At 53.0% G+C, this 56,285-nt stretch carries 59 protein-coding genes, 4 tRNA genes and 1 other annotated feature (1 of these 64 running past the window's edge); of the genes, 33 read left to right on the plus strand and 30 right to left on the minus strand.

Translation table 11 applies throughout. The features are described from left to right. Nucleotides 1-199: 199 nt before the first annotated feature. The 3 genes from clpB to rluD all read right to left on the minus strand — a co-directional run bounded on the left by clpB (nt 200) and on the right by rluD (nt 4,618). The gene (gene clpB, locus ACT3RT_RS20750) at nt 200-2,773 is read right to left on the minus strand and encodes an ATP-dependent chaperone ClpB (protein WP_496203654.1); all 2,574 of its coding nucleotides are present in this window, start codon (nt 2,771-2,773) and stop codon (nt 200-202) included. Between the two features lie 130 nt (nt 2,774-2,903). Further along, nucleotides 2,904-3,641 carry a purine nucleoside phosphorylase YfiH gene (gene yfiH / locus ACT3RT_RS20755; RefSeq protein WP_496203655.1) on the minus strand — a complete coding sequence of 246 codons (738 nt, stop codon included), beginning with the start codon at nt 3,639-3,641 and terminating at the stop codon, nt 2,904-2,906. Beyond that, nucleotides 3,641-4,618, minus strand: coding sequence for a 23S rRNA pseudouridine(1911/1915/1917) synthase RluD (gene rluD / locus ACT3RT_RS20760; RefSeq protein ID WP_353501104.1), 978 nt, complete (start codon nt 4,616-4,618; stop codon nt 3,641-3,643). The genes yfiH and rluD overlap by 1 nt, the downstream gene beginning before the upstream one ends. A 129-nt stretch (nt 4,619-4,747) precedes the next feature. On the opposite strand from rluD, the gene bamD reads away from it, so the two are divergent. From bamD to pheA, 3 genes are all read left to right on the plus strand, one after another. Next, nucleotides 4,748-5,482 carry an outer membrane protein assembly factor BamD gene (gene bamD, locus ACT3RT_RS20765; protein ID WP_496203656.1) on the plus strand — a complete coding sequence of 245 codons (735 nt, stop codon included), beginning with the start codon at nt 4,748-4,750 and terminating at the stop codon, nt 5,480-5,482. A 304-nt stretch (nt 5,483-5,786) separates the two neighbouring features. Next, nucleotides 5,787-6,128, plus strand: a complete 342-nt coding sequence (gene raiA / locus ACT3RT_RS20770; RefSeq protein WP_353501102.1) for a ribosome-associated translation inhibitor RaiA — start codon at nt 5,787-5,789, stop codon at nt 6,126-6,128. 168 nt (nt 6,129-6,296) lie between these two features. Next, nucleotides 6,297-6,421 (plus strand) — a sequence feature (Phe leader region). Between the two features lie 53 nt (nt 6,422-6,474). Then, nucleotides 6,475-7,632: a bifunctional chorismate mutase/prephenate dehydratase gene (pheA, locus tag ACT3RT_RS20775; protein WP_496203657.1), complete on the plus strand. Its 1,158-nt coding sequence runs from the start codon at nt 6,475-6,477 to the stop codon at nt 7,630-7,632. A 102-nt stretch (nt 7,633-7,734) separates the two neighbouring features. Here pheA and tyrA read toward each other — a convergent pair whose 3' ends face one another. The 3 genes from tyrA to ACT3RT_RS20790 all read right to left on the minus strand — a co-directional run bounded on the left by tyrA (nt 7,735) and on the right by ACT3RT_RS20790 (nt 10,942). Further along, a complete protein-coding gene (tyrA, locus tag ACT3RT_RS20780) occupies nt 7,735-8,856 on the minus strand; it encodes a bifunctional chorismate mutase/prephenate dehydrogenase (protein WP_496203658.1) in 1,122 nt (373 codons plus the stop codon). A gap of 7 nt (nt 8,857-8,863) precedes the next feature. Then, complete coding sequence (locus ACT3RT_RS20785; protein WP_034787741.1) at nt 8,864-9,940, minus strand: 3-deoxy-7-phosphoheptulonate synthase; 1,077 nt, start codon at nt 9,938-9,940, stop codon at nt 8,864-8,866. A gap of 411 nt (nt 9,941-10,351) precedes the next feature. Beyond that, on the minus strand, nt 10,352-10,942 hold the full coding sequence (locus ACT3RT_RS20790) for a phage repressor protein CI (protein ID WP_496203659.1): 591 nt from the start codon (nt 10,940-10,942) through the stop codon (nt 10,352-10,354). 174 nt (nt 10,943-11,116) lie between these two features. On the opposite strand from ACT3RT_RS20790, the gene ACT3RT_RS20795 reads away from it, so the two are divergent. From ACT3RT_RS20795 to ACT3RT_RS20870, 16 genes are all read left to right on the plus strand, one after another. After that, nucleotides 11,117-11,386 carry a hypothetical protein gene (locus ACT3RT_RS20795; protein WP_396132782.1) on the plus strand — a complete coding sequence of 90 codons (270 nt, stop codon included), beginning with the start codon at nt 11,117-11,119 and terminating at the stop codon, nt 11,384-11,386. A gap of 109 nt (nt 11,387-11,495) precedes the next feature. Next, complete coding sequence (locus tag ACT3RT_RS20800) at nt 11,496-11,717, plus strand: TraR/DksA C4-type zinc finger protein (protein ID WP_353501099.1); 222 nt, start codon at nt 11,496-11,498, stop codon at nt 11,715-11,717. Between the two features lie 15 nt (nt 11,718-11,732). After that, a complete protein-coding gene (locus tag ACT3RT_RS20805; RefSeq protein WP_496203660.1) occupies nt 11,733-13,766 on the plus strand; it encodes a replication endonuclease in 2,034 nt (677 codons plus the stop codon). Between the two features lie 52 nt (nt 13,767-13,818). Beyond that, nucleotides 13,819-14,022 carry a hypothetical protein gene (locus tag ACT3RT_RS20810; RefSeq protein ID WP_034787755.1) on the plus strand — a complete coding sequence of 68 codons (204 nt, stop codon included), beginning with the start codon at nt 13,819-13,821 and terminating at the stop codon, nt 14,020-14,022. Nucleotides 14,023-14,267: 245 nt separating this feature from the next. Then, nucleotides 14,268-14,471: a tail protein X gene (locus ACT3RT_RS20815; RefSeq protein ID WP_496203661.1), complete on the plus strand. Its 204-nt coding sequence runs from the start codon at nt 14,268-14,270 to the stop codon at nt 14,469-14,471. Then, the gene (locus ACT3RT_RS20820; RefSeq protein WP_353501095.1) at nt 14,462-14,683 is read left to right on the plus strand and encodes an HP1 family phage holin; all 222 of its coding nucleotides are present in this window, start codon (nt 14,462-14,464) and stop codon (nt 14,681-14,683) included. The genes ACT3RT_RS20815 and ACT3RT_RS20820 overlap by 10 nt, the downstream gene beginning before the upstream one ends. Then, a complete protein-coding gene (locus ACT3RT_RS20825) occupies nt 14,664-15,173 on the plus strand; it encodes a lysozyme (RefSeq protein ID WP_353501094.1) in 510 nt (169 codons plus the stop codon). The genes ACT3RT_RS20820 and ACT3RT_RS20825 overlap by 20 nt, the downstream gene beginning before the upstream one ends. Before the next feature lies 1 nt (nt 15,174). Continuing rightward, a complete protein-coding gene (lysB, locus tag ACT3RT_RS20830) occupies nt 15,175-15,600 on the plus strand; it encodes an Rz-like lysis system protein LysB (protein ID WP_353501093.1) in 426 nt (141 codons plus the stop codon). Then, nucleotides 15,491-15,733 (plus strand): Rz1-like lysis system protein LysC, encoded by a 243-nt coding sequence (gene lysC / locus ACT3RT_RS20835; protein ID WP_441656166.1) that lies wholly within the window; start codon nt 15,491-15,493, stop codon nt 15,731-15,733. Before lysB ends, lysC begins: the two co-directional genes overlap by 110 nt. Then, the gene (locus ACT3RT_RS20840) at nt 15,696-16,157 is read left to right on the plus strand and encodes a phage tail protein (protein ID WP_496203662.1); all 462 of its coding nucleotides are present in this window, start codon (nt 15,696-15,698) and stop codon (nt 16,155-16,157) included. The genes lysC and ACT3RT_RS20840 overlap by 38 nt, the downstream gene beginning before the upstream one ends. An 86-nt stretch (nt 16,158-16,243) precedes the next feature. Next, nucleotides 16,244-16,885, plus strand: a complete 642-nt coding sequence (locus tag ACT3RT_RS20845; protein ID WP_353501091.1) for a phage baseplate assembly protein V — start codon at nt 16,244-16,246, stop codon at nt 16,883-16,885. Continuing rightward, a complete protein-coding gene (locus ACT3RT_RS20850) occupies nt 16,882-17,232 on the plus strand; it encodes a GPW/gp25 family protein (protein WP_034787717.1) in 351 nt (116 codons plus the stop codon). Before ACT3RT_RS20845 ends, ACT3RT_RS20850 begins: the two co-directional genes overlap by 4 nt. A 4-nt stretch (nt 17,233-17,236) precedes the next feature. Further along, nucleotides 17,237-18,145, plus strand: coding sequence for a baseplate assembly protein (locus tag ACT3RT_RS20855; RefSeq protein WP_485904256.1), 909 nt, complete (start codon nt 17,237-17,239; stop codon nt 18,143-18,145). After that, a complete protein-coding gene (locus ACT3RT_RS20860) occupies nt 18,138-18,752 on the plus strand; it encodes a phage tail protein I (RefSeq protein ID WP_353501089.1) in 615 nt (204 codons plus the stop codon). Before ACT3RT_RS20855 ends, ACT3RT_RS20860 begins: the two co-directional genes overlap by 8 nt. Further along, nucleotides 18,742-20,001 carry a phage tail protein gene (locus ACT3RT_RS20865; protein WP_496203663.1) on the plus strand — a complete coding sequence of 420 codons (1,260 nt, stop codon included), beginning with the start codon at nt 18,742-18,744 and terminating at the stop codon, nt 19,999-20,001. The genes ACT3RT_RS20860 and ACT3RT_RS20865 overlap by 11 nt, the downstream gene beginning before the upstream one ends. 1 nt (nt 20,002) lies before the next feature. Further along, nucleotides 20,003-20,425, plus strand: a complete 423-nt coding sequence (locus ACT3RT_RS20870) for a tail fiber assembly protein (protein WP_485904301.1) — start codon at nt 20,003-20,005, stop codon at nt 20,423-20,425. 48 nt (nt 20,426-20,473) lie between these two features. Here ACT3RT_RS20870 and ACT3RT_RS20875 read toward each other — a convergent pair whose 3' ends face one another. Continuing rightward, nucleotides 20,474-20,917, minus strand: coding sequence for a phage tail protein (locus ACT3RT_RS20875; protein WP_496203680.1), 444 nt, complete (start codon nt 20,915-20,917; stop codon nt 20,474-20,476). 107 nt (nt 20,918-21,024) lie between these two features. Between ACT3RT_RS20875 and ACT3RT_RS20880 the strand changes: the two genes are divergently transcribed. The 9 genes from ACT3RT_RS20880 (at nt 21,025) to ACT3RT_RS20920 (ending at nt 27,728) form a co-directional block, all read left to right on the plus strand. Beyond that, complete coding sequence (locus tag ACT3RT_RS20880) at nt 21,025-21,603, plus strand: recombinase family protein (RefSeq protein ID WP_485904276.1); 579 nt, start codon at nt 21,025-21,027, stop codon at nt 21,601-21,603. A gap of 144 nt (nt 21,604-21,747) precedes the next feature. Next, entirely contained in the window at nt 21,748-22,917 is a 1,170-nt protein-coding gene (locus tag ACT3RT_RS20885) for a phage tail sheath protein (RefSeq protein ID WP_396132770.1), read from the plus strand. 14 nt (nt 22,918-22,931) lie between these two features. Continuing rightward, the gene (locus tag ACT3RT_RS20890; RefSeq protein WP_496203664.1) at nt 22,932-23,441 is read left to right on the plus strand and encodes a phage major tail tube protein; all 510 of its coding nucleotides are present in this window, start codon (nt 22,932-22,934) and stop codon (nt 23,439-23,441) included. A 76-nt stretch (nt 23,442-23,517) separates the two neighbouring features. Further along, complete coding sequence (locus tag ACT3RT_RS20895; RefSeq protein WP_496203665.1) at nt 23,518-23,805, plus strand: phage tail assembly protein; 288 nt, start codon at nt 23,518-23,520, stop codon at nt 23,803-23,805. A 32-nt stretch (nt 23,806-23,837) separates the two neighbouring features. Continuing rightward, nucleotides 23,838-23,960: a GpE family phage tail protein gene (locus tag ACT3RT_RS20900; RefSeq protein ID WP_034787693.1), complete on the plus strand. Its 123-nt coding sequence runs from the start codon at nt 23,838-23,840 to the stop codon at nt 23,958-23,960. Then, nucleotides 23,953-25,842, plus strand: a complete 1,890-nt coding sequence (locus tag ACT3RT_RS20905; RefSeq protein WP_496203666.1) for a phage tail tape measure protein — start codon at nt 23,953-23,955, stop codon at nt 25,840-25,842. The genes ACT3RT_RS20900 and ACT3RT_RS20905 overlap by 8 nt, the downstream gene beginning before the upstream one ends. Then, nucleotides 25,839-26,318 (plus strand): phage tail protein, encoded by a 480-nt coding sequence (locus ACT3RT_RS20910; RefSeq protein ID WP_034787692.1) that lies wholly within the window; start codon nt 25,839-25,841, stop codon nt 26,316-26,318. The genes ACT3RT_RS20905 and ACT3RT_RS20910 overlap by 4 nt, the downstream gene beginning before the upstream one ends. A gap of 35 nt (nt 26,319-26,353) precedes the next feature. Further along, nucleotides 26,354-27,466, plus strand: a complete 1,113-nt coding sequence (locus ACT3RT_RS20915) for a contractile injection system protein, VgrG/Pvc8 family (RefSeq protein WP_496203667.1) — start codon at nt 26,354-26,356, stop codon at nt 27,464-27,466. Nucleotides 27,467-27,536: 70 nt separating this feature from the next. After that, entirely contained in the window at nt 27,537-27,728 is a 192-nt protein-coding gene (locus tag ACT3RT_RS20920; protein ID WP_072009850.1) for an ogr/Delta-like zinc finger family protein, read from the plus strand. Between the two features lie 168 nt (nt 27,729-27,896). Here the strand turns inward: ACT3RT_RS20920 and rplS are convergent, their stop codons facing one another. From rplS to ffh, 5 genes are all read right to left on the minus strand, one after another. Next, nucleotides 27,897-28,244, minus strand: a complete 348-nt coding sequence (gene rplS, locus ACT3RT_RS20925) for a 50S ribosomal protein L19 (RefSeq protein WP_003849035.1) — start codon at nt 28,242-28,244, stop codon at nt 27,897-27,899. A gap of 48 nt (nt 28,245-28,292) precedes the next feature. Next, complete coding sequence (gene trmD / locus ACT3RT_RS20930; protein ID WP_034787671.1) at nt 28,293-29,066, minus strand: tRNA (guanosine(37)-N1)-methyltransferase TrmD; 774 nt, start codon at nt 29,064-29,066, stop codon at nt 28,293-28,295. An 82-nt stretch (nt 29,067-29,148) separates the two neighbouring features. Next, nucleotides 29,149-29,697: a ribosome maturation factor RimM gene (rimM, locus tag ACT3RT_RS20935; protein ID WP_034787669.1), complete on the minus strand. Its 549-nt coding sequence runs from the start codon at nt 29,695-29,697 to the stop codon at nt 29,149-29,151. Nucleotides 29,698-29,715: 18 nt separating this feature from the next. Then, nucleotides 29,716-29,964 (minus strand): 30S ribosomal protein S16, encoded by a 249-nt coding sequence (gene rpsP / locus ACT3RT_RS20940; RefSeq protein WP_034787667.1) that lies wholly within the window; start codon nt 29,962-29,964, stop codon nt 29,716-29,718. A 179-nt stretch (nt 29,965-30,143) separates the two neighbouring features. Beyond that, complete coding sequence (ffh, locus tag ACT3RT_RS20945; protein ID WP_353501083.1) at nt 30,144-31,505, minus strand: signal recognition particle protein; 1,362 nt, start codon at nt 31,503-31,505, stop codon at nt 30,144-30,146. A gap of 162 nt (nt 31,506-31,667) precedes the next feature. Between ffh and ACT3RT_RS20950 the strand changes: the two genes are divergently transcribed. After that, complete coding sequence (locus ACT3RT_RS20950; RefSeq protein ID WP_353501082.1) at nt 31,668-32,459, plus strand: cytochrome C assembly family protein; 792 nt, start codon at nt 31,668-31,670, stop codon at nt 32,457-32,459. A 51-nt stretch (nt 32,460-32,510) separates the two neighbouring features. Continuing rightward, nucleotides 32,511-33,800, plus strand: coding sequence for an HlyC/CorC family transporter (locus ACT3RT_RS20955; RefSeq protein WP_353501081.1), 1,290 nt, complete (start codon nt 32,511-32,513; stop codon nt 33,798-33,800). Between the two features lie 72 nt (nt 33,801-33,872). Here ACT3RT_RS20955 and luxS read toward each other — a convergent pair whose 3' ends face one another. The 16 genes from luxS to ACT3RT_RS21035 form a co-directional block, all read right to left on the minus strand. After that, on the minus strand, nt 33,873-34,388 hold the full coding sequence (luxS, locus tag ACT3RT_RS20960; protein ID WP_353501080.1) for an S-ribosylhomocysteine lyase: 516 nt from the start codon (nt 34,386-34,388) through the stop codon (nt 33,873-33,875). Between the two features lie 157 nt (nt 34,389-34,545). Further along, nucleotides 34,546-36,108 (minus strand): glutamate--cysteine ligase, encoded by a 1,563-nt coding sequence (gshA, locus tag ACT3RT_RS20965; RefSeq protein ID WP_496203668.1) that lies wholly within the window; start codon nt 36,106-36,108, stop codon nt 34,546-34,548. An 84-nt stretch (nt 36,109-36,192) separates the two neighbouring features. Beyond that, complete coding sequence (locus ACT3RT_RS20970; RefSeq protein WP_496200551.1) at nt 36,193-36,621, minus strand: YqaA family protein; 429 nt, start codon at nt 36,619-36,621, stop codon at nt 36,193-36,195. Continuing rightward, entirely contained in the window at nt 36,618-37,184 is a 567-nt protein-coding gene (gene yqaB, locus ACT3RT_RS20975; RefSeq protein ID WP_185688492.1) for a fructose-1-phosphate/6-phosphogluconate phosphatase, read from the minus strand. The genes ACT3RT_RS20970 and yqaB overlap by 4 nt, the downstream gene beginning before the upstream one ends. A gap of 310 nt (nt 37,185-37,494) precedes the next feature. Next, nucleotides 37,495-37,571, minus strand: a tRNA-Arg gene (locus ACT3RT_RS20980). Between the two features lie 182 nt (nt 37,572-37,753). Beyond that, nucleotides 37,754-37,830, minus strand: a tRNA-Arg gene (locus ACT3RT_RS20985). A 111-nt stretch (nt 37,831-37,941) separates the two neighbouring features. Next, nucleotides 37,942-38,018: transfer RNA gene (locus ACT3RT_RS20990), tRNA-Arg, on the minus strand. 8 nt (nt 38,019-38,026) lie between these two features. Beyond that, nucleotides 38,027-38,119 (minus strand) — tRNA-Ser (locus tag ACT3RT_RS20995). 327 nt (nt 38,120-38,446) lie between these two features. Next, nucleotides 38,447-38,632: a carbon storage regulator CsrA gene (gene csrA / locus ACT3RT_RS21000; protein ID WP_013574027.1), complete on the minus strand. Its 186-nt coding sequence runs from the start codon at nt 38,630-38,632 to the stop codon at nt 38,447-38,449. 256 nt (nt 38,633-38,888) lie between these two features. Continuing rightward, nucleotides 38,889-41,516, minus strand: a complete 2,628-nt coding sequence (gene alaS, locus ACT3RT_RS21005; protein ID WP_496200550.1) for an alanine--tRNA ligase — start codon at nt 41,514-41,516, stop codon at nt 38,889-38,891. Between the two features lie 138 nt (nt 41,517-41,654). Continuing rightward, entirely contained in the window at nt 41,655-42,224 is a 570-nt protein-coding gene (recX, locus tag ACT3RT_RS21010) for a recombination regulator RecX (RefSeq protein WP_353503906.1), read from the minus strand. Between the two features lie 224 nt (nt 42,225-42,448). Continuing rightward, nucleotides 42,449-43,513, minus strand: coding sequence for a recombinase RecA (recA, locus tag ACT3RT_RS21015; RefSeq protein ID WP_034787594.1), 1,065 nt, complete (start codon nt 43,511-43,513; stop codon nt 42,449-42,451). A gap of 110 nt (nt 43,514-43,623) precedes the next feature. Continuing rightward, nucleotides 43,624-44,118 (minus strand): nicotinamide-nucleotide amidase, encoded by a 495-nt coding sequence (pncC, locus tag ACT3RT_RS21020; RefSeq protein ID WP_154146491.1) that lies wholly within the window; start codon nt 44,116-44,118, stop codon nt 43,624-43,626. A gap of 241 nt (nt 44,119-44,359) precedes the next feature. Beyond that, nucleotides 44,360-45,472, minus strand: coding sequence for a lytic murein transglycosylase B (mltB, locus tag ACT3RT_RS21025; RefSeq protein WP_353501076.1), 1,113 nt, complete (start codon nt 45,470-45,472; stop codon nt 44,360-44,362). Between the two features lie 187 nt (nt 45,473-45,659). Further along, nucleotides 45,660-46,064, minus strand: a complete 405-nt coding sequence (locus tag ACT3RT_RS21030; protein WP_353501075.1) for a GlcG/HbpS family heme-binding protein — start codon at nt 46,062-46,064, stop codon at nt 45,660-45,662. A 10-nt stretch (nt 46,065-46,074) separates the two neighbouring features. Beyond that, nucleotides 46,075-47,298: an MFS transporter gene (locus ACT3RT_RS21035; protein ID WP_353501074.1), complete on the minus strand. Its 1,224-nt coding sequence runs from the start codon at nt 47,296-47,298 to the stop codon at nt 46,075-46,077. A gap of 101 nt (nt 47,299-47,399) precedes the next feature. Between ACT3RT_RS21035 and ACT3RT_RS21040 the strand changes: the two genes are divergently transcribed. Continuing rightward, on the plus strand, nt 47,400-48,302 hold the full coding sequence (locus tag ACT3RT_RS21040) for a LysR family transcriptional regulator (protein WP_353501073.1): 903 nt from the start codon (nt 47,400-47,402) through the stop codon (nt 48,300-48,302). A gap of 15 nt (nt 48,303-48,317) precedes the next feature. Here ACT3RT_RS21040 and ACT3RT_RS21045 read toward each other — a convergent pair whose 3' ends face one another. Continuing rightward, nucleotides 48,318-49,745: a hypothetical protein gene (locus tag ACT3RT_RS21045; protein ID WP_353501072.1), complete on the minus strand. Its 1,428-nt coding sequence runs from the start codon at nt 49,743-49,745 to the stop codon at nt 48,318-48,320. A gap of 148 nt (nt 49,746-49,893) precedes the next feature. After that, nucleotides 49,894-52,677: a flavocytochrome c gene (locus ACT3RT_RS21050; protein WP_353501071.1), complete on the minus strand. Its 2,784-nt coding sequence runs from the start codon at nt 52,675-52,677 to the stop codon at nt 49,894-49,896. A gap of 593 nt (nt 52,678-53,270) precedes the next feature. Here ACT3RT_RS21050 and ACT3RT_RS21055 point away from each other — a divergent pair. Together ACT3RT_RS21055 and mutS are read left to right on the plus strand one after the other, a co-directional pair. After that, on the plus strand, nt 53,271-54,782 hold the full coding sequence (locus ACT3RT_RS21055) for an anion permease (RefSeq protein ID WP_485903136.1): 1,512 nt from the start codon (nt 53,271-53,273) through the stop codon (nt 54,780-54,782). 304 nt (nt 54,783-55,086) lie between these two features. Continuing rightward, nucleotides 55,087-56,285 carry the 5' portion of a DNA mismatch repair protein MutS gene (gene mutS / locus ACT3RT_RS21060; RefSeq protein ID WP_496203669.1) on the plus strand. It continues 1,357 nt past the right edge of the window, so the window shows 1,199 of its 2,556 coding nt (coding positions 1-1,199); its start codon is at nt 55,087-55,089; the stop codon falls past the right edge of the window.

A 56,285-nucleotide genomic window follows, 5' to 3' on the forward strand; every position in this document is an offset into this window, starting at 1 on the left:
CGACTTCTCAGTCGTTGTTCCCGGTCAGTGGAGGCGCATTATAGGGAGTTTTCAGAAGGCCGCAACCCCTAATTTCAAATTAATTACTGACCGTTCTTTTTTTCAACAAAACCGCCCATTTTGGGCGTAAAACAAACAAAAAAGAGGCCCAAATTAGCTTTGGGCCTCTTAATTAGGCTTCTAACCGCTAAAAAACGAATTATTGCCGTGCGACGATATGGTCATTTTCCACATCAATCGTCATCGGTTTACCCGGAATCAGCTTGCCGGACAGAATCTGCTGAGCCAGCGGGTTTTCAATTTCCTGCTGAATCGCGCGTTTCAGTGGGCGAGCACCGTAAACCGGGTCAAACCCAGTGTTGCCTAACAGCTCCAGAGCCGCATCGGTCAGGGTGGCGGTATAGCCATGTTCCTCGAGGCGCTTATAAAGACGCTCCAACTGGATTTGCGCAATGTGCTTGATATGCGCATGGCCCAGCGGATGGAACACGACAACTTCATCTATACGGTTAATGAATTCAGGGCGGAAGTTGTGTGTGACCACTTCCATTACCGATTCTTTCATTTGCGCGTAGGTTGCCTGCCCGAAATGCTGCTGGATCAAGTCCGAACCTAGGTTCGACGTCATGATCACCACGGTATTACGGAAATCGACCGTTCTACCCTGCCCGTCGGTTAAGCGGCCATCATCCAGAACCTGCAACAGAATGTTGAAGACATCCGGATGCGCCTTTTCTACTTCATCTAATAAAATGACGGAGTAAGGACGGCGGCGAACCGCTTCTGTTAAATAGCCACCTTCTTCATAACCGACATAGCCTGGAGGTGCACCCACCAGCCGCGATACGGAGTGTTTCTCCATAAACTCGGACATGTCGATACGCACCATAGCGTCGTCACTGTTGAACAGGAAAGTCGCTAAGGCTTTGCAAAGCTCGGTTTTACCGACACCCGTTGGCCCAAGGAACAGGAATGAGCCAATTGGGCGATTCGGGTCGGAAAGCCCTGCACGGCTACGGCGAATGGCGTTGGAAACAGCTTCTACAGCTTCATTCTGGCCAATCACGCGCTGGTGCAACTCATCTTCCATGCGCAGCAGTTTTTCACGCTCGCTTTCCAGCATTCTGGCCACCGGAATCCCGGTCCAGCGCGCCAACACATCGGCAATCTCAACATCCGTTACGCGGTTACGCAGCAGCTTCATGGTTTTGCCTTCGGCCTGAGTGGCAGCAGCCAGCTGTTTTTCCAATTCTGGAATTTTGCCGTACTGCAATTCAGACATGCGGCCCAAGTCGCCGACGCGGCGCGCTTGTTCGAGCGTTATCTTGGCTTGTTCAAGCTCGGACTTGATGTTCTGAGTCCCGGTCAGCGAAGCTTTCTCGGCTTTCCACTCTTCATTAAGCTCGGAGAATTCGCGCTCTTTATGATCAAGCTCGGTATTAAGCATCTCCAGACGCTTAACGCTGGCGTCATCTGACTCTTTCTTCAGCGCCTGCTGTTCCAGTTTCAGCTGGATGATACGGCGCTCCAGACGGTCAAGGGCCTCTGGCTTGGAGTCCATCTGCATACGAATGCTGGAAGCCGCCTCGTCAATCAGGTCAATGGCTTTATCGGGCAACTGACGATCCGAAATGTAGCGATGCGACAGGGTCGCGGCCGCCACAATGGCCGGGTCAGTGATCTGCACGTGGTGGTGCAGCTCGTAGCGCTCTTTTAAGCCACGCAAGATGGCGACGGTGTCTTCTACAGATGGCTCGGCCACAAACACTTTCTGGAAACGACGTTCCAGTGCGGCGTCTTTCTCAATAAACTGGCGATACTCATTGAGCGTAGTGGCACCAACACAGTGAAGTTCACCGCGCGCCAACGCAGGTTTGAGCATATTACCGGCATCCATCGCGCCGTCAGCTTTACCCGCGCCAACCATGGTGTGTAATTCATCAATGAATAAGATGACATTACCTTCCTGCTTGGCCAAATCGCTCAGCACGCCTTTCAGACGCTCTTCGAATTCACCGCGATATTTCGCACCGGCCACCAGCGCGCCCATATCTAAAGAAAGCACGCGTTTGTTTTTCAGGCCTTCCGGCACTTCACCATTAATGATGCGCTGGGCCAGGCCTTCGGCAATGGCGGTCTTACCTACACCCGGCTCACCAATCAGAACGGGGTTGTTTTTGGTACGACGCTGCAATACCTGAATGGTGCGGCGAATCTCTTCATCACGCCCAATAACCGGGTCGAGTTTGCCAAGCTCCGCGCGCTCGGTCAGATCAATAGTGTATTTTTTCAAAGCCTGACGCTGGTCTTCAGCACCCTGATCATCCACTTTGTCACCACCTCTCATTTGATCTATTGCTGTACTGATTTTTTCAACCGTTGCCCCGCTGGCTTTCAACAGATCGGTCAAGCTACCGCGATCTTTAAGAACGGCCAGTACAAAGAGTTCGGATGAAATGAATTTATCTGCGCGTTGCTGCGCTAACTTGTCACAAAGATTTAAAACGCGTACCAGTTCACTGGATGGTTGAACATCACCACCGGTACCTTCAACTTGCGGCAGTCGCCCCAGAGCCTGTTCGACGTCCGTGCGCAATTTCGGGGTATCAATCCCGGCAGCGGTAAGTAACGGACGAACGGTCCCGCCTTCCTGAGTAAGCAGAGCGCTCATCAGGTGAACAGGTTCGATAAACTGGTTGTCGCGCCCAAGTGCGAGAGACTGGGCGTCGGCGAGGGCAAGCTGGAATTTACTAGTAAGACGATCCAGACGCATAACACCTCCAATACTGAACAAAATTGCTACTGGAGATTAGATGAGGTCAACCCTCACGTTTTCAAGGTTATCTTGCCAGTATAAATTGAGTACAACGTTAGGCGTCCGTGGATCGTCTTGATTCAATAGGTTATATCAGCCAAATTAAACTTGCCAGCCGGCCAGTCGTAACCTCTCTGCGGTAAGAGTAAAATTTTGTGCTGTCGCTTACAGTACAGAACTCTCCACCATAGATGTCAGTCACGCCGCTCGCGCGTAAACGCAAACGGGCCAGTTGGTAGATATCAGCCAAGAATTTTTGCCCTTTAGGCACAAAAGCCTGAGCGGCTAGAGGATCGATTGCCATGAAAGCGTCGCGAACTTCTCCCCCCACTTCAAACTGCTGCGGCCCAATTGCAGGTCCGAGCCAAGCCATAATGTCAGTTGGCTCGGCAGCAAACTCAGCCAGGGTATTTTCGAGAATTCCCGCACACAGTCCTCTCCAACCGGCGTGAGCAGCCGCCACTTCATCACCCGACTTGGTGGTGAACAGCACCGGCAGGCAGTCCGCCGTCATTACACAGCAGACGACGCCCGGCTCTTGAGTATAAACCGCGTCGGCAACTAAAGTGATTTCTTGGGAAGTGTTTTGGGTGAGGCGAATAACCTGCGTGCCATGTACCTGCTCCAGCCAGTGCGGGGCGGTGGGAAGTTCGGCAAATTCGATCAGGCGCTGGCGGTTAGTAAGGACTGACTTGGGATCATCACCGACGTGAAGGCCCAAATTTAAAGAGTCGTAAGGAGGCAGGCTAACGCCTCCATGACGCGTTGTGACACAAGACCGCACCGATGCAGGCCGCGGCCATTGGGGCAGAATCAAATCGCGCATTACCAGTTCATCTGATCCTTGAACTCTTCGGTATCAGCCTTGAGTGCATTGATCAAATCGACCATATCTTGTGGCAGTGGCGCATGCCATTCCATCTGGATACCGGTCACTGGGTGGAACAGGCGCAGCATGGTGGCGTGCAGAGCCTGACGATCAAAACCGCGCAGAATGGAGATAAACTCTTCTGACGCACCTTTCGGTGGACGCGGACGGCCGCCGTAAAGCTGATCGCCCACCAGCGGGTGGTTGATATGCGACATGTGCACACGGATCTGGTGAGTACGGCCCGTTTCCAGACGCAGACGCAGACGCGTATGAGCACGGAAATGCTCCATGATGCGGTAATGCGTGGTGGCAGGTTTACCCATAGGGTGAACGGCCATGTGCGTGCGCTTGGTGGAGTGGCGTGAAATAGGCTCATCTACCGTGCCGCCAGCTGTCATCGTACCGATGGCAACGGCTTCATATTCACGGGTGATTTCACGTCTTTGCAGCGCGTCAACCAAGTGAGTTTGTGCAGGAACGGTTTTCGCCACCACCATCAGGCCGGTAGTGTCTTTGTCCAGACGGTGCACGATGCCACAGCGCGGCACGTCCATGATTTCCGGATAGTGATGCAGTAACGCATTCAATACCGTGCCGTCTGGATTGCCCGCGCCGGGATGCACAACCAGATCTCGGGGTTTATTGATAACCAAAATATCGTTATCTTCATAGACGATGTTGAGTGCGATATCTTGTGGCAACCAGCGCGCTTCTTCTTCAATTTGCGCGTCGATTGCGATAGCCTCGCCACCCAACACTTTTTCTTTTGGTTTGGAGACTTTCTTGCCATTGACCAGGACCCGATCTTCCAAAATCCAATCTTTTATGCGAGATCGTGAATAATCAGGGAACAATTCGGCCAAAGCCTGATCTAAACGTTGACCGAGTTGCGATTCGGCCACGGTCGCCGTGAGTTGTACTTGTTGTGCCATATGCTGCTCTTGGGTAACCTTGGGTTTTCACGGCGATGCCGTTTAAAATAATGTGCTATTGTAGCTGGTCTTTGTCGGGAGCTTAACGGACAGTCTCCCAGAATAACACCTGAGGATAATCAAAACGTCATGACGCGTGTGAAATATCTGGTGGCAGCAGCCACGTTGAGCCTGGCGCTGGTCGGTTGCTCCGGTTCCAAAGAAACGGTTCCCGATAACCCACCAAACGTACTTTATGCTACTGCCCAAGAAAAACTGCAGGACGGTAACTTTAAAGGCGCAATTGCTCAATTAGAAGCGTTGGATAACCGCTATCCATTTGGTCCTTATTCGCAGCAAGTGCAGTTGGATCTGATTTACGCTTACTACAAGTCTGCTGATTTACCATTGGCTCAGGCATCAATTGATCGCTTTATGCGTCTGAACCCGACCCATCCAAATATTGATTACGTCATGTATATGCGTGGTCTGACGGATATGGCGCTTGATGACAGTGCGTTACAAGGCTTCTTTGGTGTTGATCGCTCAGACCGCGATCCACAACATGCTCGTGCCGCATTCCGTGATTTCAGCCAGCTGATTCATCGCTACCCGAACAGTCAGTACGCAACAGATGCTAATAAGCGTCTGGTGTTCCTGAAAGATCGTCTAGCCAAATATGAGCTGTCAGTCGTGCAATACTACACTAAACGCGGTGCGTACGTCGCCGTTGTTAATCGTGTTGAGCAAATGCTGAAGGATTATCCGGATACCAAAGCAACGCGCGACGCACTTCCAGAAATGGAAAATGCTTATCGTCAGTTGCAGTTGAATGGTCAAGCGGACAAAGTGGCGAAAGTGATTGCGACTAACAGCGCATCTTAATTTCGTAACTGGCATCACAGTCCCAAAAAACGGTAGCTTCGGCTGCCGTTTTTTATGCGCGCTAACTTGATGTTTTTTAAAGCAGAAAGGCAGGAATTCGCGGAATTTCTTTTCAATCGATCCTATCGATAATGCGTCATCTCATCGAAAGTCACAACCCCTATCCGGCAGTTAATTACCTCAGCTCACAGTTTTGTCCGCCTTGACAAAAAGTGACAAAAAAGTGTGATCTTTATCACGTATTTTGTCGCAAAGGCAGGTATGCTGAACCTATCCTAGACGGAAAGACAGAGAGGTAAGTTATATGACACTGAACATTACCAGTAAACAAATGGACATCACCCCAGCAATTCGGGAGCACGTCGAAGACCGTCTAAAAAAACTGGAAAAATGGCAAACTCAATTAATTAACCCACACATTGTTCTTTCAAAAGAACCTCAGGGATTCGTCGCCGACGCGACCATTACCACGGCCAATGGCCCGCTGGTAGCCAGTGCCACCCACGATGATATGTATGCTGCGGTCAACGATTTGATTTCCAAACTTGAACGTCAGCTGAACAAGGCACAACACAAGGGCGAGGCCCGCCGCGCAGAAAGCTGCGTGAAAGAGATAAACCTCGAGCCGCAAGAAGAACCAGAGTGATCTTCAGGCTCCCGCAACATAATCAGCGCGCTCCCCGGAGCGCGTTTTTTATGGCCTCAACCCAGTTTCCCCTCTTCAAGACAAATCACTCGGCAAAACAAATTGTATTGACACAGTGAAAAGCCAGCGGTTACTTTAGAGCCATCTTCATTAAGAGAAAACGCTACGCATGAACACCAAACTGTTTTTCTTCGCATTCTTTTTTACCTTCCCCTGATTGGGAGGCGTTTCGTCGTGAAAGAATGAATGCGAAGACGAACAACGAAGCCTCCTGAAAAGGGGGCTTTTTTTATGCTCATAGTTTGGCAAATTCGATAGAAAGAAAGCACATAAAAAGGGTGAAATAATGACCGAGAATCCATTGCTGGCTCTACGTGAACGCATCAGCGCGCTGGATCTAAAATTACTGGCTTTACTGGCAGAAAGACGCCATCTCGCGGTAGAAGTCGCACAGTCCAAAATGCATTCTCACCGCCCTATCCGTGATAAAGAGCGCGAGAAAGAGTTGATTAACGCGTTGATTCTGGAAGGTAAAAAGCAGGGGCTGGATGGCCATTACATCACTCGCGTTTATCAGCTAATTATTGAAGACTCGGTGCTAACCCAGCAAGCTCTGCTGCAACAGCACCTGAATCAGACCACCTCTGACTCCGCCCGCGTCGCATTCCTCGGCCCGAAAGGCTCTTATTCGCACCTCGCGGCCCGTCAATACGCCGCCCGCCATTTCGAGCAATTCATCGAATGCGGCTGCCTTAAGTTCCAGGACATCTTCACTCAGGTTGAAACCGGCCAGGCCGACTACGCCGTGCTGCCGATTGAGAACACCAGCTCCGGATCTATCAACGACGTGTATGACATTTTGCAGCACACCAGCCTGTCGATTGTTGGCGAGCTGACCAACAATATTGATCACTGCGTGTTAGTGGCGGCGGATACCGACCTGTCGCAGATTCAGACCGTCTACAGCCACCCGCAGCCGTTCCAACAGTGCAGCCAGTTCATCAATCGCTTCCCACACTGGAAGATTGAGTATTGCGAGAGCACCGCGGCGGCGATGGAGAAAGTCGCGGCGGCCAACTCTCCACACGTGGCGGCTCTGGGCAGTGAAGCCGGTGGTGCGCTCTACGGCTTGCAAGTGCTGGAGCATAATCTGGCCAACCAGCAGCAAAACATCACTCGCTTCATCGTGCTGGCGCGTAAAGCCATTGAAGTGACGGAGCAGGTTCCGGCCAAGACCACCTTTATTATGGCGACAGGCCAGCAGGCCGGTGCTCTGGTTGAAGCCCTGCTGGTACTACGCGAGCACGGCATTATTATGACCAAGCTTGAGTCGCGCCCAATCTACGGTAATCCGTGGGAAGAGATGTTTTATATCGATGTGCAGGCCAACCTGCGCTCGGCGGATATGCAGGCTGCCCTGCTCGGGCTCGGCAAGATCACCCGTTCATTGAAAGTGCTGGGCTGCTATCCAAGCGAAAACGTGGTGGCGGTAAATCCAAACTAACTTTCTATTGCGAGAAAAGTCTCCATACATAGAAAGCAAAAAGGCCATCTCGTTTCCACGAATGGCCTTTTTAATTCAATCAATTATCTGAGAATTCAACGCTTAGCGGCGAATGTCGTTCGCCTGACGCAGCAGCGCCCCACTCTCTTTGAGGAATCGCGGCGCGTAGTCACCAAACCAGTTCTCAACCTGCTTAAACTTGTCGATGAAGGCCTGCTTATCGCCGTTCTCCAGCAGAGCTAAGGCGTCACCAAAACGCTGGTAGTAGCGTTTGATCAGCGCCAGATTGCTTTCTGAAGACATAATAATGTCCGCATAAAGTTGCGGGTCCTGCGCAAACAGTCGGCCAACCATCGCCAGTTCGAGACGGTAAATTGGCGAAGAGAGCGACAGTAACTGTTCAATCTGCACATTCTCTTCCGACAAATGCATGCCGTAGGCGAAAGTGGCGAAATGGCGCAGCGCCTGAATAAACGCCATGTTCTGGTCATGCTCGACGGCGCTGATTTTATGCAACCGCGCGCCCCACACCTGCAACTGCTCAAGCAGCCACTGGTAAGCCTGCGGCTCACGACCGTCGCAGTACACCACGACCTGCTTGGCAAGGCTGCCAACATCAGGGCCGAACATTGGGTGCAGACCTAACACCGGACCTTCGTGCGCCGCCAGCATGGCTTGCAGCGGGCGATTTTTGACGGACGCCAAATCAACCAGAATGCAGTCCTCAGGCAGTTTTGGTAAGCGACCAATCACCTCTTCTGTCGAATGAATTGGCACGCTGACAATCACCATTCCGGCATCAGCCAACAGGCTTTCGGCACGCGGCCAATCTTCCTGCTCCAGCACTTTCACCTGATAGCCAGACAGTTCGAGCATGCGAGTGAACAGGCGCCCCATCTGGCCTTTACCGCCAACAATCACGATTGGGCGCAGCTCGGGATTCAGGGTTTTAAAGCCTTTATCATTCTCGCTGGAATAGGATTCACGCATCACGCGACGCAGCACGTCTTCAATCAAATCAGGGGGAACGCCCAGATTCTGCGCCTCCTGACGGCGCGAAGCGAGCATCGCCGCTTCACGCTCGGGAACATAAATCGGCAAGCCGTAGCGGCTTTTCACTTCACCAACTTCAGCCACCAGATGGAGACGACGAGACAGTAAATCTAATAAAGCCTTGTCGACCTCATCAATCTGATCGCGCAATGCGTTAAGTTCAGCCACCATAAAACCATTATTCTCCTGCGATTCGTGCCGCCAGCGACTCGCCCAATTCCTGATGCATAGTACGCAGCAATGTTTCAGTGGTTTCCCAGTTAATGCAGGCGTCAGTCACGGACACACCGTATTTCATCTCTGAACGCGGCTGCTCGGAAGACTGGTTGCCTTCGTGCAGATTACTTTCCAGCATTAAACCGGTGATAGAGCGATTACCCGCTTTGATTTGATCAATGACCGACTGCGCCACAATCGTCTGGCGGCGGTAATCTTTATTCGAGTTGCCGTGGCTGCAATCTATCATCAAGGAAGGGCGGAGTCCCGCGTCCTGCATCTGTTTTTCACAGGCTTTTACATCTTCGCTGCTGTAGTTCGGGGTTTTGCCGCCGCGCAGAATCACGTGACCATCCGGGTTGCCCTGAGTCTGCAACAAGCAAACCTGACCAGCCTGGTTGATACCGACAAAGCGGTGAGCCATTTCAGCCGCACGCATAGCGTTGATGGCGGTGCCTAAGCTGCCGTCAGTACCATTTTTAAAGCCAACTGGCATGGAAAGGCCGGACGCCATTTCGCGGTGCGTCTGAGATTCCGTGGTACGCGCGCCGATGGCCGACCAGCTGAACAGGTCGCCGAGGTACTGCGGGCTGTTCGGATCCAATGCTTCGGTAGCCAGCGGCAGGCCAATACCGACCAGTTGCAGCAGCAAATCACGGGCAATGTGCAGACCGGCTTCAACATCAAAAGTGCCGTCCATGTGTGGATCGTTGATCAAGCCTTTCCAACCTACGGTGGTACGCGGTTTCTCAAAGTAGACGCGCATAACAATGTACAGACGATCGCTCAGCTCAGCCGCCAACGTTTTCAGATGACGCGCGTAATCCAGCGCGGCATCCACGTCGTGAATAGAGCAAGGCCCGCAGACCACCAGCAGGCGCGGATCACGGCCATGCACGATATCGGCAATGGTCTTACGCGCTTCGGCGATGTTGGTTTCATCGTTAATGCCCAGAGGGAAACGAAGTTTCAGCTCTTCTGGAGTAATAAGGATCTGTTCTGCGCTGATATGTACGTTGTTAAGTGCGTCTTTTTGCATGATGGCTGTCCACGGTCAGATAAGTAGATTGCTGAATATCAGCATGCAGTGACGATAACACAGCGCGAAAAACTTTCAAACCACCGATGTAAACTTTTAATTACCAATACAACCACCAACCAACCATTACGTAAAGATAAGTTTCCATTTATCAGTTATGGCGGTCATTGATGTCCGTTTTAATTTCCACACAATAAGCAAACAGACTGAAAGCTACATAAATTGAAGAAATTTCGCACAAGCATGGGAGGACACGAGGCACGGCTCTGAAAATAAAATAACGTGGGAGAAAATAGAGGGAGTGAGGCCGAGATGCCACCCGCCATCGTCGCCATTAAGGCGACACTGACGGAGTGAGATGCCCCACCCTAAATGCGATAACACTGCGAGGCGGGTTGGCTGGAAGCCGTCTTAGAGGTTACGTTCGAGGGTGATGAACACTTGGCCTAAGGCTTTCACATCGTCGACATTACAGTCGAAGGTGGTGGCCTGACTGGTGATTTTTAAACGGTTTCCGGGCAAACGCGCCACGTCATACACGTCAACATCGCCATCGATATCAAGCAGCCAGCGGCCATTGCCGATATTGGCGCTGCCTAAATCGATTATCCAAGAGTGATTGCCTTTAACCAGATAGGTCGGCTTTTCCACGGAAGCGTCCACCAGCGAGCTATCAACCGCCCACAGGCCCTCGTCTTCCAACGCGCCGCCGCGCAATCTCAATTTTGCAAGTTTAGTGATGGCGTCGCCCGACTGTTGAGCATTCGGCTGATTGTCATGCATATCGCCCTTGCCCGTCGCCAGCCAAAGCAAAGAAACGCCGGTGTCGATAGCACAAGCCACCACCACATCACCGGGGAAATAATCTCTTCTTACCCAAGTACTTATCGTGCCCGAGGAGAGACCATACAAGTCACCTAACTCTTTTTGCATGCTGAAACCGTATGCCTGTAGCATCCGTCCCAGCACGGCTTTACCACCTTCGAGTTCATCCAGCCGCATCTCGCAAAAACCTCTCAAACTTAAAAAACCATCTTGACGACTTGCAAAATCAAGTTTAAATTTCATCTATAGCCTGAAATTGGACGCGTAATGATAACAAATTTCGCGCCAAGGCGATCATTATCTATTCATTCTCAACTTCCAAACCGTGAAAACTGGGAGGAAACCATGTTTATGGGCAGCAAAACCCAGCGAGAACAAGGATTACATCACCTTGAAATGATTAAAAAACGGCATTTCCACACCACGGGCAATCAGATGCAGACGCTATTTGATAACGCGCCGGAAGAGTGGAAAAGAACCCTGTGTTTCCTCGCGGGATTGAAGGTCAGGCATGTCAGCATGACTTTTGAACAGCTCTCTCCCGGTGAAAAACAGTCAGTGATTGACGCCGTGCTGGCGATTAAGCAGTTCGGCAGCAGGCTGAATAATCTCTTCAGGTAAGCCTAGAAACTCGCTCTCCACCCTTAACTCAACAATGACGTGTAACCCGTCGGGCCTCCCATTAGCTAAAACCGGAGTCTGGCGGCTGACGATTTATAAGGAAAACACCATGCCCGATTGGATAGACGATGCGCAAGAGTGGCAGGCCAAAGTGCTCGATGCCCAGATTGCGCAGGCGAAAACGGCGGTACGCCAAGCTTCTGCCTTCTTTTGTGAGGATTGCGCCGAAGAGATACCTGAGCCGCGACGACGATTAATTATCGGCGTGCAGCGCTGTATACATTGCCAGGAAATTGCTGAGAAGAATGCCCGGCATTTTCGACACCCTTAATTGGACATCTGCCCTATGCATCACCTTCATCGCGGGCGTTTCGCCCCGACGCCACCGCCGCGTTTTTCCCCACCCGCAGCTGCGCCCTTTGTTGGCCAATGGTGGTGGAATGCGCCGCGCAAGGCGATAACGCACGAAGTTTCCGCGCCAATCTATCAGGTAGATAGCCAAGCCCAGGCGGCGCTGAGCCAGATTCTCGCCCTGCCCGCCTGCCTGCGCTTTCCATTGCAACAGCGCTACCAGCACCTGTTAGATGATGAAGGCAGGCAGAAGGCAAATGCCTTTCTCAAGCAGACATTTGCCCAGCGGCTGTGGCCAAGGGTGCAAAAAGTCACGGGGAAGAATCAACTCAAACGGCAAGTTTCGCTGCGCTTTCTGGCCGAAGAAGAGACCTATAACCGCCTGCCCGATTTAAATGAAAAACAGCTGAAAAGTCTGGCATGGCGAGTAGCTGCGCACTGCCACGAAGCTTATGAACACCTGTGCGACCGCCAGCTTGCGCTGACAAGCTCTCCGGAGGATTTGCTCAGCGATGCCACGCAAAACCAGCTCTACTCGATAGTGGCTGGTATGGCGCGTGCCTTAAACGTCACGCCTTTGCACTGGTCGCGCTTCACTGAGGGCAAGCTGGATGCTCACGCCGCCATCGCCAGCTTGTCGCGGCTGGTGAATGCCGACTGGTGGCGAAGCCAGCTCCTTGCTCAACAGGCGCGCTGGCGCGAGGCGTTGATGATTGCCGGAGGTTATGTCAACCGCCGCGTCTCAGCTTATGCCAGCAAAAACGCCCAGCGCGAGGTGCGTTCGCGCCGCCTTTCGATGATCAATTACCTCAAGCAAAATGAGTTGCAGAACGAGCAGACCGGCGAGCGCATCAATATGCTGGAGACTGTTATGTCGAGCATTGCCAACCCGGCGATCCGCCGGATGGAGCTGATGACGCTGATTGCCGGAGTCGAGCAGGTCGCCAGCGATCAGGGCGATCGCGGCCTGTTTATCACCCTGACCACGCCGTCGAAATACCACCCTACTCGCATGTTCAACGGCCATGTGCATTTCAACGGTCGCTGGGATGAGCAGGCTTTTTCGCCGAAAGAGGCCCAGCGCTATCTGGTCGCCGTGTGGGCGAAAGTCCGCACGGCGTTCAAAGATAAAAACATCAAAATCTACGGCGTCCGGGTGGTAGAGCCGCACCACGACGGCACGCCGCACTGGCATCTGATGCTGTTTACCGCGCCGAGCCAGCAACAAACCGCCATCGACATTATGCGCCGCTACGCCTTGCAGGAAGAGGGCGACGAGCCGGGCGCAGCTAAAAACCGTTTCGACTGTAAGCCGCTGAATCGCGGCGGCGCGGCGGCTTACATCGCTAAATACATCTCGAAAAATATCGACGGCTACGCGCTGGATGGCGAAGTAGATTTCGACTCCGGCAAGCCGCTGAAAGAGAGCGCCGCCGCCGTCACCGCCTGGGCATCCACTTGGCGCATACCGCAATTTCACCCCATCGGACTGCCCTCGGTGGGCACTTACCGCGAGTGTCGGCGCATTCGCGGCGTCAGTCTGGAAAACAGCTTCGACCGCCGAGTGGAAGAGGTGCGCCACGCCGCCGACTGCGGCGACTACGCGGGCTACATTCACTCGCAGGGCGGCACCAATGTTCCGCGCCACCAGCAAACGGTGCGCGTTGCCCGCCAACCCCGCGGGCGTTTCAATCGCTACGCCGAAGAGCAGAAAGAGGTGGTCGGCATCTATGCTCCGCATCTGGGTGAAGATCATTGCTACCAGACACGTTCCAGCCGCTGGCGGGTGGTTCGCCGTGAGCCAAATAGCGAAAGAGTTTCCACCGATAAAGATATTCCTATGCCTTGGAGTTCTGTCATTAACTGTGGAAATGCTTATGTATTAAAGGAGCAGCAAACCACTGGGAAGCCGTCAAAAACGCCGGTTAATGGCTGGGATTCTTTTAAGATGAAAAATGAGTATCGGCGCAAAGAAATAACACTAAATCAATCAATTAGTGCATTTCAAAGACACACAGTATTGACGTGATCCTTTAATTAAATAATACTGTATATAAACACAGTGAATGAAGGGCCGCACGGTGGAAAACCTAAATAAACAACAATTAATACTCTCGCGTATTCAGGTCATTGCCGACATCTCGCAGACGGCGCAATGCAATTCGCAAGAGTTCCTTATTGTCATGTCGTTGATTTCAGAACTGGCGAGTCAGGCCCTGCCTGATAACCATAATGAAACCTTGCTGTGCAACGTGGATGACGATCCCGGTCGTAAAAATCCATAACGCAAAGAGTCAGGCGCTTACGCCACCTTGTTTCGGTTCGCCGAAAGTTGGCTAAGCGCGCCTGCTTTCACCCTGTTGTTTCGCGTCTCCTCCTGTTGCTCCACTCTCCTTAAAAAACGTCCGCCCCTCGCCCCCACTCTCTGTTGTGCCATCAGGTTCACAACCGCGCCTCGTTGCGCCCATAAGCCACATTCCAGACACTACCTACTCCTCCCAGCTCATCTACACAAAACCGGAAAACCATCATGAAACTTTATGCACAACAAGGGGATACCGTTGATTCGATGTGCTGGCGCGTTTATGGCCGCACCGCCTCAATGGTGGAAAAAGCCTACAGCCTGAACAAAGGCATTGCGGATTTTGGCCCCATCTTGCCCCACGGCACCCCGGTTGAGATGCCGGATCAGGTGGAGAAGTCAGTCAAAGAGTCCATCAGATTATGGGACTAACCGCCGAACGCGTGGCTTCGGCCTGCGCTTACCTCATCGCGACGTTCATGGCCTGGCTGGGTGGGCTGTCGCTAGAGGATATCGCCTTTCTGGTCGGCTCCGGCGTCGGCATCGGTACCTTTTTAGTCAACTGGTACTACCGGCGAAAAAGCTATCTGCTGCTGGCCCGAAGCGGGCTGAGTAAGGAGAAATATGAACGCCTCAATTCTTAAAAAATGCAGCGCCGCCGTGGTTCTCGGGCTGATGTTTCTGCTGCCGGGCTACTTGTCTATCTCTACCTCGGTCGAGGGGCTGAAGCTGATTGCCGATTTCGAAGGCTGCCAGTTATCGCCTTACCAATGCAGCGCCGGGGTCTGGACCAGCGGTATTGGTCACACGGCGGGCGTGGCGCCCACCGGGCAGATAACCGAGCATCAGGCCGCCGAAAACCTGCTGGCGGATATCAAAAATGTCGAAAAAGGCCTGCAAGCCTGCATGCCGGTGGAGATGCCGCAGCCGGTGTATGACGCCGTGGTGGCGTTTACCTTCAATGTGGGCGTGCGCGCCTCGTGCAACTCGACGCTGGCGTTTTTCATCAAAAAACATCAGTGGCGCGATGCCTGCGAGCAGCTGCCGCGCTGGGTGTTTGTTAATGGCGTGCGCACCGCCGGGCTTGAACGCCGCAGAGCCGCAGAACGGGCTTTGTGCCTGAAAGGAGCCTGATATGCGCGTACTGTTTATCGCCCTTTTCGTGTTGGGTCTGGCGCTGCTGGGGATGATTGTTTACAGCCACGGATTGCAGCGCGACAAGCACGAACTGACCCAAAGCCGCGACGCGCTGGCCCAGCAGCTCAGCCAGCGCGACCAGCTGATCGCTGAACTCAACCAGCAGATGCAAACCCGTGAACAGGCTGAGGCCACGCTGCGCGATGCGTTAGCGCAGGCCAACGGCCTGGTTTGGCAACGAGAACAACGCTTTCAAAGGAGCCGCAATGATGATCCCTTGGTTAAAACCTGGGCTGATAGTGCTCTGCCCGCTGCTGTTAGCCAGCTGCACCAGCGCCCCGCCTTCAGCTCCGCCACAGATTATTTACATTGGCTGTCCGCCAGTCAGCGCCTGCCAGGTACCCGCCAGCCATCCCAAAAATAACGGCGATTTGAGCGCCGACGTCCGTCAACTTGAAGCCGCGCTGCTCTCATGCGGCCTACAGGTCGACGCCATTAAACAGTGTCAGGAGACTTATCGTGTTAAAACCCAAGCAACTTCAACAGCGGCTCATTGAGCAAATCCCCGAGCTGAACGCCCATCCAGAAATCTTAAAAGTGACCCCAGGTCCGGGGAGCGTGGTGGCCACGCCGGCGCCCTCCCTCTCCTTTGAATATCACTACCCCTTAACGCTGGCCGTCACCACGGCGGACCTCAGCGAATCCCTTGCCGATCCTATCGTGGTCGAGGTGCTGGACTGGCTGACCGTCAACCAGCCGGAAGTGATGAGCAGCAGCGCGCGGCGGCTGACGGATTTCACCTTCACCCAGCTGGCCGACACATTAACCCTGACGCTGCAACTCACCGAGCGCGTGCAGGTGAAGGACGCCGACGGCGTGCGCACCATCACCCACTTGCCCGAGCCGCCGCTGCCGGAAAACAACGCGCGACCGCGCCAGGTTTACCTCAATGGCGAGCTGATCAGCCAATGGGCTGAGTAACCTTTTCGGCTACCGCTCGTTGTGCCACGGCCCGCCGGACGGTCTCCGATTGTCGACTTCCCTCGTTAAACGGCATCCTTAATCCCATGAACACATACACACAAATCAACGACATGATGCGGCTGATCAACAACCTGATTCGCATCGGCAATGTCAGCGCGGTCGACCTCGAGAATGCGCGCTGCCGCGTCGCCAGCGGCGATAACACCACAGCATGGCTACCGTGGCTGACCAGCCGCGCGGGCAAGAGCCGCAGTTGGTGGGCGCCCTCGGTGGGGGAGCAGGTGCTGCTGCTGTCGATGGGCGGCGAGCTGAACACGGCTTTCGTGCTGCCCGCGATTTTCTCCGACGCCAACCCGGCCCCTTCGGCCTCTGCCGACGCGGTTCACCTCAGTTTCCCGGACGGCGCGGTTATCGAGTATGAACCGGCAACCAGCGCTCTGACCGTGATCGGCGTGAAAACCGCCACCCTGAGCGCGGCGGAGAAAGTGACAGTCACCGCGCCGCAGATTGAATGCCATGCCAGCACCCGTATCACCCTCGACAGTCCGGAAGTGGTCTGCACCCACAAGCTCACTACCGGTTCGCTCGAGGTGCAACAGGGCGGCAGCATGACCGGCGATATCAGCCATAGCGGCGGTAGCCTGACGTCCAACGGCATCGCCTTACACACCCACCGCCACGGCGGCGTTCAGACCGGCGGCGGCCAAACCGGAGGACCGCAATGAGTGAAGCTAAATATCTCGGCATGGCTCGCGACACCGGGCTGGCGATTGAAGATCTCGACCACATTCGCCAGTCGGTGAGCGACATTTTACAGACCCCGATTGGGTCACGAGTGATGCGCCGCGAGTACGGCTCATTGCTTTCCGAACTCATCGACCAACCGCAAAACGACGCGCTGCGCCTGCAAATCATGGCGGTTTGCTACACCGCGTTGTTGCAGTGGGAGCCGCGAGTTTCGCTGACTTCCATCACCTTCAACGCCGACTACAACGGCAAGATGGTGGTCGACATGACCGGCAGCCGTAGCGATACGGACACCGAATTTTCCCTGAGTATTCCTGTGAGCTGAGACTATGGCGACTATCGATTTAAGCCAGTTACCCGCCCCCAACGTGGTGGAGCAACTGGACTATGAAAGCTTATTTGCAGAACGTAAATCTACGCTGATTTCGCTCTATCCGCCCGAACAGCAGGAGGCGATTAGCCGCACTCTGTCGCTGGAGTCCGAGCCGTTGGTCAAGCTGTTGCAGGAGAACGCCTACCGCGAAGTGATCCTGCGCCAGCGTGTTAACGAAGCCGCGCGCGCCGTGATGGTGGCCTACGCCACAGGCAGCGATTTGGACCAGCTGGCGGCCAATAATGGCGTGCAGCGTCTGGTGCTCAAACCCGCCGACAGCACCACCATTCCTCCTACAGATGCCGTAATGGAAAGCGACAGCGACCTGCGCATGCGCATCCCCCAAGCCTTCGAAGGGTTGAGCGTGGCGGGGCCGAGTGGTGCTTATGAATACCATGCTCGCAGCGCCGATGGCCGCGTGGCCGACGCGTCCGCCATCAGCCCGGCTCCCGCCGAAGTCACTATCACCATTTTGTCGCGTGATAACGATGGCAAAGCCACGCCAGATTTGTTGGCCGCGGTGGATAAAGCGCTGAATGACGAAGACGTTCGCCCCGTCGCGGACCGCGTCACCGTGCAGGCCGCCGAGATTGTGCCTTACCAGATTGAGGCGGTGCTCTACGTGCTGCCCGCCCCTGAAATAGAACCCGTGCGCGCCGCCTCCGAAGCACAGCTTAAAAAGTACATCAACACCCAGGGGCGGCTAGGTCGTGACATTCGCCTGTCGGCTATTTATGCCGCGCTGCACGTAGAAGGTGTTCAGCGCGTAGAGCTGCAATCGCCGCTGGCGGATATCGTGCTGGATAAAACTCAGGCCTCGCTGTGCACGGCCTACAGCCTGTCGGTCGGAGGGTCTGATGAATGATCGCCTGCTGCCTTCCGGCTCAACGCAACTTGAAATCGCGGCAGCCGAGGCACTCTCACACATAGCCCGTCTGCCGGTCCCGCTGCGCCTGTTGTGGAACCCGGATACCTGCCCGCTGCCTCTGCTGCCCTATCTGGCGTGGGCGTTTTCGGTCGACAGATGGGATGAGAAATGGTCCGAATCAGCGAAACGCGCGGCGGTGCGCGCCGCCTGGTTTATTCATAAACACAAAGGCACCACCGGCGCGTTGCGTCGGGTGGTCGAGCCGCTGGGCTATCTGATCCGCGTCATAGAGTGGTGGCAAACCCAAGACGCACCTGGCACGTTTCGTCTGGACGTTGGCGTGCTGGAAACCGGTATCACCGAAGAGATGTACCAAGAGCTTGAGCGCCTGATTGCCGACGCCAAGCCTTGTAGCCGCCATCTGATTGGGTTGTCAATCAATCTCGATGTCAGCGGCGATTGCCTGATAGCTGCCGCGAGTTACGACGGCGAAGAGCTGACGGTTTACCCCTATTTCCCTGAAACCATTACCGCGTCCGGCGCTGCAATCACCGGTTCAGCAATCCATTTAATCGACAACCTGAGAGTAAACTATGACAGCTAAATTTTTTGCCCTGCTGACCAATCAGGGCGCAGCCAAACTGGCTAATGCGACCGCGCTCGGTACGCAATTGAGCCTTACCCAAATGGCGGTGGGCGACGGCGGCGGTGTATTGCCAACGCCCGATCCTGCTCAAACTAAGCTGATTGGCGAAAAGCGCCGAGCGTCGTTGAATTCGCTAAGCGTTGACCCCGCGAATACCAACCAGATCATCGCCGAGCAGATTATCCCTGAGGATCAGGGCGGTTTCTGGATCCGCGAAATCGGCTTATTCGACCAAGACAATACGCTGATCGCCATCGCCAACTGCCCGGAGACGTATAAGCCTCAGTTGCAAGAAGGCAGCGGGCGAACCCAAACCGTGCGCATGATCATCGTTGTCAGCAGCACCGACGCGGTCACCCTGAAAATCGATCCGTCAGTGGTGCTGGCTACCCGCAAATACGTCGACGATAAGGTCATCGAGGTTAAAGCCTATACCGATGATCAATTAGCCAAACACGTCGCGGCAGCCAATCCGCATAATCAGTATTTGCAGATCAGTAAATCTCTGGCAGAAATCAAAACCCTTGGCCCAGATGCCGTTTCAGCGGTTCTTTCAAACCTTGGTTTAAAGGAGCGAGGTTTTGAGTATTCGGGTGTGAGTGGATTTGGAAACAAAACTAGCATTTCTGCCAGTGATTTTGGCAGCGTCATCGTCATTGAGGCAAATGGTCAGACTATAAAGTTGCCAACTATGAATACTCTTCCAGCCGGTAAACTAATCACCATTTACTGCTTCGGCGGGAATGGTTCTCCAGTGGTTCTTCAGACTCAACAGGGTAATTATTTTTCTAATGGACCTGAGGGAAATAGAACAACAACAATAACTCTAACAACACAAGAAACATTAACTATTGTCAGTGAGGGCAGCACGAGCCCAAATTGGGAGATCTATGGGAATGGCACTCTTAAATATTCGCCATTATTTGGTTCAAGTTTATATATAAATGGATATCAGCGTCTCCCAAGCGGATTACTTATACAATGGGGCTATATTAATGTTCCTGCTGATGATAGAGACTGTATAACAAACTTTCCTATCCCATTCGTGAATCTATGCCTCAGGGTTTTTACTACCCAAGATTATACACCTGGCTCAGCTGCTGTTGGTTATATTGCATCGAACAATGGGAACACACCACCAACAGCTTTTGTTAGCCGATCACATCTACCAGGACTTGGTGGATCATATATAGCAATAGGATTCTAAAATGAAAAATTATAAATGGTCTGTCAAAAATAACGCATTCTTCCCAAATGAAATGATCAATGAATATATGGCAAGTGGCTGGGATTTAACTGACGCAATAGATGTTTCAGATGATATCTTTGCCAAGTTTCAAATTCCTCCTCTAGGGAAAGTGCGTTCATCGGATGCAGAGGGAATGCCTTGCTGGAGTGATGCCCCAGCTCCGACGAAAGAGGAGTTAATTGTTATAGCAGAACAGAGGAAATCACGTGAAATTAGTGAAGCCAATGCAGCTATAGCGCCATTACAAGATGCCGTAGACTTTGACATGTCGACTATTAAAGAAACAGAACAACTCAAGGATTGGAAGAAATATCGTATTTTATTGAATCGAATTGACACTTCAAGTGCTCCTGACATTAATTGGCCCCCTCAACCAAAGTAAAAGCAGCCCCGTGAGGGGCTGTTTTTCTTTTTACAAAACTCACATTAATTACGCAGCGCGGACGATATAATTAAAAGTGACGTTGCGAGGGCGATTTTCATTTGCTGTTGGTACGACTCTCGATGCATCAAAATAGAAATCATCATTTCTATTTACTTTGACTGAGGTAGTTGTCTCTATAGCATCTCTTGCGCCAGAGTCATAAAAAGCACCATTAAATGCGTCGAATGAAACACCACCGGCACCACTAACAAATCCGGTAATGTTGCGAATTGCATCCCCCTGATTGCTTAAGATAGTTCGTCCCGCATCCACTCCTTTTGAATCATCCCATCCCCGGATAAATTCCCCACGCAAATCGGGAAGAACGCCGCTTGGATAAGCCGTGGCGAGCTGCGGATACTTAGCTTTATCAAACACCGCACCATTACATTTAAACCATCCCGCCGGTGGCGTCGCCGTCGGCCAAGGGAGCGGCACGCCGACCGGAATAAGGTGTTCTGTTAAACCAAGGTTTACGAGAAACCTTCCAAACGCTTTCGTACAGAATCTCTCCAGTCTGCGTGGCACACTATCCCTTTTGAATTGGGGAAATTAGCATGCTAATTGGCTACATTCGCGTATCAACAAATGACCAAAACACCGATCTGCAACGTCAGGCGCTGATCAGTGCAGGTTGTGAGCAGATTTTTGATGACAAAATTAGCGGAAAATCCACCGAACGGCCGGGCTTGAAGAGAGCTATCCGCCACATGCGCGCTGGCGACACGCTGGTTGTGTGGAAATTGGATAGATTAGGCCGTAGCGTTCGCCATCTCATTACATTGGTCGAAGAGCTGAAAACTAAAGGCATTCATTTCAGAAGCCTGACGGACAGCATAGACACCGGCACCGCGATGGGGCGCTTCTTTTTTCACGTCATGAGCGCGCTGGCCGAAATGGAAAGAGAGCTTATCGTTGAGCGCACAATGGCCGGTCTGGCAGCAGCACGCGCTCAAGGTCGCATTGGCGGGCGCAAACGCCTGATGACTGAATCGGTGGTCGAGCAAGCGAAGCGCTTGTTTGCTAATGGCGAAAGCTTGCAGCGAATTGCTCTCGCGCTGGATGTCTCTCCAAAAACACTCTACAAATATGTTCCGGCTACCGAGCAACAGGCGCTTCGGGCAAGGCTCCGATAGTCTGTAAAAGCTCAATTAACACTATTTTTTTACTTTTTGCCCCCCACCCTGTTGTGCTATTCCCCCCACGCCTGCCATCGAGTGCAGGCTTCTCTCTTTGTCGGCATCCTTGCTTCACCACCCACAAAAGAGAGAGTCAACCCGATGGCTGATTATCACCACGGCGTACGTGTTGTTGAAATCAACGACGGTACACGCGTTATTTCCACTGTTTCAACCGCTGTTATCGGCTTGGTTTGTACTGCCGAAGACGCGGACAAAACCCTGTTCCCACTCAACACTCCGGTGCTGATCACCGACGTCCTGGCTGCCAGCGGCAAGGCGGGTAAAACCGGCACGCTCGGCCCGGCACTGCTGGCAATCGCCGACCAATGTAAGCCGGTGACGGTGGTTGTGCGCGTTGCTGAAGGCGAAGATGAGGCAGCGACGACCACCAACATCATCGGCGGTTCTGATGCCAACGGTCGCTACACCGGCATGAAAGCCCTGCTTTCGGCACAAGCCGAACTGGGCGTTAAGCCGCGCATTCTTGGCGTACCTGGGCATGACAACCAGGCCGTTGCGACGGCGCTGGCGGCAGTGTGCCAGCAGCTGCGCGCTTTCGGCTATGTCAGCGTTTATGGTGCGAAAACCATTTCTGATGCCATCAAGTACCGCGAGAACTTCAGCCAGCGCGAGCTGATGCTGATCTGGCCTGATTTCGTTAACTGGAACACCACAACCAGCCAGTCTGATATTGCGTTTGCTTCGGCTCGCGCGCTGGGCCTGCGTGCCAAAATCGACCAGGAAACTGGCTGGCATAAAACCCTGTCTAACGTCGGCGTCAACGGTGTTACCGGTCTGTCCGCCAGCGTGTTCTGGGACTTGCAAGCCACCGGCACCGACGCAGACCTGCTGAACGAAGCCAGCGTCACCACGCTGGTACGCAAAGATGGCTTCCGTTTTTGGGGCAACCGCACCTGTAGCGACGACCCACTTTTCGCCTTTGAAAACTACACTCGCACAGCACAAGTTCTGGCTGACACCATGGCCGAAGCTCACATGTGGGCGGTCGATAAGCCACTCACGCCGTCCCTGATCCGCGACATGATTGACGGCATCAAAGCCAAAATGCGCGAGATGAAATCCGCGGGTTACATCATTGATGGCAACTGCTGGTATGACGAATCGGCCAACACGCCTGAGACGCTGAAAGCGGGCAAGCTGTACATCGATTACGACTACACGCCGGTTCCACCACTGGAAGATCTGACCCTGCGCCAACGCATCACCGATAAATATCTGGTGAACTTTGCCGCCTCCGTGAACAGCTAAGGAGAATTTGACTCATGGCACTCCCTAAGAAACTGAAATACCTGAACCTGTACAATGACGGGAACAGCTACCTCGGCGTGGTCTCCTCGCTGACTCTGCCAAAACTGACTCGCAAGCTGGAAAACTACCGTGGCGGCGGCATGAGCGGCTCGGTCTCCGTGGACTTCGGCCTGGACGACGACGCGCTGGCGCTGGAATGGACCATCGGCGGCATGGACGAACTGGTGTTGCAGCAGTGGGGCAGCACGGCGGATATCCCGCTGCGCTTTGCTGGCTCCTTCCAGCGTGACGACACTGGCGATATCTCCGCAGTCGAAGTGGTGATGCGCGGCCGCCACAAAGAGTTCGACTTCGGCGAATACAAGCAAGGCGAAGACACCGAAACCAAGATTTCGACCCAGTGTACTTACTTCAAGCTGACCATTGATGGCAAAGAGCTGATTGAAGTCGACACCGTCAACATGGTTGAAATCGTCAACGGCGTTGATCGTCTGGCAGAGCATCGCTCGGCGCTCGGCCTGTAATCCCCCCTGCTCTCTAGCCGGCAGCAATTGCCGGCTTCTTTTGCATTAGTCTCCAATATCGCATCGAGGAAATCTCATGAGCACAGTTGAAAACCACGACAACACCGTCGTTCTTGATGTCCCGCTAAAGCGCGGCGACGTAGAAATTAGTGAAATTCAGGTGACCAAACCCAATGCCGGCAGTCTGCGCGGTATCGGCCTGGCGGCGCTGGCGAATGCTGACGTTGACGCGCTAATCACCATTCTTCCCCGTATCACCTACCCGAACCTGACCAAAGAAGAGTGCTCACGCCTGGAGTTGCCGGACCTGATTGCGCTGTCAGGCAAGGTGATCGGTTTTTTATCGCCGAAACAGGACGGGTAGAGATATCCCCCCGCCTGACCGTGGATGATCTCATGGCAGATATCGCGGTGATTTTTCATTGGCCGCCGTCCGAGATGGACGGCATGTCGCTAACCGAACTGATGAACTGGCGATATAAGGCGTTGCAACGCAGCGGAGTAAAAACTGATGAGTAATCTTGAGCAAATGCCCGAGACGCTGGGGCGGATCAGGCAAGAAATGTTGTCATTAGCGCAGGCCAGTGCCGACGTGTGGGCGCGCCTTAGGACCCCGCCTCCAATGACCTTGTTCAGCATGGTCACCAGTGACATTCGCGAGGCAAGTAAGGAGTTAATTTCGTTCAACCAGCAGAGTAAAGCGATCAATAAGCTGGAGTCGACACAGGACAAAATGCAGCTGAGCCGCCAACGGCTAGACAGCGCTAAGGCTCGCGTTGTCTCACTGGAGGCGGATATTCATCTGTCTACGCCAGAAAACCACTCTGCCGTGCAGCAGCAGATTCTGCAAGAAGCCCGGAGTATCAGCGCTAAACAGTTTAAAAAGCATGAGATTTTGAGTAAATCGGTCAGCAAGCAAACTGAATCACTGCGCGCCAAAGGGATTAACACCGATGATATTCCGGCGGAGAAACTGCGTGTTCAAGATCAGATCCAGACGACGGCTGCCAGTCGTCAGCAATCGCTGGAGCTCAAAGGCAATCTGATTGGGCAAAAATATAAAAATCGCCAACAGAGTGTTTCTCAACTTAAAAAGGCAAGTGCTTCAGCTAAGGCTTTCGCACAACCCAAACTCGAGCTGGTAAAAAACCTGCTCAAGCCCGGTGCCGATTTAGAGGCCGGGCTTTCTGAGGTGCAAGCCCTGCTGCATCTCAATAATGGCGATCCGCGCACGGCGGCGCTGCGCCAACAGAGTTTGTCGATGGCGGCTTCTGGCCATGCGCCTTCCGACGTTGTGGCGAAGCAAAAAGAGCTGGCTAAAGGCGGCATGAGTGCCGATCAGGTGTTGGCTCAGACTCCGGCGGCGCTGAACGGCGCAACGCCAGCAGAGCAAATGGCCGTCACGGTCAAAGGCGACAATCTGGATGGCGATATCACCAAGTTGTTCGCCAGCTGGGACACCATCCGCATCAACCTGTTTGCAGGCCAAAGCGACGCATTGCGCCAGCTAACCCAGACCGCCACCGGCTGGCTGAACACCCTCAACACCTGGATAACCGATAACCCACAGATGGTGAACGCCCTGCTCGGTCTGGCTTTAGGCGTCACCGGCTTGATTAGCGGGCTGGGCTTCTTAGGCGGCGTTATCGCGCCGGTGCTGAGTGGCGTAAATATGCTGATGGCGGGTGCCGGGTTGCTGGGGACGGTGTTTAGCGGCGCGGGCGGCATTATGGCCGGAGCCTTTGCTGCAGTTGGCGGCCCGGTCGTGGCGCTTATCGCCATTATTGCCGGTATCGCCATTGTGGTAGCGCAGCTATGGGAGCCGATCAAAGCCTTTGTTGGCGGTGTTATTGAAGGTTTTACTGCCGCTATGGGTCCGGTCAGTGATGCTTTCGCTCCCTTCAAAACCGCCTTGGGCTGGATAACCGACCTGTTTAAGCCCATCGAATTTACCCAAGAAACACTGAATGGTGTAGGAGATGTTGGCAAGAAAGTGGGGGCTGCCATTGCACAATTGTTTTTAGATTTAAACGAGGCCTTCTCACAGATGGGGGCTGTATTTAACTGGGTCCGTAAGGGAATAGACTCATTATTTGGTTGGAATAAGTCCGATGACAAGGGGTCATCAGGCAGTGCATCTGCTGAGCCAAATGCACCGTTATTTGGCGACAGCGCGCCTCCTAGCGGCGGTGCCCTCAACCTGTATCAACCCGCGAGAACGAATACCTCAAACTCATTAACTGACAACCGTTCCACTACATTTAACTTAAGTTACAACACAACTAACGGTGCTGATAAAGACCAATTTACTGGTTGGTTCAACGACGCCATCAATCAGCGCGAATGGAATAAAACCAACGACCGGCTAGGCCAGTTTGGCTATGGAGGTATGTACTCATGATGATGACGCTAGGTTTATTTGTCTTCAAACTCAGAACCTTACCCTATCAGACTTTGAAAAGAGACGTCGGCTACGGCTGGGTGGAAAATAAGCGCGTTGGACAACGCCCGATCACTCAATACCTTGGCTTGGGTACCGAAACTATCACCCTCACCGGTCAGCTCTTGCCGGAAGTCACCGGAGGCCAAACCTACCTGCAAGTGTTTGAAAGTATGGCGGACTCGGGGCGAGCTTGGCCGCTAATTGAAGGTAGCGGCACCATCTATGGCATGTTTGTGGTTCAAAGCTTTAATCACACCAACTCACAGCTAAACACCGATGGCCGGGCGCGTAATATCAGCTTTGAACTGACGCTTAAACGCGTCGATGAGTCCTATGCGGCCATGTTCGGTGATCTACAGGAGCAGGCAAAGGGGTTGTATAACAAGGCGAGTAACACCGTAAAACAACTCTTTCCTAATGGAGTAAGCCTATGATAACCCAACTACAATTGCCCGCTGGGGCGAAAATCATGCCTGACTTTATGCTGAGCGTAGAAGATAAAGCTTTAGAAAGAAACGTCAGCGAGCGCGTGATGTCATTGCAAATGACCGACAACAGCGGTTTTGCCGCTGATATGCTAAATATCACTTTTGATGATAGCGATGGCGCATTCCAAATGCCCGAGCGCGGCACCGTTTTGAGCCTAAGTCTGGGCTGGGCGGGTCAAAACCTGATTGGCTGTGGCCGTTTTGTGGTAGATACCGTGATACACAAAGGAGCACCGGACACTCTCGACGTCACTGCAAGAAGTGCCGACTTGCGTGAATCAATGAACACTCAGGGGAGTTATTCTTACGATGACACCACTCTGGGTGCGATCGTTAATCTGATATCTCGCCGTAATAAGCTGCCTCCGGCAAACTTATTGCCGGAAATGGCGGCGATAAAGATTGCCCATATTGACCAGACTGGCGAAACCGATGCTTTCTTCCTTATGCGGCTGGCGCAAATGTATGGCGCTCAGGCTACGGTAAAGTACGGCCAAATTATCTTTATCAAGCCGGGATATGGCATCACGGGTTCGGGTAAAGCTATCCCATGGATGACAATTGAACGTTCGGACGGTGACACGCATTCATTTAAATTATCCGACGTGCTGGCCTACAGCGGCGTAAAAGCCAAATGGCATGATGTGAAAAAGGGGCAATCCAATAAGGTCGGCGTGCAGCGAACCGAGAAGGCAAATAGCAGTGCTAAGGTGTCGCATCCTAATGCTAAAACACCGGCATCGCCAAGTGCTGCGGGAAGCGCCAAGGAGGAGAGTTACATCTCTGGCTCCAATAAGAAAGTACTGGAGCTGAATAAAATTTATCCCGATGAGGAGTCTGCTACTCGCGCGGCTGATGCGATTTTTAAGCAGATCCAATATGACGCTGCCACCTTCGACATAACTTTGGCCTTAGGCAGGGCTGACCTGTTCGCGCAAACTCCCGTGACTGTCAGTGGTTTTAAAGACGTGATTGACCAGCAGCGCTGGATCATCGATTCCGTGGTTCATGATGTTGCTGGACAGGGGTTCGTCACCACCTTGAAATTGAAGGTATATGTAGAGGATATTACTTACCAAGCAACTTCAATATAATATAAACTTGCTTTTGCGAGATTCATGTTTCATAATCACTACAACGCTTACCCAAACGCTGGAGGTTTTTATGATGCATTGCCCACTATGCGGAAAAGTCGCTCATACCCGCTCGAGCCGCTATCTCAGTGAATCTACGAAAGAACGTTATCATCAGTGCCAGAATATTGAATGCAGCTGTACCTTTGCAACTCATGAATCCGTGGCTCGGGTTATTTCCAAGCCGGGTGTGAATTTGCAAGCTGGAATGCGCGCAGTCTAAGCTTCTTCAGTATCGACAACACCCTCTATTTTTTGCTCCTCCCTTTGCCTGCTACCCCGCAGGCTTTTTTGTGTAGCCAATTTGTAGTCACTGAGCACAAAAAAAGGGGTTAGCCTATGGCTAACCCCTTGTTCTATATTAACTATTAGATGTCGCGTTAGCGATACCTTAGTTAAGACGCTCTTTGATACGAGCTGACTTACCAGTACGCTCACGCAGGTAGTACAGTTTAGCTTTACGAACGGCACCACGACGTTTAACAGCAATGCTGTCGATTACTGGGGAGTGAGTTTGGAATACACGCTCAACACCTTCGCCGTTAGAAATTTTGCGAACAGTGAATGCAGAGTGCAGACCGCGGTTACGGATAGCGATAACCACGCCCTCGAATGCCTGCAGACGCTTTTTAGAACCTTCAACGACCCATACCTTAACTTCCACGGAATCACCCGGACGGAATGAAGGTACGTCTTGCTTCATCTGCTCTTGTTCGATTTGTTTAATGATATTGCTCATAATATGTCTCTTACCCTAGGTAAACTGATATATCGGGAGGGCTCAGCGCTAAGCTTGAGCGTTCCCTTCATAGTCTTGTTGACTGAGTCGATGTTCCTTTTGGAACTCTCTCAGCAACACCTCTTGCTCGTCAGTCAGAGCTAGGTTTTCTAGAAGTTCAGGTCTTCTAAGCCAGGTTCGACCCAGCGACTGTTTCAGGCGCCAGCGACGTATATCAGCATGATTTCCCGACAGCAGAACTGGCGGTACCTCCATACCTTCTAACACTTCAGGGCGGGTGTAGTGAGGGCAATCCAGCAAACCATCCGCAAAAGAATCTTCCTCTGCTGAGGCCTGACGACCCAAGACGCCCGGTATAAAGCGGGAGACTGAATCAATCAGCGTCATTGCCGGTATTTCTCCACCACTGAGAACGTAATCGCCAATTGACCATTCTTCGTCAATTTCGGTTTTGATCACGCGCTCATCAATCCCTTCATAACGACCACAAACCAGAATAATTTTCTGGTGGGCCGCCAGTTCGCAAACACCGGTTTGATCCAGTTTGCGACCCTGAGGTGAAAGATAAATCACTTTCACACCTTCGCCTGCCGCCGCTTTAGCTGCGTGGATCGCTTCCCGCAAGGGTTGCACCATCATCAGCATTCCGGGACCGCCGCCGTAAGGCCGCTCATCCACGGTACGATGTCGATCGTATGCGAAGTCACGAGGACTCCAGCAATTTACGCTCAACAGGCCATTCTTTACTGCCCGGCCAGTTACCCCGTAATCGGTAATTGCGCGGAACATCTCAGGAAACAGGCTAATTATACCGATCCACATAGCCCACTCCCTTCAAACGATTGTCCACCCAACCTGCCTTTAGCTACTTCGGTACAAAATACGTCAGTAAAAGCTACGGAGGTCAAAAACCAGGATCCCAATCTACTTCAATACTTTGAGTAGTGAGATCGACTTTCTTGATAACCTGCCCATCGAGGAACGGAATCAACCGCTCCTTGATTCCGAATGCATCCTTCAGGTTTGCTTTTACAACCATCACATCGTTAGAACCGGTTTCCATCATATCGATGACTTTGCCCAGCTCGTAACCGGAAGTTGTCACTACCTGGCAACCAAAAAGGTCTTTCCAGTAATAGTCACCCTCTTCCAGTGGTGGAAGTTGCTTTGAATCGACGATAATTTCGCAATTAGTCAGAAGATTCGCGGCATCGCGATCATCAACGCCTTTGACTTTGATAATCAGATCCTGAGTGTGGCGTTTCCAGCCTTCCAGCTCGATAACTTGCCACTGACCACCCCGTTGGATAAACCACGGTTGGTATTCGAAGATGCTTTCGGCGTCTTCGGTGGATGAAAACACTCTGAGCCAACCGCGAATGCCGTACGTTGACCCCATTTTGCCGAGAACTATCGGCTCAGCGGGCGTCACTGGATTGAGTTGTTTGCTCATTGTTACCACCGCGACAGATTAAGCCGCTTTCTTAGCGTCTTTGATCAGCGCGTGAACGCGATCAGAAACGGTTGCACCCAGTTCTTGCCAGTGGGCAATACGATCCAGGTCCAGACGCAGTGCTTCAGCCTGGCCAGAAGCCAATGGGTTGAAGAAACCTACGCGCTCGATGAAACGACCATCACGAGCGTTGCGGCTGTCGGTCACTACTACTTGATAAAACGGACGCTTTTTTGCGCCGCCACGTGCTAAACGAATTGTTACCATAACATCCTCTTTAGTTAATAAAACAACCAGACCCCATCGGGGAACGGGGTCTGGTTGCAATATAAAAAGCCCGAAAATTTTACTCATTTTGGCGCAAAAAGCAATCGAAAGCGTAGATTAACCCCGACGCTATTTGCTTGAGTGAGGTAACTGGCTAAAAAGCTAGCCAGTTATGTTGATTAACGGCCTGGGAAACCCGGTGGCATCATACCCTTCATGCCACGCATCATTTTGGCCATGCCGCCTTTCTTCATCTTCTTCATCATGCGTTGCATGTCGTCGAATTGTTTGAGTAAGCGGTTTACGTCTTGAACCTGCATACCGGAACCCAGCGCGATACGGCGCTTACGGGAACCTTTGATAATTTCAGGCTTGGCGCGCTCTTTCAGCGTCATCGAGTTGATGATAGCTTCCATGCGAACCAGCACTTTATCGTCCATCTGCGACTTCACGTTGTCCGGCAGCTGACCCACGCCCGGCAGTTTGCTCATCATGTTGGCCATGCCGCCCATGTTGCGCATTTGCTTGAGTTGATCGAGGAAGTCGGTCAAATCAAAGCCATCGCCCTTCTTCAGCTTGCTCGCCAGCTTCTCAGCCTGTGCGCGGTCAACTTTGCTCTCAATATCTTCGATAAGCGACAGAACGTCGCCCATTCCCAGAATGCGGGAAGCCACGCGATCCGGGTGGAAAGGCTCGAGCGCGTCGGTTTTCTCACCCATACCGAGGAATTTAATCGGCTTGCCGGTGATGTGGCGAATAGACAGCGCGGCACCGCCACGGGCATCACCATCGACTTTCGTCAGGATCACGCCGGTTAATGGCAGAGCTTCGTTAAAGGCTTTGGCGGTGTTCGCCGCATCCTGACCGGTCATGGCGTCGACCACAAACAGGGTTTCAACCGGCTTAATAGCGGCGTGAACCTGTTTGATCTCTTCCATCATCGCTTCATCGACGTGTAAACGGCCGGCGGTATCGACAATCAGGACATCATAGAATTTGAGTTTAGCTTGCTGCAGCGCGCGGTTAACGATATCAACCGGCTTCTCTTGCGCATCAGACGCAAAGAAATCCACACCGACTTGTTCAGCCAGCGTTTCCAACTGCTTGATCGCCGCCGGACGGTAAACGTCGGCAGAGACAACCAGCACTTTTTTCTTTTTCTTCTCTTTAAGGAATTTCGCCAGTTTACCGACACTGGTGGTTTTACCCGCACCTTGCAGACCCGCCATCAGCACCACGGCCGGCGGCTGTGCGGCGAGGTTCAGCTCGGCGTTAGCCTCGCCCATGGCTGTTTCCAACTCTTTCTGGACGATCTTGACGAATTCCTGCCCTGGCGTGAGGCTCTTGTTGACTTCATGGCCAACGGCGCTCTCTTTCACCCGGTTAATGAAGTCGCGCACCACTGGCAGAGCAACGTCCGCCTCAAGCAGCGCCATGCGAACTTCACGCAGGGTTTCTTTAATGTTCTCTTCGGTCAGCCGCCCACGGCCGCTGATATTGCGCAGTGTGCGCGACAATCGATCGCTTAAATTCTCAAACATCGTCTCTTGCTCAACGTAATGACAGGCCGCCTTAGCGACACAATTGCGGGATTATAACACGAAGCGTTGACGATCTCTGCTTTGGCGTCTCAGATAGGTTGGAGCGTGACGTGCGTAACGTTATACTGTCAGTCTCATTCATTTTTGATGCTAACGAACGCTATGTCAGTTTTTGCACTTGTCGCCATGTTGGCCTATCTGCTCAGCCTTGCCCTGATCGTTCCTAGTATTATCAGGAACAAAAGTGCATATCGGCGTTTAGCATTGATTTCGGTGATCGTCGCGCTGGTTTGCCACGCGGTGGCGCTCCAGCAACGCATCTTCGATGTCAGTACGGGTCAGAACCTAAGCTTGGTCAATATCGGCTCGGTCATCAGTCTGATCATCTGTACGGTAATGACCATCGTCGCTTCGCGCAACCGTGGCTGGTTTATTTTACCCATTGTTTACAGCTTTGCGCTGATCAATCTGGCCTTTGTGACCTTCCTGCCGGGCGAATTCATTACCCATTTGGAGGAGAGCAAAGGGCTGCTGGTGCATATCGGCCTGGCCCTGTTCTCTTACGCCACTTTAATTATTGCGGCGCTCTATGCCCTGCAACTGGCGTGGCTGGATTACCAGTTGAAGAACAAGCGGCTGTCATTCACCGCGGATATGCCGCCGCTGATGACCATTGAGCGTAAGCTGTTCCACATCACCCAAGTTGGGGTGATTTTGCTGACCCTGACGCTATGCACCGGCCTGCTTTATATGGACAATTTGTTCAGCCGGGAAAATATCGACAAGGCGGTTTTGTCGATTCTCGCATGGTTTGTCTATATCGTTTTGCTGTGGGGGCACTATCATGAAGGTTGGCGCGGTCGTCGCGTGGTGTGGTTTAGCATGGTAGGAGCAGTTTTGCTGACACTGGCCTATTTTGGCAGCCGCATGATTCAGCAGTTCATGACTCACTAATAAACATTGGCGGATTGATCGCCATCTATCTCATAAAGAAGGAATTTCCCGTTGGAGCACGTCTCGACAACTACCCTCATTATCACGCTGATCATTATGGTAGTGGTTTCGGCTTATTTTTCTGCCTCCGAGACCGGCATGATGACTCTCAACCGCTATCGGTTACGCCACCTTGCCAAGCAGGGCAATCGCGGTGCCCGCCGTGTGGAAAAACTTCTTAAGCGCCCGGACCAACTGATAAGCCTAGTGCTTATCGGCAACAACCTGGTCAATATCCTTGCTTCTGCACTGGCAACAATTGTGGGTATCCGCCTATATGGCGACGCCGGTGTGGCGATTGCGACCGGTATTCTGACCTTTGTGGTTCTGCTGTTTGCCGAAGTATTGCCGAAGACTTTTGCCGCGCTGAATCCTGAGCGTATCGCCTTCCCAAGCAGCCTGCTGCTGCGCCCGCTGCAAACCATTATGATGCCGCTGGTGTGGATCCTCAACAGCCTGTCACGCCTGCTGATGCGCATGTTTGGGGTGAAAACCAACGTGGGGATCAGTGACGCGGTGAGTAAAGAAGAGCTGCGCACCATCGTGAATGAGTCCCGCTCGCAAATTTCTCGTCGCAATCAGGACATGCTGCTTTCGGTGCTGGATCTGGAAAAAGTCACCGTGGACGACATCATGGTGCCGCGCAATGAGATTGTGGGTATCGACATCAATGACGACTGGAAGTCAATCATTCGCCAGCTGACGCACTCCCCGCACGGGCGCATCGTGCTGTATCGCAACTCTCTGGATGACGCCATTGGTATGCTGCGTCTGCGCGAAGCCTATCGTCTGATGACCGAGAAAAAAGAGTTCACCAAAGAGAACCTACTGCGCGCCGCAGATGAAATCTACTTCATTCCAGAAGGTACGCCGCTCAACATTCAGTTAGTGAAATTCCAGCGAAACAAGAAGAAAGTGGGCATCGTGGTCGACGAATATGGCGATATTCAGGGCCTGGTGACGGTGGAAGACATCCTTGAAGAGATTGTCGGCGACTTTACTACCTCGATGTCACCTACCCTCGCGGAAGAAGTCACGCCGCAGAGCGATGGCTCAGTCGTGATTGAAGGCAGTGCCAACGTGCGTGAATTGAATAAAGCCTTCAACTGGACATTGCCGGAAGATGGCCCGCGCACCATGAACGGCATGCTGCTAGAAGTGCTGGAAGAAATTCCGAAAGTGGGCGCTCACCTACGCATTGAGAATTACGAGGTGGAGATTCTGGCGGTGCAGGACAATATGATTAAACAAGTTCAGGTGCGACCGATGCAGTCACTGCAAACCTCGGTGAATCGGCACTAAATCGTTGAATCAGCTGCAAAGAAAAAGACGCGAAATCGCGTCTTTTTTTGTGCTCTGAAGTTCTACACCAAACTAGATGTGGAGTTCAGTCAGCTTCTCTTTCGGCAAAGCCAGATCATCGTTGTGGTTAACACCCACTTCACTGTCCACAATGTGCTGAGCAATTTCTTGCGCTTCTTTCAGAGAATGCATCTCGTAAGTCCCGCACTGATACTCGTTCAGCTCAGGGATTTTGCGCTGATCAGTGACTTTCAGCACATCTTTCATCGCGGCTTTCCATGAGTCAGCAACCAACTGCTCACTCGGTACGCCAATCAGGCTCATGTAGAAACCTGTACGGCAGCCCATTGGTGAAATATCAATGATTTCAACACCGTTACCATTGAGATGGTTACGCATGAAGCCTGCGAACAGGTGTTCCAGTGTGTGGATACCACGCTCAGGCATCACTTCGATATTCGGACGGCAGAAGCGCAGGTCGAATACTGTAATGGTGTCTCCGTGTGGAGTTTTCATGGTTTTCGCGACGCGAACGGCAGGTGCTGCCATACGGGTATGGTCTACGGTAAAGCTATCCAACAGTGGCATATCGTCACCTCTCCTAAAGAAAAAAATGTTTTTTATCGAACTCAGGAAACCTTTTCCCATAATGCGGGTCTGATTATTTGAAAGACGCGCATTTGTTATCATCATCCCTGTAAACAGAGATGTTTGTTTGGCCACATTGATTGTGGCCTTTTCTTTTTTAGCCAGCCGCTAGCGCAGCCAGATACTCTTCAAAGCTTAGTTTATCATTCGCCTCAAGGTCACGCTGTCTCTGCCAAGATGCAGCACATTCAGCCGCGAGCGCTTCAGGTGTCAGAATTTCTAAAGGTTCCTGCAGCAGCATTTGGCGATACTTATCCGCCCACTCCAGACCAAGACTGCTTTTTCCAGCGGCCTTAATCTCGCGCAGTATGCGAGCCGAGTAAGTCTGATCCGGGTCATCAAACCCTACCGCCAACTCACTGCACACGTCCTGGTACTCTTGGTTGCCATTCTGGCTATCCAAAACTTCGGCCACGCGACGCAGGTCAGCAAACAGGGCCTTGCCTACTTCGGCGAGTGGTTTACGCTCATCGTGACAACCCATACCAATAGTTTGCCCCGGCTTGCGTCCTTCCAGAATGACGCGATTCCAGTTCTGACGTGTACAAAGCAGCTCGTCGCTGTCCATCTCTGGCGCATCGGCCAAAGCACACCATATCAAAAACAGATCGAGGAAACGCGCCTGAGAGGCGTCGATGCCGATCGGCGAGAATGGATTGACGTCCAGCGAACGCACCTCAATGTACTCAATCCCACTGCGCATCAGAGCATCTGAAGGCGTTTCCCCTGAGCGCGTAACGCGTTTTGGGCGAATCGGAGCATAAAGCTCGTTCTCAATCTGTAACACATTGGTATTGAGCTGCAGGTATTTGCCATCCTTTTTCACGCCCATAGCGGCATATTCAGCCGATGGCGTACGAATGGCCTTTTTAACGCCTTGTACATAAGTCTCAAGATCGTTAAAGGTGATACCTAAATTGCTCTGGTTTTTATTGGTGTAGCCCAAATCGCTCAAGCGCAGCGACGTGGCGTACGGCAAGTAGCACATCCCTGATTCGGTGTACTCGAACGGTAAATCCGTCTCACGCCCTTTGATGAACGAAGAACAGATAGCCGGTGAAGCACCAAACAGATAAGGGATCACCCAACCAAAGCGATAGTAGTTACGGATCAACTTAAAGTAAGCCGCAGAAATTTCGTTTTTACCGCTTTCCGCGTCAGCAATCCCTAAGCGCGCCTGCCAGAACTCAATCGGCAAAGAAAAATTATAGTGGATGCCAGAAATAATCTGCATCAAGGCACCATAACGATTCTTCAAACCTTCTCGATAGAGCGTTTTCAAGCGGCCGATGTTTGAGGAGCCATATTGCGCCAGCTCGATGTCCTGCTCTGCTTCCACGAAACAAGGCATACTGAATGGCCACATTCTCTCTTCACCCAGCTCACGAGCCACGTGGCGATGAATGTCGCGCAGGAAAGTCAGCAGGTGATCGATATCACCATCAACCGGAGTAATGAACTCCAGCAAAGATTCAGCGAAGTCAGTGGTGATCCAATCATGCTTCAGCGCAGAGCCTAAAGATTCCGGGTGTCCAGTGGTCGCCAGCGAGCCATCGGCATTGACGCGAAGTGTTTCGCGCTCAACGCCGCGGCGAATTCCTTTTACTGCGTGAGGATGGGCTTCCAACCAGGAAAGCGCCTGAGATACATCCGGGATCAAATTGACCTCCCGCTATTTGAAGACATTAATTTGCAAGCATACTGAATCTGCATAGATGTAACCATTATGATAAGCGATCTCAATCTAATTCCACCAAGAGAGCCCCTGTAACGTTATGGCAGTTAACACCACATAACGCACTGTTTTCCCTATCAACAGGAAAAACACCACGGATCCCCAAGGCATACGCAACCAGCCAGCTAACACACATAAAACATCGCCCACCACCGGCAACCAACTGAGCAGCAGCGCGGCTGGGCCAAAACGGTTCAACCAACCCAGCGCAGTGTCTAAACCTCGCTGAGGTTTAAGCTTAGGCAGTAATCGGCCGATTATGATATTGGTAATACCCCCTAAGGTATTGCCAAAAGATGCAGCGAGCACTAATAAAAGTGGTGACGCACTGCCTGCTGTCAGCAGGCCAACTAACAAAATCTCTGAGTTCCCCGGCAACAGCGTTGCGCTGAGAAAGCTGCTACTGAATAACGAAATCAGTGCCAGCGTACTGCTCAAAGTTTGCGGACATCCACAACGGCCATATTGGCGCGTTTCGCCGCCTCAATGCCAAAATCTGCATCTTCGAACACCACACACTTCTCTGGCGGCACGCCAATCAATTGGGCACACAACAAGAAGGTGTCTGGGGCAGGCTTATGGTTCTGAACATCGTTAGCACCGACGATGGCATCAAAGCAGTGCCGCAGGCCAAGGTGGCGCAGGAGAGCGTCCGCCATGTCGTGCTCACTGCCGGTTCCTACCGCCATAGGGCGTCGGCCATGATAAGACTTCACCACCTCGATCAGAGGCAGAGGCTGGACGGTATCGAGCAACATCTCTCGCACTGCTACGGTTTTCTCGGCAGCTAAGTGATGTGGATCCATATCGACCTGATTGTCATCAATGATGAATTTCGCGATTCGCCACGTCGGAGAGCCATTCAGAGCAATCATCTGCTCGAAGTCATAACGCATGGCGTATTTCGACAATACCTGATGCCAAGCCTGACGGTGCGTAGGTTCTGTATCCAATATGGTTCCATCCATATCAAAGATCAAACCCTCGTAGAGATCGTACATCTTGTACTCCTGCTCGCGATAAAAACAGGAAACTACTTTAGCGCAAAGTCTATTGATTGTCGCTTTTTGTCAGGAAGGGTACACAATTGAAAAGCCGCAATATCAGTGGGGTAACGGCAGTAGGGAGGAAAGAGTCTAAAAAGCAAAAAACCCGCCGAAGCGGGTTTCTCTAATATGGTGCACCCAGGAAGATTACTCGGCTAGCGCCTCGCCCTACGGGCCGTTGCTAAAGCAACGTTATCTTCCTTCGTGCTCGCTGCCAGCATGCCTGCCATGGTAATACCGTGGTTGCTGCGACTAGCGTGGAATATGGTGCACCCAGGAAGATTCGAACTTCCGACCGCTCGGTTCGTAGCCGAGTACTCTATCCAGCTGAGCTATGGGTGCATTGGGGTAGTGCTGAGTTTTTATCTGGGAAAATACAAAGAAAGAATGGTGCACCCAGGAAGATTACTCGGCTATCGCCTCGCCCTACGGGCCATTGCTAAAGCAACGTTATCTTCCTTCGTGCAATCTGTCTGCTGAGTGCAATATATGATGTTCACAATCGCTTCAACACACACAAAATATGGTGCACCCAGGAAGATTCGAACTTCCGACCGCTCGGTTCGTAGCCGAGTACTCTATCCAGCTGAGCTATGGGTGCATTTTGATTCTTACTGCAGATTTTACCTGACCATTTTTCCGTACTACAGTGGCTTTCGCTTCTGCCCATCACGCTCATTTGATTGCAAATCAACATACGCTTTGGAAAGTATGGTGCACCCAGGAAGATTCGAACTTCCGACCGCTCGGTTCGTAGCCGAGTACTCTATCCAGCTGAGCTATGGGTGCATTTTAAATGGCGGTGAGGCGGGGATTCGAACCCCGGATGCAGCTTTTGACCGCATACTCCCTTAGCAGGGGAGCGCCTTCAGCCTCTCGGCCACCTCACCATACGCCTCTTTCGAGTTGTGCTGACTAACTTTGTTTAAGCTCATCGGCACTGCGTGGCGCACATATTACTTTCACGGGCTTATAAGTCAAACCCTTTTTTTCTAACATTCGTTCGTTTGAACAATTCACGCGCAACCTGCACAGTTTCAAGGCAAAAAGAGCCTCTTATTGGCAAAAACACCGGATATTTTCTAGAGATAACTGTTTACGGCGTCGCTGAAGCAAGGGAAAAAACAGAGAATAAAACAGGGGAAAACAGGAAGGGATAACGCTTAAACGCGAAATAAGAAGGTCAGCGCCTCGCCATCGGCGAGACGCCTGGTAAATCAGTAACTCGTTTGTTGAGACTTCTCAGCCTGAATGCGCTGATAAATCTCTTCACGATGCACAGAGACCTCTTTTGGCGCGTTAACACCAATACGCACCTGGTTACCTTTTACGCCTAACACGGTAACAGTTACCTCATCGCCAATCATGAGGGTTTCACCAACTCGGCGAGTCAAAATAAGCATTCTTTGCTCCTTGAAGAATTAAAAGAGTCGGGTCTCTCAGTTTCCCGGCCATTATCTATCAACCACGGGTAAAACGTAAGCCATGACCCCCACATAAAACTTAACTAGCCTGCGACCTCAGCCGTGCATATTTTAAGTTTAGCCGAAAACGAGGCGATTGTGGGTTTTCTAGCCTGGCCTACCCAACCTGCGATAGCGAAAACGCCATAGTGCACAATACATTATGGCGTTTCTTTGTGTAGTGATTTATTTCTTATTACAGCTTAGCTTCAAGCCAAGCTTCTACACTGGCAAGGGCTGCAGGAAGTGCCTGAACATCGCTACCACCTGCCTGAGCCATATCAGGACGGCCACCACCTTTACCCCCTACCTGCTGCGCTATAGAGGCAATCAACTCGCCTGCTTTAACGCGATCGGTCAGGTCTTTGGTGACACCAGCAATCAGGCTGACTTTATCGTCAGCGATGGTTGCCAGAACGATAATCACCGAGCCCAGCTGATTTTTCAGGTCATCAACCATGGTGCGAAGCATTTTCGGCTCGACATTATCCAGTTGGCTGACAAGGACTTTAACCCCTTTGACTTCTTTGGTCTGACTAGAAAGTGAAGCACTTTCCTGCGCAGCCTGTTGGCCTTTCACCTGCTGAAGTTCTTTCTCCAGCTGGCGCGAACGCTCGATCAAAGTACGAATCTTCTCTGAGACGCTGTTTACATCGCCCTTCACCAGATGCGCGACGTCTTGCAACAAATCACTCTGTTGGTGAAGTGATGCAATGGCGTTTTCGCCGGTGATGCCTTCGATACGGCGAATACCTGCGGCAGTGCCCGATTCGCTTTGAATACGGAACAGGCCGATGTCGCCGGTACGGCTAGCATGGGTGCCGCCGCACAGCTCAGTGGAGAAGTCGCCCATAGAAAGTACGCGAACATTGTCCTCGTATTTCTCGCCGAACAGCGCCATTGCGCCCTGCTCTTTGGCATCATCCAGCGCCATGATTTTGGTTTCAACCGGCAAGTTGCGACGAATCTGCGCATTCACCAAGTCTTCAACCTGACGAATTTCTTCCGGTTTCATGGCTTCGAAGTGGGAGAAGTCAAAACGCAGGTAGTTATCGTTAACCAGCGAGCCTTTCTGCGCCACATGCTTGCCCAGTACCTGACGCAACGCGGCGTGCAGTAAGTGGGTCGCCGAGTGGTTCAGGCGAATGCGGTCGCGGCGAGCAGCGTCGATTTCAGCTTCAACGCTGTCACCCACGCTCAGTTTGCCTGCATTCAGCGAGCCTTGATGACCAATGGCTTTGCCATATTTCTGGGTGTCGGAAACGGTGAAGATGCCGGAGGCCGTTTTCAGCTCGCCCTTATCACCCACCTGACCGCCAGACTCGCCGTAGAATGGCGTGTCATCAAGGATAACGATAGCGTTAACCCCGGCCTGAATCTCTTCCACTGGCTGGCCATCAACAAACAGAGCAACCACTTTTGAATGGCGCTCTGCATGCTCATAACCCGAGAAATGAGTCACGCCATCAACGCGTACCATGCTGTTGTAATCTGCGCTGAAGCCGCTAGATTCGCGCGCACGACGGCGCTGAACGTCCATCGCTTTCTCGAAGCCAGCTTCGTCAACTTTCAGATTTCTTTCGCGGCAAACGTCAGCGGTCAAGTCCAACGGGAAACCGAAGGTGTCATACAGACGGAAAGCGATTTCGCCATCCAGCGTGTCGCCTTTCAAAGAGGAAAGCTCTTCATCCAGCAGCGCCAAACCGCGCTCCAGAGTACGGGCAAACTGCTCTTCTTCGGTTTTCAGCAGTTGCTCAACCATCGCCTGCTGTTGCTTTAACTCTTCTGCTGCCGGGCCCATGACTTCAATCAGTGGCGCAACCAGCTTATAGAAGAAGGTGTCTTTCGCGCCCAGCATGTTGCCGTGACGGATAGCACGACGAATGATGCGGCGCAGCACGTAGCCGCGGTTTTCATTCGACGGGATAACACCATCGGAGATCAGGAATGCACAAGAACGGATGTGGTCAGCGATAACGCGCAGTGACTTGTTGTTCAGGTCAGTTGCACCAGTAACCTGCGCCACGGCAGCAATCAGTTTCTGGAACAGATCGATATCGTAGTTGGAGTTCACATGTTGCATGACCGCAGTGATACGCTCCAGGCCCATACCGGTATCAACCGACGGCTTAGGCAGCGGCAGCATGGTGCCGTCTGACTGACGGTTGAACTGCATGAAAACGATATTCCAGATTTCGATATAACGGTCGCCGTCTTCTTCAGCGCTGCCCGGAGGGCCGCCCCAGATGTGGTCGCCGTGATCGTAGAAAATCTCAGTACATGGGCCGCAAGGACCGGTGTCGCCCATCTGCCAGAAGTTGTCAGAAGCGAATGCGCCGCCTTTATTGTCGCCGATGCGGATAATGCGCTCTTTAGGCACACCAACCTGCTTTTCCCAAATATCAAAAGCTTCGTCATCAGTTTCATACACTGTGACCCACAGCTTCTCTTTAGGCAGATTGAACCAGTTTTCGCCGGTCAATAATTCCCAGGCGTAGCTAATGGCATCATGCTTGAAATAGTCGCCGAAGCTGAAGTTGCCCAGCATTTCAAAGAAGGTGTGGTGGCGCGCGGTGTAACCGACGTTTTCCAGATCATTGTGCTTTCCGCCTGCGCGAACGCAGCGCTGGGAAGTCGTAGCGCGACTGTAGTCGCGCTTATCTAATCCGAGGAAAACATCCTTAAATTGGTTCATCCCTGCGTTAGTAAACAGCAGTGTCGGGTCGTTATTCGGGACAAGCGAACTGCTTGCAACAATGTTGTGTCCCTTACTGTGGAAGAAATCGAGAAACGCTTGACGGATCTCAGCGGTGCTCTTGCTCATAAATGTCCCGGAATCTGGCTTGAAGAAACGGTTCGTAAGCAAGAAAGCGCTGAATTCAGCGGCAGACTGTACGGCCCACGAACAAAAAGTGTGGATAAGATAAAATTTCTTCGCTGGGAAGTAAAATCCCGTATGCGGTCAATCATCAAAATCGCGATAAATAGACTGGATCTCTTCCTGAAAAAAGCCTCGGTAGAGCATATAACGCAGAACTTTTGATTTTTCTTTCCATTCGGTTGGCAAAGGTTCACCAAATTTCCGCACTGCGATATCGCGGGCTAAAGCGCACCAGTCTACGTCGCTCTCTTCGAAGGCTGTCGCAACAAGCTCTTTATCGACACCTTTTTGCTGCAATTCGGAACGAATACGCTGCGCGCCATAGCCTTTTCGGCTACGGCCTGAGATATAGCGATCGGCAAATTTAGCGTCATCCAGCCAGTTATGTTGGTAGCAGTAATCAATCACGGACTGCACGTGCTCGGGAGAAATCTCTTCTGGCGGCAAGCGCACGGCTTTTTGCTGAATTTCTTCTTCCTGCCACTCTTTAGAAAACGACAGGCTAGATTTTTGTGCTTTAGGTTTGGCGGGCTTTGAATAACTTGGCTTGCTGAAAGCAACGGGAGGGGTAAGAAGTTTTTTGCGCAGCTCCATTTCGCCATGGTCGCGCTGCGACAGTAAACGCATCGCACGGCTGATTAAGGCGTTAATTTTGGCTGCATCGCCCTCTTTGGGTGGCGAGCTAAACATAGAGGAACCTTCATCGCCCCCATGTTGATTCAGTAAATCGTCGAGATTGACCTTTTTATCATCGGACATAGTGGGTACCTCATATTGGCAAAATGCCAGCCTGAAACTCAGGCTGGCATTTTATCGACCGCGTATATCCCCTGAGCCGAAGGCTCAGGTTCCAGCGTTAATTAAAGCTTTCGCTATTAAAACTCTTCGCTGGTTTCTACGTTATCGTCTAAGTCTTCAACGGTAGCAGTAGCGCTGATTTCACCGGTGCCGCTCAACAGCAGGTCACGCAGTTTTTTGTCCAGCTCGGCAGCCACTTTCGGGTTTTCTTTCAGGAAGTTACTTGCGTTAGCTTTACCCTGACCGATTTTTTCGCCGTTGTAGCTGTACCATGCGCCTGCTTTCTCAATCATCTTGTGCTTAACGCCAAGATCAACCAGCTCGCCGTTGATGTTGATGCCTTCGCCGTACATGATCTGGAATTCAGCTTGCTTAAATGGTGCAGCAATCTTGTTCTTCACCACTTTAACGCGCGTTTCGCTACCTACAACCACGTCACCTTCTTTGATAGCGCCGATACGACGGATATCCAGACGGACAGAGGCGTAGAACTTCAGCGCGTTACCACCGGTAGTGGTTTCTGGGTTACCGAACATCACACCAATTTTCATACGGATCTGGTTGATGAAGATCAGCAGGGTGTTGGCGTTTTTCAGGTTACCCGCAAGTTTACGCATTGCCTGGCTCATCATACGTGCCGCAAGGCCCATGTGAGAGTCACCAATTTCGCCTTCGATTTCAGCTTTTGGCGTCAGTGCTGCAACGGAGTCGACGATGATCACATCAACCGCGCCAGAACGAGTCAGCGCATCACAGATTTCCAACGCTTGCTCACCGGTATCTGGCTGTGAACACAGCAGATTGTCGATATCAACGCCAAGCTTTTTAGCGTAAATCGGGTCAAGGGCGTGCTCGGCATCGATAAATGCACAAGTTTTACCTTCGCGCTGCGCCGCTGCGATAACTTGCAGAGTCAGCGTGGTTTTACCGGAAGATTCTGGCCCGTAGATTTCAACGATACGGCCCATTGGCAAGCCGCCAGCGCCCAAGGCGATATCCAAAGACAAAGAGCCGGTGGAGATCGTTTCAACGTCCATAGAGCGATCTTCACCGAGACGCATGATGGAGCCTTTACCGAATTGCTTTTCAATCTGGCCCAGTGCTGCAGCTAACGCTTTTTGCTTATTCTCATCAATAGCCATTTTTGCTCCTTCGTCTGACGTGGAGTGAATTACTTCACTGACGTCACTGAATGTAATTTATGTACAGGTAATTGGCAGTAATTATACTGTATGCTCATACAGTATCAAGCCTATTTTTCAAGAAACTCATCTAATGCTGTTTGTAGCGAAAAAACAGCAGCTTGCAAGCGAACGGATTCCCGGTCGCCCGAGAAATGTTGTTTGGAAGTGAAAATTCGCCCTTCACTATTCGCAAATCCGAACCACACGGTGCCGACCGGTTTCTGCTCCGTGCCGCCATCAGGACCGGCAATGCCACTGATGGATAACGCTAAGTTAGCGCCCGCCGCATGCAGTGCGCCCTTGGCCATTTCGCGCACCGCCTCTTCGCTGACTGCGCCAAACTCCTCGAGTGTCCCGTCAGAGACGCCCAGCAGCTCGTGCTTTGAGGCATTGCTGTAAGTGATAAAGCCACGGTCAAACCATGCGGAGCTGCCCGCAATATCGGTGATAGCTTTCGCCACCCAGCCGCCGGTGCACGACTCAGCACAGGTTATCCATAATCCTTTTTCTTTCAATTTATTACCCACCAGCACGCTCAGCTGATGTAACTGTTTTTCGCTCATCGGAAATCCTTTCTGGTGGTAAAGATATGGGGCGATGTTATCACTTCTTTTCGGCACAAATCAGCCTAGTCACCTTTTTTGCGAGATGCATTCAGAAGAGAAAACATTCTATGGTTAAGCCCGTAAAAGCGTTGCAAAGCGCGGTATTATCGCCAAAACGCCCCCTTTGGGTGATCTGGCAAACAAGTGGAAAGGGCCACGAGAAGTGGCCCTTTGGAGTAATTAAAACAGGTTAAGTAAATTAGTTACCAGCGCGCGCCCTGCTCACGGCTTCACCGAGCTGCCAAACCGCCATCGCATACTGGGTACTGTGGTTGTAGCGAGTGATGGTGTAGAAGTTCGGCAGGCCGTACCAATACTGATAGTTTTGCCCCATATCCAGACGCAGCAAGCTGGCTTCCTGATAATTGGCCAGTGAGCCGAGTGGGCTAAGGCCAGCCGCTTTTAAGGTGAACAGTGGATATTTGGTGTTAAAGCCATTTTCCAACAGAGGCGCCTGCCCTGTTGCTGGCACGGCGACAGGTGCCCCGCGCGTCCAGCCGTGGCCTTTAAAGTAGTTGGCGACGCTGCCGATAGCGTCAATCGGGTCCCACAGGTTGACGTGGCCGTCGCCGTCGAAATCAACCGCGTAGTTTTTGAAGGCTGAAGGCATGAACTGCCCGTAGCCCATGGCGCCAGCGAAAGAACCACGCAGGCTTAGCGGGTCGTCCTGCTCTTGGCGACACATCAGCAGGAAGGTTTCCAATTCACTTTGGAAGTACTCGGCGCGACGCGGATAGGCGAAGGAGAGCGTCGCCAGCGCATCAATAATGCGGGTTTTGCCCATCACGCGGCCCCAGCGCGTTTCCACGCCGATAATTCCGACAATAATCTCTGGCGGCACGCCGTAAACCTGCTCGGCGCGTTGCAGCGCATCGCGATATTGATTCCAGAACGCCACGCCATTTTGCACGTTATCCGGCGTAATGAACTTGGCGCGGTAACGCAACCATGCGCCGTTCGGGCCAGACGGAGGTCCGCCGGTTGGGGCCTGCTGGTCCATCAAGCGCAGCACAAACCCAAGGCGCTTGGTCTGCGCCAATACGTCATGCAGCTGTTGGCGATCAAAGCCGTGCTCGCGGACCATTTTATCCACGAAAGCGTTCATCCCCGCGTCGTAGGCAAAGTCACCGTTTTGCAGTTGCCCGCTGTGTTCAGGCTGTAACAGGAAGCCGCCGGGGGCGGAACTCGGCGTGCTGGCGGTACTGTTGCCACCAGAAAACGGATTACGCGGCCCGTCAGGCGGCGGAGTGGGTTTGCTGCTACAGGCAGCAAGCAGGGTAATGATCGGGAGAATGGCAGCCAAATGACGCATCGGATATCCGTATAGCCATGCAAGAAATAAGTGACAGCTATGTTAAAGCATTGGACTGCGTGAACAAACTGGAATCTAGTCTTCGCGGGCTTAAAGCATCAGCCTGTTTGAACAATGTTTTAACTTTTTGCGCAGTATGGAGGAGAAACCCAGACTGACAGGTAAATCTGCCAATCTGGGTGAAGTTTTACAGAATCGCGCGGGCGGCAAATTCAGCGATGATCTGGTCTTCTTCTTTGGTCGCGCCGGAGATGCCAACCGCGCCAATAACCTCGCCCGCCGCGTTGCGCAGCGGCACGCCGCCGCCAATGCCAACTAACCCGCCGTTGGTGTTTTCCAGCGAGTAGGCCGCGCCATTAGGATGCAGGTCAACGCCGACGTTGGCGCTGTCATTGCGGAACAATACCGAGGTGCGCGCCTTGCCGTGGGCCACGTCGATGGTGGCGAGGAAAGTGCCATCCATGCGGCTGAAAGCCAGCAGGTGCGCGCCCGCGTCGAGCACGGTAATGGACACTGGCGGGAACCGGTTGTCACTTACTGATTGGCGCGCGGCGGCAATCACGTCTTCGGCCATGCGTAAAGTCAGGCTCATAATCTTCTCTCTAATGATGATTCAGGGGATGTTTTTTACTGTCGATCACGGCAACGGTGTGGATCATCAGGCCGCCGATGGCTAAAAGCGCCCCGACCCAGCCTGTTGATTCCCAACCCATTCCCGCCGAAATCGTCACGCCGCCCAGCCATGCCCCCATGGCATTGGCGATGTTGAATGCCGAGTGGTTCATGGCCGCGGCCATGGTTTGTGCGTCACCGGCGACGTCCATCAGGCGAATTTGCAGCACGGCGGAAAGCGCCACCATGGTGCCCACCAGCATGACGTTGAGCGGCCCCAGCACCGGATGGTGCGCGGTAAAGGTAAAGGCAGCCAGAATCACAATCGACCACAGCAAAATGCCGCGAATAGTCTTCTCCAGACCACGGTCTGCTAATCGCCCCCCCGCCACGTTGCCGAGAATCATCCCTAAGCCGAACAGCGCCAGCACCACCGGGATCATCGACAGCGGCAGGTGCGCCAGTTGCAGCATGGTTGGCTTCACATAGCTGAAGACGGAGAACATCCCGCCGGAGCCGATGGCACCAATCGCCAGCGTCAGCAGCACTTGTTTACGGGTCAGGGCTTTTAACTCACTGAGCGGGCTGGCGGATTTATTGCCTTCCACCCGAGGTACCCACATCAGCACCAGAATCAGGGTCAGCACCGCAAGACCGCCAACAATGGCAAAGGCCGAGCGCCAGCCAACCCACTGGCCGATAGCCGTGGCGGCAGGTACGCCGATCAGGTTAGCGACCGTGAGGCCGAGCAGTACCATGGATACCGCCTGCGCTCGCCGCTTTCTCTCCACCAGACTGGCCGCCACCAGCGCCGCCACACCAAAGTAAGTCCCGTGGGGGAAGCCGGCGATGAAACGGGCAAAGGCCATAGAGTAGAAAGTGGGCGCTACGCTGCTGACCAGATTTCCGGCGGCAAACAGGCCCATCAGGATCATCAGGAAATTACGGCGCGGCCAGCGCGCCCCTAAGATTGCCAGCAGCGGCGCGCCGATAACCACACCCAGCGCGTAAATACTGATCAGATGGCCCGCGGAGGGAATCGACACCCCTAGCCCTTTAGCGGCGTCGGGCAACAGCCCCATGATGACGAATTCCCCCGTGCCGATGGCAAAGCCACCCATGCCGAGTGCAAACAGCGCCTTGCCAACGCCAGCGCGGGAAAGTTCCGGCGTATCAACTGCTTCCGCCCTGATGTCTTGTTCTAAAGAGTTCATTGTGGATCCATGTGCTAATTGGAAAGCGATTATACCTCATGTATCGTTGAGTAAAATTCAACGATGCAGTGACTTCTTCTGCGAGAATAATCGAGCCTTTTATGCCTACTCTGACGCGCGGCGAATTAGCCGATCTTAATGTTTTTTCTACTATTTGTCGGCGACAAAGTTTCCGACTGGCTGCCGCCGAACTGGGCGTCACCACCTCGGCGCTGAGCCACACCATGCGCGGGCTGGAAGAGCGTCTTGGCGTCAAATTGCTGCATCGCACCAGCCGATCCGTGGTCCCCACAGCGGCGGGCGCGGCGCTGGTCAGTCAGTTAGATCAGGGCTTTGAGTTCATTCGCACCGCCCTCGGCGAGCTGGAAAACTACCGCGAGCTGCCGGTGGGCCGACTGCGCATTAATATTCCCCGCGACGCCGCGCGTCTGCTGTTCACGCCGATTTTGGCGCAGTTCAATCGCGCTTACCCGCGCATTCAGCTAGAAATCACCATTGATGACAACATGATAGATATCGTCAGCAGCGGCTACGACGCGGGGGTGCGCTACGGGCAGACGGTGCCGCAGGACATGATTGCCATGCCGCTGACCGGCAAGCTGCGCTGGGTGGTGGTCGCCTCCCCGGCTTATCTTGCGCAACACGGCACACCGCAAACCCCGCAGGATCTGATGAAGCATAGCTGCATTCGCATGCGTATTGGCGATGCTAGCATCTACAAATGGCAGTTGGGTGAAGGTGAAGAGGCGTGCGAGCTGGACGTGCCGGGTAATTTTGTCGCCAATGAAACCGACATGATTATTCACGCCGCGCTCAACCACATGGGGCTGGCGTACTGTCTGGAGCGCTATATCGCCCCCTATCTTCAGAGCGGGCAGTTAGTGCCGGTGCTGCAAGATTGGGCAGTACAGGGCGAGCCGATCGTCATGTACTACCCTAGCCGCCGCCAGCTTCAGCCCGGCCTTAAGCAACTGATTGAGCTGATTAGAGAACATGCCCAATAAGCCTTGGGCACTCCCTTACTTGGTTTTCACCTTAATACTCTCGGAAAGCAGGTTGAGCTGATGGCTCTCCTGGTGGTCATTCGGCGTTTTGCTTTCCTTGACCAGCAGAGCGTCGTTGTAGGTTTTCACCGTTTCCAGGCTGTGAGTGCTCTGAGACGTGCCCACCGTCGCCAGTCGACCTTTCTTAAAGTCCAGCGTGGTGTCGGTAGAACTGTCTTCATTTATCTGATGATAGGTGTAATTCTGCGACGACTTCAGCATGCTCAATGCCAGCGGCGTCCCCGCCGTCAGCGACTCATGGAAGCTGGCCTGCAAGTGAGACTTGGTGTTCTGAGTTATCTTGCTGCGAGTGCCGTCCACTCCGTCAACCACGTTGCTGCTTTGGCTGAAGCTATAGGCAAAGCTGTCCTTCTCATCATCTTTGTACGGGTTCGACTTAACATCCGTTTGTTGGAAGGAAGCCGAGAAGTCCGCCAAACCACTCAAATAAGACTGCGCCTTGTTAGTTTCAGTCACTGTGATGATTTGGTGGCTTTTGTCGATTTCGTTTGAGCCATAGTGGCTATTCAGCGCGTGGAACGCCGACTTGAAGCTCGACATCATGTCTTGGTTGGCATAGCCGCGCAGCGCCGCGTTATTCAGCTGTTTGTCATAAGCCGCGAGCGCCTGATCCTGCTGCCCCAGCGTGCCCAATAGCTCAGGATGGCTGAGGTCGGTGTTCAGCTGGAATGAGCCGTTAGCGTCTTTATAGCTCAGGGCGCGCTGGGTGAGGTCACTCTGGAAGTTCAGAGACTGCACGGACTGGCCGCTTTCACGTACGTCGGCGTTAAGGTCGACGGATTTGAGCAGCGTGGTATTAAATTGGGTTAAACCATCCACGTTCACCGTCGGGGTCTTGCCGGACATGCCGTCGAGGGTGCTTTGGAAAGCATCTGCCAGACCCGCAATCGCGTCGGTCTCTTTATCTGTCAGTTCGCCACCGGTGGTAGTCACTTCTGCCACCAATCCCCCCTGCTGGCGGGAGAGCGACACGCTGACCTTCACGCCGCTTTGGGTGACGATGTCCAACGCCACGGCGCTGGCTTTATCGGTGCCACTAGCATCAACGTTTTTGGTAGAACTCACCGCCGCAGAGAAGTCAGAAGGGTTATCTTTTAGCTGCGCTAACAGCGCCTTACCTAACCCCTGAAACGCGCCCGATATCGGCTGATTGGCATTGGCGCCCATCAACACATCCAGCTGGCTGTGGCCGGTGTTAATGTTGTTGGTACGCAGTTTCTGCGCGCTGATGCTGTAAATCGCATTGAGTTCGTCACTCGCGTTACTCAGCGTGACGCGTGTTGAAGGCTGAGGCGGCGTTGCCGCTGGCTGGTTTACTCTGGCCCCGTTAGCGCTGGCGATGCGCGGGGGTGGGAACGAAATTCCGCTAATTTGACCTACCATTTGTCCTATCCCTGTTTCTGATGCGTTATCTGGTATCGGCCAAATTTTGATTAACTTAAGAAGAAAATGCGCAAAGTGTCGGCAAGCAGAAAGTAAAATGGGCCGAACAAGTCGGCCCATTGTGTACAGCTTACATCGAGATTATCCGTCAGGCTGATTTACGCGCCAGTGCCGCCGCGTTACGCCCGGCCAGAATGCCGAAGATGATGATGTCAGCCACTGCGTTACCGCCGATGCGGTTAGCGCCGTGGATACCGCCAACCACTTCGCCCGCCGCCCAGGCCCCGGTGATCACCTGTTTCTGAGTATCAAGCACGGCAGTGTCGGTGTTGATGGTCACGCCGCCCATGGTGTGGTGAACCCCCGGCGCAATACGAATCGCGTAGAAAGGTCCCTGATTCAGCGGATGGCGCAGCGCGGTTTTACGGCCGAAATCTTCGTCATTCTGCTTATCCACGAACACGTTGTAACGCTCAAGCGTCGCCAGCAGCGCGTGCATGTCCATGTTCAGTTTCACCGCCAGCTCCTGCGGCGAAGGCGCGCTGACCACAAAGCCCTTGGCGATATACTCGTCGGCGGCTTTGTTGTTGGCGCGAACCTGGTCGTCGAAGATCACCCAGGCACTCTTCTCTGGCAGCGCGATGATCTCGGCAGAGACTTTGTCACGAGTTTCCATTTCGTTGTAGAAACGCTTGCCCGCCTGACTCACCAGAATCGCACCGCCACCGCGGATAGCTTCGGAAATCAAATAAGAGGTGGTTTGCTCAACCGTTGGGTGGATCTGGATCTCGCCCATGTCCACGGTGTCCGCGCCGATCTTTTGCAGCATAGCGATGCCGCTGCCGGTCGCACCTTTGTGGTTAGTGGTGACAAAGCCGTCCAGCTCAGGGCGGTATTTCACCACCATTTCGCGGTTGGCGCTGAAGCCGCCGGTGGCAACAATCACGCTTTTCGCATTCAGAATGCGGGTGTCGTTGTACTCATCTACCACCTTCACGCCGGTCACTACGCCGTTATCAAACAGAATGTCAGCAACGGAAGTTTCGAGCAGCACTTCGATATCGCGTTTGTTGATGTTTTTCACCAAGCCGCTGATCAGGAAGCCGCCAACGGCGGAACGGTCAGCAGGACGGTGGGTACGGTCGATGCTCATCCCGCCAGTGATGGTGATATCGTTCAGCTCAATCTCTTTCGACGCCAGCCACTCTACGGCTTCTGGTGCCAACTCGACGAACTCACGCAGCAGCTCAGGATTGTTTTTGAACTTGCCGCCTTTCAACGTCTCCTCATAGAACAGCTCTTTACTGTCCTCAATGCCTTTCAGCTTCTGGAAACGCGTTTCTGCGGCGTTCATACCCACCGAGGCCTTGATGGTGTTGCCGCCGATGGTTGGCATCTTCTCGATGATCACCACGTGCGCGCCTTCGTCATGGGCCTGAATGGCCGCCGCAAGACCTGCGCCGCCGCTGCCGATCACTACCACGTCGTAATTCTGTGGTGCCTGCGGGTTACCGCCCTCTTCAATCACGTGCTCTTTGCTGGAGGTCGCCAGCGCGCGGGAAACGGCTTTCTTCAGCGCCTCACTCTGGGTGGTCGCGCCGGTAATGGCGTCAACGTGCGGACTGTTGGCAACCAGAATACGCGAACGCAGGCTTTCGAAGGTGGTGGTGAAGTCGACGTCGAGGGTGTCGTCCTTAACCAGCGTGATGTCGGTGATACGGTCGGTATCCAGCGTGACGCTGATTTTCAGTTTCAGCGCTTCGGCTTCGACTTTCTCCTGATAAACCCCGGCTTTATATTTACGGCCAGTGGCGCTGGTGTCGCGGATCATGGCGTCAACCAGTGAGAAGCGCCACAGCGGTTCAGGGATGTTCAGCGCTTCGCGTTTGTTGCTATCAATGAACAGCTCGAGATGCTCATTGTTGATGATGCGGTCGGCCCAGTCCGGGTACGCGATGCAGGCTTTACCTACCGCGACCAAGTCAAAACCGTGCTCCAGCGCGTTTTCCGCGTCTTCCTTGTTCAACACGCCGCCCACACCAATGACCGGGATCTTCGCCAGATTTTCGGAACGCTGCGCGCGATATTTCGTAATAAGCGGCGTTGGGTCGCTGGTGTCGACAATCGACGGGCGCAGCAACTGGCCGACGGAGAAGTGCACGTAGTCCAGACCGCGCTCGGCCAGCTTCTCCAGCAAATACATGGTGTCGTCGAAACGGATGCCCGGAACTTCTAACTCTTCCGGAGAGAAACGGTAGCCGATAATAAAGTCGTTATGGGCAAAGCGCTCCACCATCTTGTGAGCGATATCAAGCACTTCCAGCGGGAAACGGGCGCGTTTGTCGCGGTCGCCGCCCCATTTGTCGGTGCGCTGGTTGGAGTTTGGCGAGTAGAACTGCTGAATCAGGTAGGTGTTTGCGCCGTGAATCTCCACGCCGTCGAAGCCCGCTTTGATAGCACGGTTAAAGGCGTCACCAAACTTGGTGATCATCACCTCAACTTCTTCCGCACTCAGCTCTTTTGGCGTGGTCGCCCCTTCACGCGGTGCCGCAATAGCACTCGGTGCGACCGGCGTTCTGCCGCCAATCAGTTCCGGCTCCACCATGCGGCCGCCGTGATAAATCTGCAAAATAGCTTTTGAGCCTTTGGATTTAATGGCGTCGGCTATTTTCTTCAGTCCCGGAATTTTATTATCGCTATCAATTGCGATAGCCCCAGGGAAGGCCGGCCCCATGCGATCGATGAAGCAGCATTCAACAATAATAGTCCCGATACTGCCCGCGCGGTCGCGGTAATACTCCACTAATTCGCTGGTGACGGTGCCATCATAAAAGCCGGTACAAGTGGTCATCGGGGCCATAACCAGGCGGTTTTTTAGCACCGCGCCATTGGGCAAGGTGAGGTGGTTAAGAACCGGGGTGAGCTTATTCATTCTGAGCAACTCCAACATTTAGAAATCGAAAATTTTTCCGAGGGCGTAGTGCATACCGTTTAATTAACCAGCGCTGAGGTCATCTAAAAAATAAAAATAAAAGGGCGTAGCTTATATAGTGGGAAAATTTAGTTATGCGTTTTTAAGAGAAAGGGAGTTGTTTATTTAATCGTCAGAAAACCCATACCACCCTTAATTGTTAGTGATGAGTTGACAAAAATCAACTTATGAATAACATAAAAAATCATACCATAAAAATCAGTAGGTTAAGATGGGTATTTGGCTTTTACGTAAATTTACTCTACTCTCACTGAGAGTGGATGGTGTTTGACTGATAACTGTACCTTTTTTACTCTAGGCCTCTATAAAGAATGATAATATCCATCCGATAAGCTCTTCTCTGGGTAATACTAATCACTTATTCTTTTCATATTATATTCATCATAATCGAGTAATAGGCAAAAACGCTGAAACACGGAATGAATATATTGCAAATGCCATGGTGAAATAGAACAAAAATCTTTAAGCATTCCAAACGCAAACATAGATAAACGGGGCGTAACGCTCCCCTCACTAACTTGCAGATAAAAACTATGAAACCCACATCAACTTTGAGTGATCCTAATAAGGCCGCGCCTGCCTCATCGGGACTAAAGAAACGCCTGATCATGCTGTTCTTGCCGGTGCTGGTGGCAGTCATTCTGCTGCTTTTACCGGTTCCGACTGGGCTTGAACCTTATGCCTGGCACTTCTTTGCCATCTTCGTCGGGGTGATTGTTGGTTTGATTTTTGAGCCACTGCCCGGCGCCGTTATTGGTTTGACCGGGGTGGTGGTGATTGCCCTTTTCAGCCAGTGGCTGCTCTTCAGCCCGGCCGAACTCGCTAACCCGAAATTTAAAACCGCCACTGAAGCTTTCAAATGGGCAGTGAGTGGTTTCGGTAACTCCACGGTTTGGCTGATTTTCGGCGCATTTATGTTTGCTGCGGGTTATGACAAAACGCAGTTTGGCCGCCGTCTGGCGCTGATTCTGGTGAAGTACCTCGGGCGTCGCAGCTTGACCCTGGGCTATGCCATTACCTTCGCCGACCTGCTGCTGGCTCCGTTCACGCCGTCCAACACGGCGCGCAGCGGCGGGACTATCTACCCGATTATTGCCAACCTTCCGCCGCTGTACGGCTCAAAACCCAATGATCCGAGCGCGCGCAAAATCGGCTCCTATCTGATGTGGGTGGCGATAACCTCGGCCTGTATCACCAGCTCCATGTTCCTCTCCGCCCTGGCCCCTAACCTGCTGGCACTGGCGCTGGTTAAAAGCATCGTCGGGTTCGAGATTACATGGGGAATGTGGTTCCTCGCCTTTCTGCCGCTTGGCGTGCTGTTAATCCTCACTATGCCGTTGCTGGCTTACTGGTTCTATCCGCCAGAAGTGAAGATAAATGATGAAGTGCCGCGCTGGGCGACCTCCGAGCTGGAGAAGCTGGGTAAGCTGTCGCGCCATGAAATCCTGCTGCTGGTCTTCGTCTGCTCGGCCCTGCTGATGTGGATTTTCGCCGCCGCGTGGATTGAACCTGCTATGGCCGCGCTGCTGGTTGTGGTGCTGATGCTGTGGACTGGCGTGCTGAACTGGAATGACATCACCAGCAATAAGCCGGCCTGGAACACTTTCGCTTGGTTTGCCACGCTGGTGGCACTGGCCGACGGGCTGGCGCGAGTTGGCTTTATCTCGTGGCTGGGTCTGCAAGGCGGGCAACTGCTTACCGGCATCGACCCGCAGGTCGCGGCGGTGATGCTGCTGGTGGCCTTCTTCCTGCTGCACTACCTGTTCGCTAGCACCACGGCGCACACCACCGCGCTGTTACCGGCGATGCTGACCATCGCGGCGGCTATTCCGGGCATCAACATGCCGGTTTACTGCCTGATGATGGTGACCTCGCTGGGCGTGATGGGGATCATCACCCCCTACGGCACCGGCCCAAGCCCGATTTACTACGGCAGCGGCTACTTGCCAACCAAAGACTTCTGGCGTTTAGGCACCATCTTCGGCGCCATCTTCCTCGGCGGCCTGATGCTCATCGCCTACCCGTGGATGGTAATGATGTTCTAATTTAGTCCCTCACGGCGTGGCACTTGCTGCACCGCCTCGACATGGCCAGATGGGTTAAACCTTCTGGCCATTTTTATTTTCAGCCTTCCCACCGCGCTTTACAGTCCATTGCAATCTCAGATTGCGGCATCTCTCGAACTTTTACCTGTGACAGCATATTGCTCGCTGGGCTAGTATAGCGGGGTGAAAATCCACGGGTCTTTGAGTGACAAGTGCTGATTCTCTTAGCCACATCGTGATGACGAATGACAACAATAAAAATCACAATCAACTTTAAATTCAATGGATTAATAAGACCAAGTCTATGACTGATAATGCAAGCCTAGATTCCCACACTCCCATGATGCAGCAGTTCCTGCGCCTCAAGGCTGAAAACCCAGAGATTCTGATGTTTTATCGCATGGGGGACTTCTACGAACTGTTTTATGACGACGCGCGACGCGCATCGCAACTGCTGGATATCTCCCTCACTAAGCGCGGTGCGTCGGCGGGCGAGCCAATCCCGATGGCGGGCGTGCCTTACCATGCCGTGGAAGGCTATTTAGCCAAGCTGGTGCAACTGGGCGAATCCGTGGCGATTTGTGAGCAAATCGGCGATCCCGCACTGAGCAAAGGGCCGGTTGAGCGCAAAGTCGTGCGCATTGTGACGCCCGGCACGGTCAGTGATGAAGCACTGCTCAACGAGCGCCACGACAACCTGCTGGCGGCTATCTGGCAGGATGGTCGCGGCTTTGGTTATGCCACGCTCGACATTAGCTCAGGCCGCTTCCGCGTGGCTCAGCCAGAAGATTTGGAAACCATGGCGGCGGAGATCCAGCGCACCAATCCTGCCGAGCTGCTCTACCCTGAAAGTTTCGAGTCTATGTCGCTTATATCGTCGCGCCGCGGCCTGCGCCGCCGGCCGATGTGGGAGTTCGAACTGGAAACCGCCAAGCAGCAGCTTAACTTGCAGTTTGGTACTCGCGACCTGAGTGGCTTTGGGGTGGAACAAGCCCCACAGGCGCTGCGCGCGGCGGGCTGCCTGCTGCAATATGTTAAAGATACCCAGCGCACCGCCCTGCCGCACATTCGCGGCGTGACCATGGAACGTTTGCAGGACGGCATCATTATGGACGCCGCCACTCGCCGGAATCTGGAACTGACGCAAAACCTGTCTGGTGGAGTCGAAAACACGCTGGCGGCGATTCTCGATCAGGCGGTGACGCCAATGGGCAGCCGCATGCTTAAACGCTGGATCCACATGCCAACGCGCGACGCCAAGGTATTGCGCAATCGCCAGCTGGCCCTCGGTTCTTTACAGGATCTCACTCCCGATTTGCAGCCAGTGCTGCGTCAGGTGGGGGATTTAGAGAGAATCCTGGCCCGTCTGGCTCTGCGCAGCGCTCGCCCGCGCGATCTGGCCCGTATGCGCCACGCCTTGCAGCAGCTGCCGGAGATCCGCGCCCTGCTCCAGCCTTTAGAACCCGCGCACATCCAGACACTGGTCAAAAACTGTGGCGAATT

The organism is Ewingella sp. AOP9-I1-14 (genome assembly GCF_052375995.1).
In the GTDB taxonomy this organism is placed as follows: domain Bacteria; phylum Pseudomonadota; class Gammaproteobacteria; order Enterobacterales; family Enterobacteriaceae; genus Ewingella; species Ewingella allii.

What these genes read in the sequence shown, in the direction of transcription:
- clpB (WP_496203654.1), bottom strand. Translation starts at nt 2,773, where the DNA reads ATGCGTCTGGATCGTCTTACTAGTAAATTCCAGCTTGCCCTCGCCGAC.
- yfiH (WP_496203655.1), bottom strand. Translation starts at nt 3,641, where the DNA reads ATGCGCGATTTGATTCTGCCCCAATGGCCGCGGCCTGCATCGGTGCGG.
- rluD (WP_353501104.1), bottom strand. Translation starts at nt 4,618, where the DNA reads ATGGCACAACAAGTACAACTCACGGCGACCGTGGCCGAATCGCAACTC.
- bamD (WP_496203656.1), top strand. Translation starts at nt 4,748, where the DNA reads ATGACGCGTGTGAAATATCTGGTGGCAGCAGCCACGTTGAGCCTGGCG.
- raiA (WP_353501102.1), top strand. Translation starts at nt 5,787, where the DNA reads ATGACACTGAACATTACCAGTAAACAAATGGACATCACCCCAGCAATT.
- pheA (WP_496203657.1), top strand. Translation starts at nt 6,475, where the DNA reads ATGACCGAGAATCCATTGCTGGCTCTACGTGAACGCATCAGCGCGCTG.
- tyrA (WP_496203658.1), bottom strand. Translation starts at nt 8,856, where the DNA reads ATGGTGGCTGAACTTAACGCATTGCGCGATCAGATTGATGAGGTCGAC.
- ACT3RT_RS20785 (WP_034787741.1), bottom strand. Translation starts at nt 9,940, where the DNA reads ATGCAAAAAGACGCACTTAACAACGTACATATCAGCGCAGAACAGATC.
- ACT3RT_RS20790 (WP_496203659.1), bottom strand. Translation starts at nt 10,942, where the DNA reads ATGCGGCTGGATGAACTCGAAGGTGGTAAAGCCGTGCTGGGACGGATG.
- ACT3RT_RS20795 (WP_396132782.1), top strand. Translation starts at nt 11,117, where the DNA reads ATGGGCAGCAAAACCCAGCGAGAACAAGGATTACATCACCTTGAAATG.
- ACT3RT_RS20800 (WP_353501099.1), top strand. Translation starts at nt 11,496, where the DNA reads ATGCCCGATTGGATAGACGATGCGCAAGAGTGGCAGGCCAAAGTGCTC.
- ACT3RT_RS20805 (WP_496203660.1), top strand. Translation starts at nt 11,733, where the DNA reads ATGCATCACCTTCATCGCGGGCGTTTCGCCCCGACGCCACCGCCGCGT.
- ACT3RT_RS20815 (WP_496203661.1), top strand. Translation starts at nt 14,268, where the DNA reads ATGAAACTTTATGCACAACAAGGGGATACCGTTGATTCGATGTGCTGG.
- ACT3RT_RS20820 (WP_353501095.1), top strand. Translation starts at nt 14,462, where the DNA reads ATGGGACTAACCGCCGAACGCGTGGCTTCGGCCTGCGCTTACCTCATC.
- ACT3RT_RS20825 (WP_353501094.1), top strand. Translation starts at nt 14,664, where the DNA reads ATGAACGCCTCAATTCTTAAAAAATGCAGCGCCGCCGTGGTTCTCGGG.
- lysB (WP_353501093.1), top strand. Translation starts at nt 15,175, where the DNA reads ATGCGCGTACTGTTTATCGCCCTTTTCGTGTTGGGTCTGGCGCTGCTG.
- ACT3RT_RS20845 (WP_353501091.1), top strand. Translation starts at nt 16,244, where the DNA reads ATGAACACATACACACAAATCAACGACATGATGCGGCTGATCAACAAC.
- ACT3RT_RS20850 (WP_034787717.1), top strand. Translation starts at nt 16,882, where the DNA reads ATGAGTGAAGCTAAATATCTCGGCATGGCTCGCGACACCGGGCTGGCG.
- ACT3RT_RS20855 (WP_485904256.1), top strand. Translation starts at nt 17,237, where the DNA reads ATGGCGACTATCGATTTAAGCCAGTTACCCGCCCCCAACGTGGTGGAG.
- ACT3RT_RS20860 (WP_353501089.1), top strand. Translation starts at nt 18,138, where the DNA reads ATGAATGATCGCCTGCTGCCTTCCGGCTCAACGCAACTTGAAATCGCG.
- ACT3RT_RS20865 (WP_496203663.1), top strand. Translation starts at nt 18,742, where the DNA reads ATGACAGCTAAATTTTTTGCCCTGCTGACCAATCAGGGCGCAGCCAAA.
- ACT3RT_RS20870 (WP_485904301.1), top strand. Translation starts at nt 20,003, where the DNA reads ATGAAAAATTATAAATGGTCTGTCAAAAATAACGCATTCTTCCCAAAT.
- ACT3RT_RS20880 (WP_485904276.1), top strand. Translation starts at nt 21,025, where the DNA reads ATGCTAATTGGCTACATTCGCGTATCAACAAATGACCAAAACACCGAT.
- ACT3RT_RS20885 (WP_396132770.1), top strand. Translation starts at nt 21,748, where the DNA reads ATGGCTGATTATCACCACGGCGTACGTGTTGTTGAAATCAACGACGGT.
- ACT3RT_RS20890 (WP_496203664.1), top strand. Translation starts at nt 22,932, where the DNA reads ATGGCACTCCCTAAGAAACTGAAATACCTGAACCTGTACAATGACGGG.
- ACT3RT_RS20895 (WP_496203665.1), top strand. Translation starts at nt 23,518, where the DNA reads ATGAGCACAGTTGAAAACCACGACAACACCGTCGTTCTTGATGTCCCG.
- ACT3RT_RS20900 (WP_034787693.1), top strand. Translation starts at nt 23,838, where the DNA reads ATGGCAGATATCGCGGTGATTTTTCATTGGCCGCCGTCCGAGATGGAC.
- ACT3RT_RS20905 (WP_496203666.1), top strand. Translation starts at nt 23,953, where the DNA reads ATGAGTAATCTTGAGCAAATGCCCGAGACGCTGGGGCGGATCAGGCAA.
- ACT3RT_RS20910 (WP_034787692.1), top strand. Translation starts at nt 25,839, where the DNA reads ATGATGATGACGCTAGGTTTATTTGTCTTCAAACTCAGAACCTTACCC.
- ACT3RT_RS20915 (WP_496203667.1), top strand. Translation starts at nt 26,354, where the DNA reads ATGCCTGACTTTATGCTGAGCGTAGAAGATAAAGCTTTAGAAAGAAAC.
- ACT3RT_RS20920 (WP_072009850.1), top strand. Translation starts at nt 27,537, where the DNA reads ATGATGCATTGCCCACTATGCGGAAAAGTCGCTCATACCCGCTCGAGC.
- rplS (WP_003849035.1), bottom strand. Translation starts at nt 28,244, where the DNA reads ATGAGCAATATCATTAAACAAATCGAACAAGAGCAGATGAAGCAAGAC.
- trmD (WP_034787671.1), bottom strand. Translation starts at nt 29,066, where the DNA reads ATGTGGATCGGTATAATTAGCCTGTTTCCTGAGATGTTCCGCGCAATT.
- rimM (WP_034787669.1), bottom strand. Translation starts at nt 29,697, where the DNA reads ATGAGCAAACAACTCAATCCAGTGACGCCCGCTGAGCCGATAGTTCTC.
- rpsP (WP_034787667.1), bottom strand. Translation starts at nt 29,964, where the DNA reads ATGGTAACAATTCGTTTAGCACGTGGCGGCGCAAAAAAGCGTCCGTTT.
- ffh (WP_353501083.1), bottom strand. Translation starts at nt 31,505, where the DNA reads ATGTTTGAGAATTTAAGCGATCGATTGTCGCGCACACTGCGCAATATC.
- ACT3RT_RS20950 (WP_353501082.1), top strand. Translation starts at nt 31,668, where the DNA reads ATGTCAGTTTTTGCACTTGTCGCCATGTTGGCCTATCTGCTCAGCCTT.
- luxS (WP_353501080.1), bottom strand. Translation starts at nt 34,388, where the DNA reads ATGCCACTGTTGGATAGCTTTACCGTAGACCATACCCGTATGGCAGCA.
- yqaB (WP_185688492.1), bottom strand. Translation starts at nt 37,184, where the DNA reads ATGTACGATCTCTACGAGGGTTTGATCTTTGATATGGATGGAACCATA.
- csrA (WP_013574027.1), bottom strand. Translation starts at nt 38,632, where the DNA reads ATGCTTATTTTGACTCGCCGAGTTGGTGAAACCCTCATGATTGGCGAT.
- alaS (WP_496200550.1), bottom strand. Translation starts at nt 41,516, where the DNA reads ATGAGCAAGAGCACCGCTGAGATCCGTCAAGCGTTTCTCGATTTCTTC.
- recA (WP_034787594.1), bottom strand. Translation starts at nt 43,513, where the DNA reads ATGGCTATTGATGAGAATAAGCAAAAAGCGTTAGCTGCAGCACTGGGC.
- pncC (WP_154146491.1), bottom strand. Translation starts at nt 44,118, where the DNA reads ATGAGCGAAAAACAGTTACATCAGCTGAGCGTGCTGGTGGGTAATAAA.
- mltB (WP_353501076.1), bottom strand. Translation starts at nt 45,472, where the DNA reads ATGCGTCATTTGGCTGCCATTCTCCCGATCATTACCCTGCTTGCTGCC.
- ACT3RT_RS21030 (WP_353501075.1), bottom strand. Translation starts at nt 46,064, where the DNA reads ATGAGCCTGACTTTACGCATGGCCGAAGACGTGATTGCCGCCGCGCGC.
- ACT3RT_RS21035 (WP_353501074.1), bottom strand. Translation starts at nt 47,298, where the DNA reads ATGAACTCTTTAGAACAAGACATCAGGGCGGAAGCAGTTGATACGCCG.
- ACT3RT_RS21040 (WP_353501073.1), top strand. Translation starts at nt 47,400, where the DNA reads ATGCCTACTCTGACGCGCGGCGAATTAGCCGATCTTAATGTTTTTTCT.
- ACT3RT_RS21045 (WP_353501072.1), bottom strand. Translation starts at nt 49,745, where the DNA reads ATGGTAGGTCAAATTAGCGGAATTTCGTTCCCACCCCCGCGCATCGCC.
- ACT3RT_RS21050 (WP_353501071.1), bottom strand. Translation starts at nt 52,677, where the DNA reads ATGAATAAGCTCACCCCGGTTCTTAACCACCTCACCTTGCCCAATGGC.
- ACT3RT_RS21055 (WP_485903136.1), top strand. Translation starts at nt 53,271, where the DNA reads ATGAAACCCACATCAACTTTGAGTGATCCTAATAAGGCCGCGCCTGCC.